Here is a 56,317-nt window from a genome sequence, read left to right on the forward strand (position 1 = left end):
CGTACTGGGCGTACGAGGGCGTGCCCGACAACGCGGCGAGCGTGCGTGCCGGGCGTCGCCCGGCAGACGGGACTTTCGCAACACCCCCTAGAAGCACACATTCCGGGACCGGGCGGGACACCGGTGGGCAACGGCGCCGGGGGCGCCCCGAACCGTACGTCTCCGTACGTCTCCGTACGGGGGCCGGAACGGGGGCCTGACATGCGAGGCCGGACATGCGAGACCCCCGCGCGGGCGACGGAGGCGCCGTGCGCGGGGGTCTTCGCGGACCGAGGGGAGACGGGTCAGACGGCCTCTGCCACCGCCGCGTCGTCTCGCACGGAGTCCCCATCCGTGCTCTCGGTCGGCTTCGGGGGCTCGCTGCCGCGCAGCGGGGTCTCCTTCACGAAGAAGGCGGCGACCAGCACCGCGACCCCGATGACGGCGCCCAGCAGGAACGCGGAGTGGGTGCCCGCGGCGACCGCGTGCTCATAGGCGTCACGCAGCGCGGCCGGGAGCTTGGCCAGGCCCGTCGGGTCGAGCTGGGCGGACTGGTCGGTGAGGCCCTTGCCCGCGGCCCCGGCGCGCCTGCCCATCTCGTCCTGGACACGGTGGTTGAAGAGCGCGCCCATGACCGCCACGCCGAACGAGGAGCCGAGCGTACGGAAGAGGGTGGTGGAGGACGAGGCCACGCCCATGTCCTTCATCTCCACGCTGTTCTGCGCGACCAGCATGGTGATCTGCATCAGGCAGCCCATCCCCGCGCCCAGGACCGCCATATAGAACCCGGAGGTGAGGCGGCTGGTGTCGGTGCCCATCTGGGACAGCAGGAAGAGCCCGGTGACGACGAGGACCCCGCCGACGATGGGGAACACCTTGTAGCGGCCGGTGCTGGTGGTGACCCGGCCCGCGATCAGCGAGACGCACATCATCGCCAGCAGCATCGGGAGCAGCAGCAGCCCCGAGTTGGTGGCCGAGGCGCCCTGCACGGTCTGCTGGAACAGCGGCAGGAACAGGGTGGCGCCGAACATCACGAAGCCGGTGACGAAGCCGATGCCGGACATCAGGGAGAAGTTGCGGCTGCGGAAGATGTGCAGCGGCACCACCGGCTCTGCGGCCTTCTTCTCGACGAAGAGGAAGCCCACGAGGGCGGCGACCCCGAGCCCGATCAGCTCCATGATCACGGCGGAGTCCCAGGCGTACTGCGAGCCGCCCCAGGTGGTGACCAGCACGAGCGAGGTGATGCTCACGGTGAGCAGCCCGGCGCCGAGGTAGTCGATGCGGCCCTCGGCCCGCTTCTTGGGCAGGTGCAGCACGGTGGTGATGGCGATCAGGGCGATGACGCCGAGGGGCAGGTTGATATAGAAGGCCCAGCGCCAGCCGAGGTTGTCGGTGATAGTGCCGCCGACGAGCGGGCCGCCGATCATGGCGAGCGCCATGACGCCGGACATCATTCCCTGGTACTTGCCCCGCTCCCGGGGCGGCACCAGGTCGCCGATGATGGCCATCACGCCGACCATCAGACCGCCCGCGCCGAGGCCCTGGAGGGCGCGGAAGCCGATGAGCTGGCCCATGTCCTGGGCCATGCCGCTGAGCCCCGAGCCGAGCAGGAAGATCACTATGGAGGTGAGGAAGCTTCCCTTGCGGCCGTACATGTCGCCGAGCTTTCCCCAGATGGGGGTGGAGGCGGCGGTCGCCAGGGTGTAGGCGGTGACGACCCAGGAGAGGTGTTCCAGGCCGCCGAGCTCACCGACGATGGTGGGCATCGCGGTGTTCACGATCATGTTGTCGAGCATCGCGAGGAGCATGGCGATCATCAGCGCCATGAGGACCACGCGCACGCTCCGCTGCCGGCCGCCCTCCTCCGGCGCCCCGGCCGCCTTTTCCTTCACTTCGGACATCGGCTCCACTCCCCCTCGGGCAGACTGAGAAAGACCGGGTGGGCGAGGACAGAGCCACAGAGACTTACTTGCCGCCCGGCTAGTTGGGTACACTGGAAACATAGCCGGGCTACTAGCCGGGCGTCAAGTAAGTTTGTGGAGAGTGCGAGGAGTCACGCCATGGACCACGGGAGGAATCAGCGCCGGGGAGACACCCGCCAGCGCATCCAGGACGTAGCGCTGGAACTCTTCCTGGAGCAGGGGTACGAGAAGACGTCCCTGCGGGAGATCGCCGAGCGTCTCGACGTGACCAAGGCCGCGCTCTACTACCACTTCAAGACCAAGGAAGCCATCCTCATCAGCATCTTCGAGGACATGGCGAGGCCGATAAACGAGATGATCGAGTGGGGCAAGCAGCAGCCGCACACCCTGGAGACCAAGGTGGAGGTGCTGCGCCGCTACAGCCGGATGATGCCGTACTCCGAGCCGCTGTTCCGCTTCATGCAGGACAACCAGGCGACCGTGCGCGAGCTGCGCATCGGGGAGATGTTCAAGGAGCGGATGCTGGAGCTGTACGGGCTGATGAAGGAGCCCGACGCGGAGCTTGCCGACCAGGTGAGGTGCGTCACCGCCATCTTCAGCATGCACGCGGGCGCCTTCGCGCTCCAGGAGACCGAGGGCGACCCCGAGGCCAAGCGCGAGGCGGCGCTCGAAGTCGCCCTCGGGCTCGTGGCGCAGGCGCACGGCGCCGAGATCCCGCCGCCGGCCGCGGCGGAGCCGACGGGACCGTCGAAGCCGAAGGCCGCGGGGCGCGCCCGGAAGTCGGAGGCGGCACCGGCGGCCCGGTGAACGCGCAACCGCCCCCCGCGGCACGGGACTCGATTCCCGGCCGCGGGGGGCGGTTCGCGTGGGCACCCGCCGCCGGGCGGGCGGGGCGGAGCCCCGGCCCGTCAGAGCTTCAGGCCGTGCTCGCTCAGGAACGTGACCGGGTTCACCGCGGAGCCGTAGTCCGGCGTGGTGCGGATCTCGAAGTGCAGATGCGGTCCTGTGGTGTTGCCGGTGTTGCCGGACTTGGCTATGTGCTCACCGGCCTTGACGCTCTGCCCGACGTGGACGTCGACCCGGGACAGGTGCGCGTACTGCGAGTACAGGCCGTTGCTGTGCTTGATCACGACGGCGTTCCCGTACGCGGGCCCGTCCCCGGCCCCGTTGCCCCCGGCCTTGACGACGACGCCGTCGTGCGCGGCCTTCACCGAGGTGCCGACCGGGATGGCGAAGTCCTGGCCGGAGTGCTTGTGGGCCCAGCGGCTCCCGGCCTGGTCGAAGGCGGCCGACAGCTTGTAGTGGTCGACGGGCTTGACCCAGCCGTCGGTCTTCTTGGCCTTCGCGGCGAGCTGGCCGTCGAAGTCCGTGGACTGCGTGTGGTGGGACGCGGCGGGGGCCGCGGCGACGTGGTCGGGCGTGGCGGCCGAGCCGGTGTCGGCAGCGGCCGCGGCACCGACGCCGAGCGCCGCAGAACCCGCGATACCCACGGCGATGACGGCCGCCCGGGCACGGAGCAGAGAGGCGGCGGGAGCGTGGAACCTGGCGCGCTTCGACATGCGGAGTACCTCCGGACATAAGGGGACCCGGCGTACATGGCCGTACAAGCCGGGCTGGCCAGACCTTGGTAACCCGGACCCCGCCCCGGCCCCAAACACCCCTCCTACTAGCCGGAGCCGTACGCGCCGCCGCCTCCCGCTCCCCGCACGCCCCGGCGGACAGCTCGTATCAAATTCAAAGATTTCCCATCAAAAGCCGCATTTGCCCACATCACCCCAGCCCTCGGGACCCCGCGCGACCACCGAAGAAGGACCGGGGAGCCGCCTGACCCGGGCGATCGCATGCGCCGTCCGCGCACCCGGCGGACTGCCGGGCCGCGCCGCCACTATTCCGGCTAGTACGGGCAGAAAAGCCTGTGTGGCACATCACCGCCAACCCCCTTTCGAGGCACGCCGAATGTGACCTGCGCTACCTCAACTCGGGTGCCGGGAGGGGGTGTCGTGGACCACATCCACGGCGCGCCGCATGCCGTGCCACGACCGCTCACCGGCCTTGGCCGCTCGGCAGGAAAAGAGACCGCTCTGCCGGTTTCACCGCGCTTACCGGCGTTACCCGCCTTGCCGGTTCGGGCAGTTCCGGGCACGCCCGTTATTCGGTCCCGGATTGCCGTCCGCGCCGTCGGGGAGTTACCCGCGCGGGATGGGAAGCGCCGGGGCGGGCAAACCCGAACGGGCAGGGACAGGCAGAAAGGGACCGCCGGAGGCGGAATGCCTCCGGCGGTCCCTCAGGCGGTGCTCGACGCGCCTTACGCTTCCTTGCTCAGGTTCGGGCCCGCGCCGCCCGCGGCCTGCTCGATGGGCGGGGCGTCGGGCAGCGTGCTCTTCTCCTCGCCGCGGAAGGTGAAGGTCTTGTTCTCGCCCTCGCCCTCCGTGTCGACGACCACGATGTGACCGGGGCGCAGCTCGCCGAAGAGAATCTTCTCGGAGAGCAGGTCCTCGATCTCGCGCTGGATGGTCCGGCGCAGCGGCCGGGCGCCCAGCACGGGGTCGTAGCCCTTCTTGGCGAGGAGCGACTTGGCGCTGCCGCTCAGCTCGATGCCCATGTCGCGGTCCTTGAGCCGCTCGTCGACCTTGGCGATCATCAGGTCGACGATCTGGATGATGTCTTCCTCGGTGAGCTGGTGGAAGACGACCGTGTCGTCGACGCGGTTCAGGAACTCGGGGCGGAAGTGCTGCTTCAGCTCGTCGTTGACCTTGGCCTTCATGCGCTCGTAGCCGGTCTTGACGTCGCCCGCGGCCGCGAAGCCGAGGTTGAAGCCCTTGGAGATGTCCCGGGTGCCGAGGTTGGTCGTCATGATGATGACCGTGTTCTTGAAGTCGACGACCCGGCCCTGGGAGTCGGTCAGGCGGCCGTCCTCCAGGATCTGCAGCAGCGAGTTGAAGATGTCCGGGTGGGCCTTCTCGACCTCGTCGAAGAGGACGACGGAGAACGGCTTGCGGCGCACCTTCTCGGTGAGCTGGCCGCCCTCCTCGTAGCCCACGTATCCGGGCGGGGAGCCGAAGAGCCGGGAGACGGTGTGCTTCTCGCTGAACTCCGACATGTCGAGGGAGATCAGGGCGTCCTCGTCGCCGAAGAGGAACTCGGCGAGCGTCTTGGACAGCTCGGTCTTACCGACGCCCGACGGGCCGGCGAAGATGAACGAGCCGCCGGGGCGCTTGGGGTCCTTGAGGCCCGCACGGGTGCGCCTGATGGCCTGGGAGAGCGCCTTGATGGCGTCCTTCTGGCCGATGACGCGCTTGTGCAGCTCGTCCTCCATGCGCAGCAGCCTGGAGGACTCCTCCTCGGTCAGCTTGAAGACCGGGATGCCGGTCGCCGTGGCCAGGACCTCGGCGATCAGCTCGCCGTCGACCTCGGCGACGACGTCCATGTCGCCGGCCTTCCACTCCTTCTCCCGCTTGGTCTTCGCGGAGAGGAGCTGCTTCTCCTTGTCGCGCAGCGAGGCCGCCTTCTCGAAGTCCTGCGAGTCGATCGCGGACTCCTTGTCCCGGCGGACGGCCGCGATCTTCTCGTCGAACTCGCGCAGGTCCGGCGGCGCGGTCATGCGGCGGATGCGCATCCGCGACCCGGCCTCGTCGATCAGGTCGATCGCCTTGTCCGGCAGGAAGCGGTCCGAGATGTACCGGTCGGCCAGGGTGGCGGCCTGGACGAGGGCCTCGTCGGTGATGGACACCCGGTGGTGGGCCTCGTAGCGGTCGCGCAGGCCCTTGAGGATCTCGATGGTGTGCGGCAGCGACGGCTCGGCGACCTGGATGGGCTGGAAGCGGCGCTCAAGGGCCGCGTCCTTCTCCAGGTGCTTGCGGTACTCGTCGAGCGTGGTGGCGCCGATGGTCTGCAGCTCGCCGCGGGCCAGCATGGGCTTGAGGATCGAGGCCGCGTCGATGGCGCCCTCGGCGGCGCCCGCGCCGACCAGGGTGTGCAGCTCGTCGATGAACAGGATGATGTCGCCGCGGGTGCGGATCTCCTTGAGCACCTTCTTCAGGCGCTCCTCGAAGTCACCGCGGTAGCGGGAGCCGGCGACCAGGGCGCCGAGGTCGAGGGTGTAGAGGTGCTTGTCCTTGAGGGTCTCGGGCACCTCGCCCTTGACGATGGCCTGCGCCAGGCCCTCGACGACGGCGGTCTTGCCGACGCCGGGCTCACCGATGAGCACGGGGTTGTTCTTGGTGCGCCGGGAGAGCACCTGCATGACCCGCTCGATCTCCTTCTCGCGCCCGATGACCGGGTCGAGCTTGGACTCGCGGGCCGCCTGGGTGAGATTCCGGCCGAACTGGTCGAGGACCAGGGACGTCGAGGGGGTGCCCTCGGCGGGGCCGCCCGCGGTGGCGGTCTCCTTGCCCTGGTAGCCGGAGAGCAACTGGATGACCTGCTGCCGCACGCGGTTCAGGTCGGCGCCCAGCTTCACCAGGACCTGGGCGGCGACGCCCTCGCCCTCCCGGATCAGGCCGAGCAGGATGTGCTCGGTGCCGATGTAGTTGTGCCCCAGCTGAAGGGCCTCGCGGAGCGACAGCTCCAGGACCTTCTTGGCTCGGGGGGTGAAGGGGATGTGGCCCGACGGGGCCTGCTGGCCCTGGCCGATGATCTCCTCCACCTGCTGGCGGACAGCCTCAAGCGAAATCCCGAGGCTCTCCAGGGCCTTAGCGGCGACACCCTCACCCTCGTGGATCAGGCCCAGGAGGATGTGCTCGGTGCCGATGTAGTTGTGGTTGAGCATCCGGGCTTCTTCCTGAGCCAGGACGACAACCCGCCGCGCACGGTCGGTGAACCTCTCGAACATCGTTAATCGCTCCTCAGAGCGGTCAGGCAGTTAGGGGACGCTCCCCTCCCTGTCCTTCCGCAGCTTAGTCCCGCAAGCGGGGACCGCTCATTCCAACTGCCGGGATCGTCCGGATCACTCCCCGCCGCGCGCGGGGAAACACCGGCGCGACCGCCGACAATTGCTCCAACCCGATGGTGCGAGACGATGTTCCCGCAGGCCAGGGTGTTCGCCGTCGTACCGGTACGCCGATGGCGAACGGGAGCCGGTCCCGTCCTGCGTGTCGCCCCTCCCCACTAGGAATGTCTTACCCGCAGTCACGGACTCTCCATGCCATGCACACCGGGTGGCTCCGCTACGGGCGAACAGCCTTGCGCGATGGAATTGGACGCGCATTAGCGCCGGGTGCACCGTACGCGCTATTCCGGTTACGGGTGGTGATGATCGACGGGGGTGCGCGGGGCGGACGCCGCGGGGGCCGTGGCGGGCGCGGCGCGCGGCGGGCGCGTGGAGCGCCGCGGGGCCGTGGAGCGGCGCCTCGTAGCAGCGTGCGCGGGGCCGCGCGGGACGCCGTTGCCCGGGTACGGGGCCCGGTCCCCGGGGCGTCCAGGGGCCGGGGCGCGGGGGCGGTGGGGCGGCTCCGGTTGGGCGGGAGCGCGGGGGTGCGCCCGCCGCGGCGGCCCGCCCCTCGGGGCGGTCGCCGCCGTCGTGGCGGACGGGGTGTGGGGAGACGGCGTACGGCACGCGCGCAGGGCGGCCGTACGGTGTGCGGCGTATGGGGCCTTCGTACCGAATCCCGGCGGGAGGGCGTCGTTCCTGTCGTGCTCGCCGCCTTCGCCGCGCTCGTCATGCTCGCGGCGCTCGTCGTGCGCGCCGTTTGCGCCACCCGCGCCGTGCGCGGGCGGTCGCGCCGCCCTCGTCCCGGCCCGTCCCCGCCGGGCGGCAGGGGGCCGGGGCGCACACGCGCGGGGCCGCGCGGCCCGTCACCGCGGCCGGCGGTGCCGCTCGGCGGCCGTGGTGCCGCGGGCCGTCGCGCGCCGGGCCGCGGTGGCCCGGCGGGTGCGGACGTCGGACGGGATACGGCGGGTACCGCTCACCTCAGCGGTGGGCGTCCTCGTACGCCTGGCGGATGTTGGCGGGGACCCGCCCGCGGTCGTTGACCTCGTAGCCGTTCTCCTTGGCCCAGGCGCGGATCTGCGCCGTGTCCTGGCCACCGCCCGAAGACGCCGCACGCGTCCGGCCGCGACCGCCGGTGGCACGGCCACCGGTGCGCCGACCGCCCTTGACATAGGGCTCAAGGAGACCGCGGAGCTTGTCGGCATTCGAGGTGGTGAGGTCGATCTCGTACGTCTTGCCGTCCAGCGCGAACGTGACGGTCTCGTCCGCCTCGCCGCCGTCGAGGTCATCGACAAGAAGGACCTGAACCTTCTGTGCCACCGTAATTCCTTTCATCGATAACGTCCGGGTCGGAGCGTACGCGGCACCCGCCGCCGTTTCGCCCTCCCCTTGTTATATGCAGCCCTGGAGTACACGCACTACACGGAGTACTTGGAGTACGCGGAAAGCAAACCGCTTTTCACTGGAAAACACAAACCCCCGGGAGAGACCGATGCCCCCAAGAACCCAGGAAACATGCGCGTTTCGGACATAGGGGCACTCGGGTCGAGTGACGGGGGGAATACCGTCGGCGATCACAGATGCAGAAGCATCCGGCTGTTGCCCAAGGTGTTCGGTTTCACTCGTTCGAGACCCAGGAACTCGGCAACGCCCTCGTCATAGGAACGCAGCAGCTCACTGAAGACATCCGTGTCGACCGGCGTCTCCCCGATCTCGACGAAGCCGTGCTTGGCGAAGAAGTCGACTTCGAAGGTGAGGCAGAATACGCGCCGAACACCGATCCAGCGGGCGGTACCGAGCAGCTTCTGGAGGAGTTGGTGACCCACGCCCGAGCCCCTGACCACGGGGTTCACCGCGAGGGTGCGTACCTCGGCGAGGTCTTCCCACATCACGTGCAGCGCGCCGCACCCGACGACCTGCGCGTTGTCGTCGCGCTCGGCCACCCAGAACTCCTGGATGTCCTCGTAAAGGGTCACCGTCGCTTTGTCGAGCAGGATGGCCTTGTCGACGTAGGCGTCAAGCAGGGTGCGCAGCTCGGGCACATCGCTCGTCCTGGCGCGCCGTACCGTTACGGCATATGTGGTGGGCCCGGGCTCTGAAGGCATGCTCGGACGCTATCGCCCGCCGGGGCGACCGCCTGCGGCGGGGTTGTCCGAGCGGCCGTTACCGGAAGGCCGCGTTCTCTTCACGGCTTCGGTGCGTCCGGAGGCTTCGCGGTGTTCGGGGGCTTCGCGGTGTTCGGAGGCTTCGGACGCGCCGGGGTGTTCCGTGTTGCCCGCGCCGTCGGCCGTGTCAGCGTTGTCAGCCTTGTCAGCAATGTCAGCGGTGTCGGCGCCGTGCACGCTGTCGGCCCCGTCGGTGTTGTCGGCGCGGTCGGCGTTGGCGGTGGCCGGGGTGTTGTGACCGTTCTCGGCGCCGACGGGATTCCCGCCGTTCTCGGGGGGCGACGGGTTCTCCGGGTCCTGGACCATGCGGACGGCGTCGCGCAGCGCCTCGCGCTGCACCGGCGACATCATGCCGAAGAAGGCGACGAGCGCAGCAGCGGGGTTGTCGCTGCGCGCCCACGCCTCGTTCATCAGCGCGGCGGAGTACGCGGCCCGGGTGGAGACCGCCTGATATCGATAGGCGCGGCCCTCCGCCTGGCGGCGGACCCAGCCCTTCTGATGGAGGTTGTCCATCACGGTCATCACGGTGGTGTAGGCGATGGACCGCTCCTGCTGGAGGTCTTCCAGGACTTCCCGGACGGTCACGGGGCGGTTCCACTTCCAGATCCGCGTCATGACCGCGTCTTCGAGTTCTCCCAAGGGACGAGGCACACGAGCACCATAATCGCGAAAGCCGTCCATAGCATGATGAACATGGCCTTCTCGACGAAGAGTCATATCTCGATCGATTCGGCCCGAAAGGGATCGCCTGTCCTCCGGGCGACGGGGGCGCGGGGGATCGCGCGGCGTCGTGCCGCGTGGCCGAATCTTTACGGTGCCGGGAGGCGCCAGGGCACCGTCCGTGGGGCCGGGGCGGGGCGCGCCGACCGGGTGGCGCGGGTCAGGAGCGGGGTTCGCCGGTGGCCTGGCGGGCGCGCTCGGCCCTGGCGATGGCGGCGTCCACGGCCGCGTCCTCCTTGGCCTTGTTGGGGCCGCCCTGCGACTTGACGATGGTCACGATGAGGCCGACGAACAGGGCCGCCATCACGACCGGGGGCACGAGCGCGGAGACGTAGTCCATGGCTTCAGGGTAGCCAGCGCCCTCTGACGGCCCCGCCCGGGCCCGGGTCCTGGCGGGGCGCGCGGCTCCTCAGACCGCCACCCGCTGCCCCGGCGGGTTCGACGGGGGCGCTGGCCTGCGCTTCGGGGGGAAGACCTCGGCGGGGGTCGGGACCGGGCGGTTCGGGGCGGGGCGCTCGCCGGGCGCCGAGGGCTCGCGGCCCGGCTGCTCCGGCTCGCCCTCGTCGGGCTCGTCGGGCTCCTCGGGCTCCCGCTCCCCCGGGCCCGCGGCGCGCCCGCCGGGCAGCGCGGTGAGCACACGGCGGCGCTCCTCCGCGGGCCGCGCGGGGGACGGCACCGCGGCGGCGCCCGGGACGCGGGGCAGCGCGACGAGGCCGGCCCGGCAGCGGTCGAGGAGGGCGCTCGCGGCGGGGTTGCCGCGCAGCGCGCGCAGGGCGGCGAGGTCGCCCGGACCCGGGCGGTGGCCCGCGTCCAGGGCCTCGCGCAGCAGCGTGAGGTAGCCGGTGACGGTGCCGGGCAGCGCGGCCCGGTAGCGCGCCAGGTCGGCCAGGAGGAACTCCCGCTGCCGCGCGCCCTCGCGCACCGCCTCGTCGACACGCTCCGCGAGGTGGTGACACTCCTGGACGTCCTGCGCTGAAGCGGAGCTTGGGTGCAGGGCAAGGGCGAGGGCACGGCGGAGCACACGCAGCTCCCCCGCGCCGAACGCCATGCCGCCTCGGGTTCCGTATGGCGTGGGCATGAAGCGACGATAGGGGCTAATCGGACAAAAAGTCTTCGGCCACGCCGGGCGGGCGGGGCGGCCACACGGACACCCGGGGGACCCGCCCGCGCCCCGCCGCCGCCCCGCGCGGACGGCGTGGCGTGAGCACGACCGGCATCGACGGCACGACCGGCACGACCGGCCGCGGTCGCGGCCGGCTCACAGCCGGGACACGTTGCGCGCGTGCACCAGGCGCAGGCCGATGAGGGTCAGCCAGGGCTCGTGCTCGTCGATCACGGTGGACTCGCCGAGGACCATGGGGGCGAGGCCCCCGGTGGCGATGACGGTGACGTCGTCGGGGTCGTCGGCCAGCTCCCTCGCCATGCGGTTGACCACGCCGTCGACCTGGCCCGCGAAGCCGTACAGGATGCCCGCCTGCATGGCCTCCACGGTGTTCTTGCCGATCACGCTGCGCGGCCTGGCCAGCTCGATCTTGCGGAGCTGGGCGCCGCGCACCCCGAGCGCGTCCACGGAGATCTCGATGCCGGGGGCGATCGCGCCGCCGGTGTACTCGCCGCGCGCGGAGACGGCGTCGAAGGTGGTGGCGGTGCCGAAGTCGACGACGATGGCGGGGCCGCCGTACAGCTCGACGGCGGCGACCGCGTTGATGATGCGGTCGGCGCCGACCTCCTTGGGGTTGTCCACCAGGATCGGCACCCCGGTCTTGATGCCCGGCTCGACGAGCACCGCGGGCACGTCGCCGTAGTAGCGGCGGGTGACCTCGCGCAGCTCGTGGAGGACGGAGGGGACCGTGGAGCAGACGGTGATGCCGTCGATGCCGTCGCCCAGCTCCTCGCCGAGCAGCGGGTGCATGCCCATGAGGCCCTGGAGGAGCACCGCAAGCTCGTCGGCGGTGCGCCGCGGGTCGGTGGAGATCCGCCAGTGCTCGACGATCTCCTCGCCGTCGAACAGGCCGAGCACGGTGTGGGTGTTGCCCACATCGATCGTCAGCAGCATGGCGCCTACTCCGCTCCGGCCTCGGGGGCCCCCTCGGTTTCCCGCAGGTCGAGCCCGATGTCGAGGATGCGGGACGAGTGGGTGAGAGCGCCCACCGAGAGGTAGTCGACGCCGGTCTCGGCGTACGCGCGCGCGTTCTCCAGGGCGAGCCTGCCGGAGGACTCCAGGGTGGCGCGGCCCGCGACGATGCCGACGGCCTCCGAGGTCTCCTCGGGGGTGAAGTTGTCCAGCAGGATCAGGTCGGCGCCCGCGTCGAGCACCTCGCGGAGCTGGTGCAGGGTGTCGACCTCGACCTCGATCGGGACCTCGGGGAAGCGCTCGCGCACGGCCTTGAACGCCTCGGCGACGCCGCCCGCGGCCACCACGTGGTTGTCCTTGACGAGGGCGGCGTCCGACAGGGACATCCGGTGGTTGACCCCGCCGCCCATGCGGACCGCGAACTTCTCCAGGGCGCGCAGGCCCGGGGTGGTCTTGCGGGTGTCGCGGACGCGGGCCGCCGTGCCGTCGAGGACGTCCGCCCACGCGCGGGTGGCGGTGGCGACGCCGGAGAGGCGGGAGAGCAGGTTGAGCGCGCTGCGCTCGGCGGTGAGCAGGTCGCGGGTGCGGGCGGTGACGCTCAGCAGCCGCCGGCCCGCCGCCACCCGGTCGCCGTCCTCGGCGAGCCGCTCGACCTCGAACTCGTCCGTGCACACCACGGAGAGCACCGCCTCGGCCACCCTGAGGCCCGCGACCACGCCCGCCTCGCGCGCGACGAAGTCCGCGGTGGCGACGGCGTCCTCGGGGATGGTCGCCTCGGTGGTGACGTCGACGCCGTTGTCCAGGTCCTCGGCGACGGCCAGGTTCGCCACGTCCTCGACGAGCAGCGGGTCGAGCCCCTGCTCGGCGAGGAGCTGGGCGAGCGCCGGGTCGAGGCCGCACTCCATGGGGTCGTCGTGGCCCTCGCCGCCGTGGCAGGCGCAGCCGTCGCCGCAGCCGCCGGAGGAGGCGAGGGGAAGGTCGGGGGTAGTCACGGTCATGGCTCCTGGATGCGGGAGGGGCGGTCGGGGCCCGTGGGGGCGTCGGCGAGCGGGTCGCTGGTCGGCGGGAAGGCCGGGGATGCGGTGGTGCGGGGGGTGAGCGAGCGGTCGGGGTTGAGGGTGACGACGATGTGGCGGCGCCAGGCGGTGTCGTCGCGGTCGGGGTGGTCCTCGCGCCAGTGGCAGCCGCGGGTCTCGGCGCGCCGCTCGGCGGCGGCGACCAGGACCCTGGCGACACAGAGCAGATTGGTCGCCTCCCAGGTGTCGACCCCTGGCTCCGCGCTCTTGCCGTGCTCGGCGAGGGCCGCGCGCGCGTCGTCGTGGAGGCGGGCGAGCCGGTCGGCGGCCGCGGCAAGGGAGGCGGCCGAGCGCAGCACCCCCGCGCCCTCGGTCATCACGCGCTGGACGGCGAACCTGGTCTCGGGCGCGAGCAGCGGCAGCGCGGGGCCGTCGGCGGGCGGTTCGACGGGCACGCGCGCGTGCAGCGCGTCGCGGTCGCGCAGGGCCGCGAGGTCCTCGGCGATGCGCTCCGCGTAGACGAGCCCTTCGAGCAGCGAGTTGGACGCGAGCCTGTTGGCGCCGTGCACCCCGGTGCAGGCGACCTCGCCGCACGCGTACAGGCCGGGCACGGTGGTGCGCCCGCGCCGGTCGGTGCGTACCCCGCCGGAGGCGTAGTGCGCGGCGGGGGCGATCGGGACGGGCTCGGTGACCGGGTCGATGCCGTGGGCGCGGCAGGCGGCGAGGATGGTCGGGAAGCGGCGCTCCCACATCTCCGCGCCGAAGTGCCGCGCGTCCAGGTACATGTGCTCGGCGCCCTGCTCGATCATGCGGCGCACGATGGCCTTGGCGACGATGTCGCGGGGCGCAAGCTCGGCCAGTTCGTGCTGCCCCGCCATGAAGCGGACGCCGTCCGCGTCGACGAGGTGGGCGCCCTCGCCGCGCACGGCCTCGGACACCAGCGGCTGCTGGCCCTCCGCTCCGGCGCCGAGGAACAGGACGGTGGGGTGGAACTGCACGAACTCCAGGTCGCTGACCTCGGCCCCGGCGCGCAGCGCGAGCGCGACCCCGTCGCCCGTCGACACGGGGGGGTTGGTGGTCGCGGAGAAGACCTGGCCCATGCCGCCGGTGGCGAGCACCACGGCGGGGGCGCGCACGGAGCCCACGCCGTCGTGCTGACCCTCGCCCATCACGTGCAGGGTGACGCCCGCGGTGTGTCCCCGCGCGTCGGTGAGCAGGTCGAGTACGAGTGCGTTCTCCACGGTCCTGATGCCCTCGGCGCGCACCGCTCCGACCAGGGCGCGTGAGACCTCGGCGCCGGTGGCGTCGCCGCCCGCGTGCACTATCCGGCTGCGGTGGTGGCCGCCCTCGCGGGTGAGGGCGATGCCGCCGCCGGCCGGCGGGGGGTCGAAGCGCGCGCCCGCCGCGATGAGCCGGTGGACGGCGCCCGGGCCTTCGGTGACGAGGGTGCGCACCGCCGCCTCGTCGCAGAGCCCGGCGCCCGCCACCAGGGTGTCGTCGAGGTGCTGCTCGGGGGTGTCGCCCTCGCCGAGCGCGGCGGCGATGCCGCCCTGCGCCCAGCGCGTGGAGCCGTCGTCGAGGCGGGCCTTGGTGACGACGACGGTGCGCAGCCCGGCGGCCGAGCAGCGCAGCGCGGCGGTGAGGCCCGCCACCCCTGAGCCGACGATCACGACGTCGGCTTCCTCGGCCCAGCCGGGCGCCGGGGCGGGCAGCCGCAGGCCGGTGGCGGTGCCCCCGGCCGGGGGCGTGGGCGTGGTGTCGTGGGTCATGCGTCGTCTCCTTCGATGTCCCCCGCGGGGCCGAAGTCGAGCGGGACGTTGTCGATGAGCCGGGTGGTGCCGACCCTGGCGGCGACCGCGAGGACGGCACGGCCCGTGTGGTCGTCGGCGGCCTCGGTGAAGTCGGCCGGGTCGATGAGCGCGAGGTAGTCGAGGACGAGCGGCGGGTCGAGCGACGCGGCCGGGTCGAGGACGTGGTGAGCGGCGGCGCGGACGGCCGCGGGGCGGCCGGGGGCCGACTCGGCGACCGCGTGCGCGTCGGCCGCGGCGCGCGCCTCGCCGGTCGCGGCGAGGGCACGCGCGCGGCCCGGCGCCACGGGCGCGGCAAGGGCGCGGTTGGCCAGCGCCTGCTGCGCGGCGAGCCGGTCGCGGCCCGCGAACAGGGCGCGTGAGAGCGCGAGGGCGGTGGTGCGCTCGGGCGGCGACAAGTAGCGGTTACGGCTGGAGAGGGCGAGGCCGTCCGGCTCGCGGACGGTGGGGACGGCGGCGATCTCCACCGGGAAGTTGAGATCGCGCGCCATGCGGCGGACCAGGGCGAGCTGCTGGGCGTCCTTCTGGCCGAAGAAGGCGACGTCGGGGGCGGTCAGATGGAGCAGCTTCGCGACGACGGTCAGCATCCCGTCGAAGTGGCCGGGGCGCGCGGCGCCCTCGAAGCGCTCGCCCATGGCGCCCGCCGCGATCCTGACCTCGGGGGCGCCGCCCGGGTAGACCTCCTCGACGCCGGGCGCGAACACGACGTCGGCCCCGGCCGCCGCGGCGATCTCCAGATCGGCGTCGAGGGTGCGCGGGTAGCGGTCCAGGTCCTCGCCCGCGCCGAACTGGAGCGGATTGACGAAGACGGTGACGACGACCTCGCCGCGCGGCCCGACGGCGGCGCGTGCGGCGCGCACCAGGGCCGCGTGGCCCTCGTGGAGGGCGCCCATGGTCATGGCCACGGCGCGGCGGCCCTCGCGGGCGCGGGCGCGCAGCCCCTCGGCGGTGTGCAGCAGGGTCGTCATCGCTCGTCCCCGTCGGTGTCGTCGTCGGCGGGCCCCGCGGGGGCCGCGCCGCTGTGTGCCAGTACCCCGAGCAGGTCCTCGGCCAGCTCGGGCTTGAGCAGCCCGTGCGCGAGGGCGCGGTCCGCGGTGGCGCGCGCCATGGCGAGGTAGCCGGGGACGGTCGCGGGCGCGCGGCGCCGCAGCTCGGTGACGTGCGCGGCGACGGTGCCGGCGTCACCGCGGGCGACGGGGCCGGTGAGGGCGGCGTCGCCCGAGCGCAGTGCGTTGTCGAGGGCGGCGCCGAGCAGCGGGCCCAGCATCCGGTCGGGGGCGGTGACGCCCGCGGTGCGCAGCACCTCCATGGACTCGGCGACCAGGGTCACCAGGTGGTTGGCGCCGAGGGCGAGTGCCGCGTGGTAGAGCGGGCGGGCCGCCTCCTCGATCCACTCGGGCTCCCCGCCCATCTCGATCACCAGGGCCTGTGCGGCGAGCCGCAGCTCGTCGGGCGCGGTGACGCCGAAGGAGCAGCCCGCGAGCCGCTGGACGTCCACGGAGGTGCCGGTGAACGTCATCACGGGGTGCAGCGCGAGCGGCAGCGCGCCCGCCCTGAGCGCGGGGTCGAGTACCCGCGTCCCGTACCGCCCCGAGGTGTGGACGAGGAGCTGGCCGGAGCGGACGGCGCCGGTTTCCACCAGCCCTTCGACGAGCCCGGGGAGGGCGTCGTCGGGCACCGTGAGCAGGACGAGGTCGGCGAGCCGCAGCACCTCGGCCGGGCGTACCACGGGGACGTCGGGCAGCAGCTCGGCGGCGCGGCGCAGGGACGCGTCGGAGACCGCGGAGACCGCGACGGGGCGGTGGCCCGCGAGCTGGAGCGAGGCGGCGAGCGCGGGTCCCACCCGGCCCGCGCCGACGACGCCCACGGTCAGGCGCGCGGGGCGGTCCCGGGAGTCGGGTGGTCGGGGTGTGTTCACGCGAGAAGGGCCTTCCGTTCCAGTCCGCTGGGGGTACCGGACGATTTCCCGCATGCTAACGCGCTCCGTCGCCGTACCTCCCACTCGTCCCACAGGGTGCGCGACGGCGGGCGACGGCGGCGCGCGTTGTCCACAGGCACGGTAATTCCGTACGACTTTTCCGTCCGCCAGGTGATGATCTGGGCATGACTGAGAGCACCGGAACGGACAACGAGGACCCCGCGGCACGGCTGCGGGCGCGGCGGCGCGCGGCGATGCGCGGCGCCGAGCGGACCCTGCGGCGCGGCCCCGCGGTCCACACCGTCGGCGAGCGGCTTGCCGCCCTCGTCGAGGACGCCAAGGGCGTCTACGACCTCGACGAGCGCATCGACGTGTACGGCGACGGCGTCGTGGGCGCGCTGGAGGAGCGCGTGGCGGGGCTGCTCGGCAAGGAGGCCGCCGTCTTCTTCCCCACCGGCGTCATGGCGCAGCAGGTCGCGCTGCGCTGCTGGGCGGGCCGCACCGGCGACCGGACGGTGGCGCTGCATCCGCTCTCCCACCCCGAGCAGCACGAGGAGGGCGCCCTCTCGGTGCTCTCCGGGCTGCGCACGGTGTTCCCGACGGCCGCGCCCCGGCTGCCCACGGCCGACGAGGTGCGCGGCTTCGCCGAGCCCTTCGGGACGCTGATGCTCGAACTGCCGCTGCGCGAGGCGGGCTTCGTGCTGCCGGAGTGGGACGAGCTGACCGAGGTGGTGGCCGCGGCGAGGGAGCGGGACGCGGTGGTCCACTTCGACGGCGCCAGGCTGTGGGAGTCCACGGTCCGCCTCGGCCGCCCGCTCGACGAGATCGCGGGGCTCGCCGACAGCGTCTACGTGTCGTTCTACAAGGGCCTCGGCGGCATCGCGGGCGCCGCGCTCGCGGGCCCCGCGTCCCTGGCCGAGGAGGCGAGGGTCTGGCGGCGCCGCTACGGGGGCACGGTCTTCCAGCAGTTCCCGACCGCGCTCGCCGCGCTCGCGGGCCTTGAGCGTGAGCTGCCGCGGCTGCCGTCGTACGTGGCGCAGGCGCGCGTGGTCGCCGAGGGGCTGCGGGAGGGCTTCGCCGGGGCGGGCCTGCCGTGGGTGCGGACGGTGCCCGAGGTGCCGCACACCCAGGAGTTCCACCTCTGGCTGCCGTACGAGGCGGAGGTGCTGGTGGAGGCGTCGCTCGCGCAGGCCGAGGAGACCGGGACGGGGCTCTTCTGGAACTGGATCGCGCGCGAGGTGCCGGGCCTGGCGTACACCGAGGTGGCCGTCGACGCGGCGGGCCTGTCCTGGACCAAGGACGACGTACGGGCCGCGGCGGCGGACTTCGCGGCCCGCCTGCCGCGCTGAGTCCACGCGCGCGTGGGGCGTGACTGGAGGCACGCGCGTGCGTGCGGAGGCTCGCGGGGGGGCGCGTGCGCCCGCGCGCCACCGCGGCCGCCGGGAGCAGCCGCGGGAAGCGGCCGTCGGAGGCGGCCGCGGGACGCTGCGGTCAGCCGCTGCCGCCGCCCGCGCGTACCAGGCCCGACTCGTAGGCGAGGACCACGACCTGGACGCGGTCGCGCAGTTCGAGCTTGGTGAGAATGCGGCCCACGTGGGTCTTCACGGTGGCCTCGGAGAGCACCAGGCGGGCCGCGATCTCCCCGTTGGACAGGCCCTGCGCGACGAGGACCATCACCTCGCGCTCGCGCTCCGTCAGCCGGGACAGCTCCTTGTACCGGGGCTGCTCGCGGGTGTCGGGCAGCATCGGCGCGAACCGGTCGAGCAGCCGCCTGGTCGTGGAGGGGGCGACGACCGCGTCCCCGCTGTGCACGGCCCGGATGGCGTCGAGCAGGTCGCCGGGCGGCACGTCCTTCAGCATGAAGCCGGAGGCGCCCGCCTTCAGCCCCGAGAAGGCGTACTCGTCCAGGTCGAAGGTGGTGAGGATGAGCACCTTCGGCGGGTCCTCGGCGGCGCGGATGCGGCGGGTGGTCTCGACGCCGTCGAGGTGCGGCATGCGGACGTCCATGAGGACGACGTCGACGCGGGTGGCGCGCAGCTCGGCAAGCGCCTCGACGCCGTCGCCCGCCTCCGCGACGACCTCCATGTCGGGCTGGGCCGCCAGCACCATCCGGAACCCGGCGCGCAGCAGCGCCTGGTCGTCGACGAGCATCACCCTGATCGGGCTCTGTGGGGTCACGGGCGCTCCCGGTTCCGGCATGGGACAAGGGTACGGAGGGGGCCGCGGGGCGTCAGCGGGCGGGGGCGGCCCGTCATGGCGCGGCCTTCAGCGGCAGCAGGGCGCTGATGCGGAAGCCGCCGCCGGGGCGCGGGCCTGCGTCGAGGGTGCCGCCTACCATGCCGACGCGCTCGCGCATCCCGATGAGGCCGTGGCCCTGCCCGTCCGCGCCGCCGTCCTCGTACGTCTCGTGCGCGGCGCCCTTGCCGTCGTCCTCCACGAGCAGGCCGAGCCCGTCGTCGAAGTAGACGAGGCGCACGCTGGCACCGGCGTCGGGGCCGCCGTGCTTGCGGGTGTTGGTCAGCGCCTCCTGCACGATGCGGTAGGCGGTCAGCTCGACGCCGCTTGGCAGCGGGCGCGGGGTGCCCTCGACCTTGAAGTCGACCGGCAGCCCCGACACCCGTACCTGCTCGATCAGCTCGTCCAACTGGTCCACGTCGGGCTGGGGCACGTACTCGCCGCTCTCCTGCTGCTCGCCCGTGCGCAGCACGCCGAGCAGCCGCCGCATCTCGGCGAGCGCCTGGCGGCCGGTGGCCGAGATGGTCTCCAGGGCCTTGCGTGCCTGGTCGGGCGCCGCCTCCATGACATAGGCGCCGCCGTCGGCCTGCACCACCATCACGGACACGTTGTGCGCCACCACGTCGTGCAGCTCACGGGCGATCCTGGCGCGCTCCGCCGCGACGGCCACCTTGGCCTGCGCCTCGCGCTCCCGTTCGAGGCGGGCGGCGCGCTCCTCAAGCTGGGCCAGGTACGCGCGCCGGGTGCGCACGGAGTCGCCGAGCACCCAGGCGAGCGCGAACGGCACCATGAGGAACATCGTCGAGAGCGCGCGCTCGGAGGCGGTGGTGTTGTAGTCGGGCCAGCGGAGCTGGGACAGCGGCGCCGCGCACAGACCTCCGATCAGTCCCAGCCTGGACGCCCAGCGGGCGCCGTCCGCGGCGTTGGTGTAGATCATCACGAGCAGGGCGAAGTCGGCGGGCATCTGGGGCACGTCGAGCGCGAGCTGGAGGCAGCCGGCCCCCACCGCCACGAGCAGCACCCGCTCGGGCATACGGCGGCGCAGCGCCACCGTGGCGCAGAGCAGCACCGCGAGCGGCCAGGTCGCCAGCGGCGGGTCGGGCCGCAGCGGGTCGAACACGGCGACCAGGCTCACGCAGGCCACCCCGAGGAGGAAGACGGCCCAGAAGCTGTCGACCCACGTCGGGTGTCTGCGGAGGAAGTCGTACACGCGCTGCACGTAACCCAGCGTAGGTACGCGGGCGGCGTCGGGAAGTCAACCGGAGGGCCGATCCGCAACCGCTGCGCCTACTCCACAAGGTGGAGGCCAAGGTTGTTCATGCGCGAGGTCCTGTCCTGTCGGTCTTCGTGGATCAGGTCGCGGCGTTCGGTGCCGTGCATCGCAAGGCGGAGGATCGTCCTCGTACTGGGCGTACGTGGACGACTCCGACAACGCGGCGGGGTGCGGTGCCGGGCGTCGCGGCCCCGCGAAGACCGGCAGGACAGGGCCTAGCCTTTGGACGTGATGTGGGACACGGAGGGTGAGGCGCGTGCGGGCGGCGTGCCGCGGGGCGGGTGGCGGGAGGCGGGCGAGCGGGCGCTGTACGGGCCCGGCGGCTTCTACCGGGGCGCCGAGGGGCCCGGGCGCCACTTCCGTACCTCCGTGCACGCATCCCCGCTCTTCGCGGGGGCGGTGGCGCGGCTGCTGTGCCGGGTCGACGCGGCGCTCGGCGGTCCCGCGCGGCTCGCCTTCGTCGACATGGGCGCGGGCCACGGCGAACTGGTCGCCGGGGTACTCGACGCGCTGCCGCCCGAGGTGAGGGCACGCGCGCGCGGGTACGCGGTCGAGCGCGCCGCGCGGCCGCCGGACGCCGACCCGCGCGTGCGGTGGACCGAAGGAGCGCCGCGCGGTGTCACCGGGCTGCTGTTCGCCAACGAGTGGCTGGACAACGTGCCCCTCGACGTCGTGGAGGTGGACGCGGCCGGGGTGCCGCGCCGCGTGCTGGTCGCCGAGGACGGCGCCGAAGCGTTCGGGGAGCCGGTGGCGGGCCCCGACGCGGACTGGCTCGACCGCTGGTGGCCGCTGCCGCCGGAACCGGGGCTGCGGGCCGAGGTCGGCCGTCCCAGGGACGAGGCGTGGGCCGCCGCGGCCGGCACGCTCGACCGCGGCCTCGCGGTGGCCGCCGACTACGCGCACACGCGCGCGTCCCGGCCCCCGTACGGCACGCTCACCGGATACCGCGAGGGGCGCGGCACCGCCCCGGTGCCCGACGGCCGCCACGACATCACCGCGCACGTCGCGCTCGACGCCTGCGCGGGCCCCGGCGCCCGCCTCACGACCCAGCGCGACGCGCTGCGGGCCCTGGGGGTCCTCGGAGACCGCCCGCCGCTCTCCCTCGCCGCCACCGACCCCACGGGCTACGTACGGGCGCTGGCGGCGGCGGGAGAGGCCGCGGAGCTGACCGCGCGCGGCGGCCTCGGGGACTTCGGCTGGCTCTGGCAGCCCAGGGGGCTCGCACTGGAGGACGTCGCACCGCACGAGCCGCCCCGCGAGGACGCCGCACCGCCCGGTGCCGTCTAGCGCTGCCTGCGCCACCCGGCGCCAGGCCCTGCGTGGCCCCGCTCGTCGACTACGTGTCGACTACTTGTCGATGTCCCCGACCACGAAGAACAGCGACCCCAGGATCGCCACCATGTCCGCGACCAGGGTGCCGGGGAGCAGCCGGGTGAGCGCCTGGATGTTGTTGAAGGAGGCGGACCGCAGCTTCAGCCGGTACGGCGTCTTCTCGCCCTTGGACACCAGGTAGTACCCGTTCAGCCCGAGGGGGTTCTCGGTCCACGCGTACGTGTGGCCCTCCGGCGCCTTCAGCACCTTCGGCAGCCGCTGGTTCACCGGCCCGGGCGGCAGGTCCGCGAGGCGGGCCAGGCAGGCGTCGGCGAGGTCGAGCGCGTTGTGGGTCTGGTCGAGCAGGCACTCGAACCTGGCGAGGCAGTCGCCCTCCGCGCGTGTGACCACCCGCAGGGTGTCCGCCAGCTCCCCGTAGCCGAGGTACGGCTCGTCGCGGCGCAGGTCGAAGTCGACGCCTGAGGCGCGCGCGATGGGCCCCGAGACCCCGAAGGCGTGCACGTCGGCCGCGTCCAGCACGCCCACGCCCCGGGTCCTGCCGCGGAAGATCTCGTTGCCGAGCACCAGGTCGTCGTACACGTGCATGCGCGAGCGCACCGAGGCGACCGCTTCACGCGCGCGTGCGGTCCAGCCCGCGGGCAGGTCCTCCTTGAGGCCGCCCACCCGGTTGAACATGTAGTGCATCCGGCCGCCCGACACCTCCTCCATCACCCGCTGGACCTCCTCGCGCTCGCGGAACGCGTGGAAGACCGGGGTGATGCCGCCCAGTTCGAGGGGGTAGGAGCCGAGGAACATCAGGTGGTTGAGCACCCTGTTCAGCTCGGCGAGAAGGGTGCGGGTCCACACGGCGCGCTCGGGGACCTCCATGCCGAGCATCCGCTCCACGGCCATGACCACGCCCAGCTCGTTGGAGAACGCGGACAGCCAGTCGTGCCGGTTCGCCAGCATCACGATCTGCCGGTAGTCGCGCGCCTCGAACAGCTTCTCCGCGCCGCGGTGCATGTAGCCGATCACCGGCTCGGCCCGCTCGATCCGCTCGCCGTCGAGGACGAGGCGCAGCCGCAGCACCCCGTGGGTCGACGGGTGCTGCGGCCCGATGTTCAGCACCATGTCGGTGCTCTCCGCGGCGCCGCCGATGCCGACCGTGGTCTCCGTACCGCCTGTCATGCCCACAGTCTGGCCTACGCCGCCGCGCGGTGTCGCACCTCCTACGTACGCTTGCGGCATGGAGACGAGCGCGGGAACGGGGGAAGCGGCCGGGGCGCCGCCGGACGACCTGGTGTGGCTCGCGCTGCCCCGCGCGGTCCTGCGCATGCGGCGGCTGCTGCTGGCCGCGTGGCTCGTCCCGCTGGCCGTGCTCGCGGGCGTGCTGCCCGGCATCCTCGCCGGGGTGGTGTGGGCGGCCTTCGCCCTGGTGCCCTGTGTGGCGCTGCTGTGGGGCTGGGTGCTCCTGGGGCGCAACTGGCGCTCCTGGCGGTACGCGGAGCGCGTCGACGACCTGCTGCTCAGCCGCGGGGTGCTGTGGCGCGAGGAGACCGTCGTGCCGTACGGGCGCATGCAACTGGTGGAGGTCACCTCGGGCCCCGTCGAGCGCCACTTCGGCCTGGCGGGGCTGCAACTGCACACCGCCGCCGCGGCCACCGACGCGCGCATCCCCGGGCTGCTGCCCGCCGAGGCCGAGCGGCTGCGTGACCGGCTGACCGAGCTGGGCGAGGCACGATCGGCGGGGCTGTGAGCGAGGACACGGCGGACCGCGCCACCGCCGGTGGGAGCGCCACGGGGGACCCGCGGGAGGCGGCCGGAGGGCCGCACGCGCGGGAGGCCGACGAGGGCGCGCGGGAGGCCGACGAGGACGCGCGGGAGGCGGTGGAGGTCGTCGAGCGGGAGGCCGACGAGGGCGCGCGGGAGGCCGACGAGGACGCGCGGGAGGCGGTGGAGGTCGTCGAGCGGCGGCTGCACCCCGTCACCCCGCTGCGGCGCGCGTGGGCGCCGATCGCGATCATCATCGGCTGGGCCGTCCACGACCCCGACGAGGCCCACCGCAGGCTCACCCAGCTCACCGGCACCATGCTGCTGCTCGGCCTCGCCGTGCTGATTCCGGCCGCCGCCCTCTACGGCTTCCTGAGCTGGTGGTTCACCCACTTCGCCGTGACCGGGACGGAGCTGCGGATCAGGACCGGGCTCTTCTTCAGGCGCAGCGCGCACATCCGGCTCGACCGGCTCCAGGCGGTGGACGTCACCCAGCCGCTGCTCGCCAGGTTCATCGGCGTCGTCAAGCTCAAACTGGACGTCATAGGCACCGAGAAAAAGGACGAACTGGCGTACCTCGGCGAGCGGGACGCGCGCGCCCTGCGTGCCGAACTGCTCGCCCGCGCCGCGGGCTTCGCGCCCGGCACGGCGCGCGAGGTCGGCGAGGCGCCCGTACGGCAGATCCTGCGGGTGCCGCCGCGCACCCTGGCGGCCGCGCTCGCCCTCACCGGCACGTTCTGGGCGCTGCCGCTCGCGGCGGTGGCGGTGCCCACAGCGATGTGGCTGCTGACGCACAGCGTGGTGGCGCTGCTCGGCACCGCGATCCCGGTCATCGGCGCCATGGGCACCCGCAGCGTGGGGCGCTTCCTCGGCGAGTACGACTGGACGGTGGGCGAGTCCCCCGACGGCCTCAGGATCGACCACGGGCTGCTCGACAGGGCGCACGAGACGGTGCCGCCCGGCAGGGTGCAGACGCTGCGGTTCGTGGAGCCGCTGCTGTGGCGGCGGCGCGGCTGGGTCCGCGTGGAGCTGCGGGTGGCGGGCTCGTCCAACACCGTGCTGGTGCCGGTGGCGCCGCGCGCGCTCGCCGAGGACGTCGTCGCGCGCGTGGCGCCCGGGCTCACGGTGCCGCGCGTCTTCACGCCCGCGCCCGCACGCGCGCGCTGGTGCGTGCCGCTGTGGTGGCGCGGCTACGGCTTCGCGGTCACGGACGCCGTGGTGGCGTCGAGGCGCGGCCTCATCCGCAGGACGGTGGCACTGGTGCCGCACGCGAAGGTGCAGAGCGTACGGCTGACGCAGGGCCCCTGGCAGCGCCTGCACGGGGTGGCCGACCTGCTGCTCGACACCGGGGCGAACAGCACCGTACGCGCGCGTGCCAGGGACGCGGACGAGGCGGCGGCGCTGCTGTCCGCGCAGGCGGAACGTTCGCGCACCGGGCGGCGCGAGGCGCGGCCCGACCGGTGGATGAGCGGGGAGGGCGCGGAGGGCGCGTGAACCCCGGGCGGGGGGTGTGCGGGTTTTCCCCAGGGGGTGGCCGCGCGGACACGCGTTCGTGTCGAATACTCCCTGTGAAGCCCACCCCCGTGCGGGCCGCCTCCGCGCGTCCGCCCCGCAAAGGACGCACCCTCGTGGCAGCCCGACGCACCGCACTCCCCACCGCCCCACGCCCGCCGGCCCTGTCGCCGCACCCGCGCGCCGCGGCGGCGCGACCCGTGCGGGGGACGGGGATACGGAGGCCGAGGGCATGAGCAGCACGAACGGCACCCACGACTCCGACAGCTCCGGCGCCACCGGCGGCACGGACGGGGAGCGCGCGAGCGCCGGGGCCGAAGCCGACGCCGGGAACGAGACCGTGGCCGAGACCGGGGCCGAAGCTGCGGCTCCCGCAGGCACCGAGGCCACCGCGGCTCCCGCGGACGCCCCTTCCGCCCCCGACCCCGTGGTCCCCGACGCCTACTCCGCGCTGCGTGCCTTCGACGCCGTACGCCCGCCCGCCTGGCCGACACCGGACGACGAGCGGCCGGAAGCGGACGGGACGGCGGCGGAAGCGCCCCGGAGCGGTACCGGGCCGACCGGGCCGACCGGGCCGACCGGAGAGGCTGAGCCGACCGGCGGCGCGGCCGAATCCCCCAGCCCCGCCGAGTCCCCCGCCACGGACACCCCCCACCCCGCTGCGGACACCCGCGGGCGGCGCCGTGGGCGGCCCGGATGGGCCGTCGCCGCGGCCGGTGCGGCCTGTGCGGCGGCGCTGGCCGCCACCCTCGCGGGCGGGGCCGCGCAACCCCCCTCGGCCGCGCACGGCGGCGCCGGGACGAAGGAGGCGCCGGAGTCCCCCGAGTCCCCCGGGAAGGGCCACGGCGCCCGCCGTACGCACGCGGAGCCGCCCGGCAGGGCCACCCCGCGCCCGCACCGGCACCCCGCGGCCCCCGGGCTCGCTCGCAAGCCGCCGCCACCGCGCGCCGTCAAGCCGACCGACGACGAGCCCGGCCGCGGCACGCCGGGCGACGGCGGGGGCATGTCGGGCGAGACCACCGCGGCACGCGGCGCGGGGAAGTCCGCCGAGCCGCCGTCGCACACTCCGGGTTCGAAGCCGCCGCCGTCGTCCGGGGACACCACGCCCTCGCAGTCCCCGTCGGAGCCCGGCTCCGGGGGTGGCTCGGGCGGCGGCGGGCTGCTCGGCGGCCTGCTGGGCAGGCTCCTGCCCTGAGCGGCGGGGCGTGGCCGTGAGCCGCCGAATGACCACCGGACGGTCACCGAACGGCTACCGCACGGCCGAAACGAGCGCTGAACGACCGCTGAACGACCGCTAGGAGACCGCGCCGCGCAGTTCCGACATGTCGAGCTGTTCCGTCTCGTCGTGCGCGGTGAGGTCGATGACCTGTCCTATGCCGCGCTCGCCCTCGCCCGCGGGCCGGAACTCGGCCTCCGCCGCTGCCTTGTGGACGGCCAGCGCCTCGTCGCCGACGACGTCGGCCAGATCCCCGTTGCGTACGGAGTCGAGTTCGCCCGGGGCCTCGTTCTTGGTGCCGAAGAAGTCGAAGCCGCCTTCGAGCGTGGGCCTGCGCACCGCGGCGGGCGGCACCACGGCCGCCGCCGTCGGAACGGTGAAGTGGCCCTGCGCGGACCGCTGTTCCCGCTCCTGCTCCCGCCCCCGCGGCTCCTGCTCGGGCGCCGGGCGGGGAGCGGGCGAGGAGGCGGCGAGGTTCTTCAGCGCCGCGTTGGCCAGGAGGTAGAGCGAGGGGGTCAGCACGCCCGAGATGCCGGCGGGGGCGTGCGGTACGTCGTCGCGGCGGGGGCCGGCGAGCGCGTTGCGCCGGGGCGCTGCCGCGAGGGCCTTCGCGGGCACCGCGGCCTCGATCTCCAGCAGTCTGCGGCCTTCGAGTGCGCTCGCGCGCTCCGTCTCCGCGGTGGCGTACCTGCGCAGCAGCGCCGCGTGCTCGCCCCGCAGCCTGGCCAGCTCGGCCCGCTTGCCGCGCAGCTTCAGCTCCATCTTGTGGCGCAGCTCGCGCGACTCCTCCAAGTCGCCCTCAAGCTCGGCGACCCGCTCCTCGTAGCGCCACTCGTCACTGGCCCTGCCACGGTTCAGATCCGCCACCTGACGCCCCGCGAGCCGGTCCCAACTGCGCATCACCGCCGCGCCCGCGAGGGCGGCGACGGCGGCACCCGCGGCCAGCGAGCGCATCACCACGGGCTCCGGGGCGAACCACGCCCCCGCGGCGCAGGCGACCGCGATACTCCCGATCACCGAGGAGGGCAACAGCCTGTGCAGCGGCGGAGAATGGCGGTGGCGTCCACGTGGCATGGCCAGAAACTTACCCTGCGCAAGTGTCTCGTGGAGCACACCCCGGCAAAATCACGGCCGTCCCGTTACGCAACGGCCGTTTCCGGCCACCCTGGGCTCCCATACCGGGCCCGGGACCAATGCCCCGTATCGCCGCGAAACGCATCCGAACGGACGCCGCTCCCCCGCGCCGCGGCGCCCCGACGACCGGCGCCCAGGCCCTCCCGGGCCCCCAACGCCCTTCCGTACCAGAGGCTTTGGCCGTATGAGGGGGCGGCGCGGGGGCGCGTTGCGGGGCGCGTGGGAATGGCCCGTCCGGCTCGGTCGGCGGCGCGGCCGCCGGGGGCCGGCCCGCGACCGCCGGGAAGCCCGCCCTCCGCGCACGACCTACGCTGGGCCACATGACTACCTTGCCGGGTCGTGGACGAGTCGCGGGGCTGCCCGTGTGGGACCGCTGCGCGGTGATGGGCGTCGTCAACGTGACCCCCGACTCGTTCTCCGACGGCGGGCGCTACTTCGACGCCACCACGGCTGTCAAGCACGGCCTCGGCCTGGTCGACGAGGGCGCTGACCTGGTCGACGTCGGCGGCGAGTCGACGCGGCCCGGCGCGGCCCGGGTGGACGCGGCCGAGGAGTTGCGGCGCGTGGTGCCCGTGGTGCGCGGCCTGGTCTCCGAGGGCGTCCTGGTGTCGGTGGACACGATGCGCGCGGAGGTCGCGGAGCGGGCGCTGGAGGCGGGCGCCGTGCTCGTGAACGACGTCAGCGGCGGCCTGGCCGACCCCGGGATGATCCCGGTGGTGGCGGACGCGGGCGTGCCGTTCGTGGTGATGCACTGGCGCGGCTTCCTCCAGGGTCCGAACGTGCGCGGCGTGTACCGGGACGTGGTCGACGAGGTGACGCGGGAACTGCACGCGCGCGTGGCGGCCGTCGTGGCGGGGGGGATCGCGGAGGACCGGGTGATCCTCGACCCCGGCCTCGGCTTCTCCAAGGACGTCGAGCACGATCTGACGCTGCTTGCCCATCTGGAGCGGCTTGCGGGGCTCGGCCGCCCGCTGCTGGTCGCCGCGTCCCGCAAGCGGTTCCTCGGCCGGGTGCTGGCCGGGTCCGGGGGCTCGCCGCCGCCGGCCCGCGAGCGCGACGCGGCCACCGCCGCCGTCTCCGCGATCGCCGCCCACGGCGGCGCCTGGGCGGTGCGGGTGCACGAGGTGCGGGCCACCGCCGACGCCGTACGGGTCGCCCGCGCGGTGGAGGGCGCGCGGTGAGCGGGCCCGCGCGGTCCGTCGTGGCGGAGGTCGAGGGGGCCAACACCGCCTTCTACGAGGCGGTGGAGCGGGGCGACTTCGACGAGCTGTCCCGGATATGGCACGACGGGGACGAGCCGCGGATCACCTGTGTGCACCCCGGGTGGCCGGTGCTCACCGGGCGCGGCGAGGTGCTGCGCTCGTACGCGCTGATCATGGCGCACACCGAGTACATCCAGTTCTTCCTGACCGATGTCGAGGTGGAGGTCAGCGCCGGGACGGCGCTGGTGACCTGCACCGAGAACATCCTCAGCGGCGGCCCCGCGCCCGAGGGGGGCGACGAACCCGGGCCGCTGGTCGGCCAGCTCGTGATCGCCACCAATCTCTTCCTGCGCACCCCGGAAGGCTGGAAGCTCTGGTCCCACCACGCGTCCCCGGTGCTGGCGGACACCCCTCAGGAAGAGGGTGCGGGGGAAGACGGCGAGACTCCCGGCTGAGTGGGTAGGTGCCCCGTTACGGCCGCGGGGGCGGCGCGGCGGCCACGCCCCGTACGTCCCGGTGGCCCCGTCGACGGGTGCTGTCGGTGCCCGCGGGTACATTCGCCCGCGAGGGCCGTCGGACCCGCGGAGGGGCGACGCGGCCGAGGCAGCCGAGAGGAACGACCGACGACTGGAGGGATTCGCGTGGACCGTGTCGCGCTGCGCGGCCTGAGGGCCCTGGGCCACCACGGCGTCTTCGCGCGGGAGCGCGAGGACGGCCAGACCTTCGTGGTCGACGTGGTGCTGGGCCTCGACACCGCCCCAGCAGCCGCCGACGACGATCTGGCGAAGACGGTGCACTACGGCATCGTCGCGGAGGAGGTGGTGGCGGTCGTCGAGGGCGACCCCGTCGACCTCGTCGAGACGCTGGCGGAGCGCATCGCGGCGGTCTGCCTGAAACACGAGCGGGTGGAGGAGGTCGAGGTCCGTGTGCACAAACCGGATGCGCCGATCACCGTGCCGTTCGACGACGTGACCGTGACGATCACCCGGAGCCGAGCATGACCGCATTCTTCCCCGAGGGCCAGGGCGACCCGACGGTGCAGCCCGTGCCCCCCTCCGTGGTGGAAAAAGTGGACGCCGCCGACACCACCCTGCACAACCCCCAGCGCGCGGTGATCTCGCTGGGCAGCAATCTCGGCAACCGCCTGGAGACCCTTCAGGGCGCCGTCGACGCGCTGGAGGACACCCCGGGGCTGCGGGTCAAGGCGGTCTCGCCGGTGTACGAGACCCAGCCGTGGGGCGTCGACCCCGGGAGCCAGCCCTCGTACTTCAACGCGGTGGTGGTGGTGAAGACCACACTGCCGCCCGGTTCGCTGCTGGAGCGCGCCCAGGCCGTCGAGGAGGCGTTCCACCGGGTCAGGGACGAGCGCTGGGGACCGCGCACCCTCGACGTCGACATCGTCGCGTACGCCGACGTGACCTCGGCCGACCCGGCGCTGACGCTGCCGCACCCGCGGGCGCACGAGCGCGCCTTCGTGCTCGCGCCCTGGCTCGACGTGGAGCCCGGGGCCGAGCTTCCGGGCCGTGGCCTGGTGGACGGGCTGCTCGACGCGGTGACACGCGCGGGCGTCACGCCCCGGGCCGATCTGGAACTACGGCTGCCCGAGTAGTCGTTAAGGTCAGACGAACGGCGCCCGCCGCCCCGCGCTCGGGACACGGCGGGCGGCCTCGGGTGACGCCGCCGGTGCCGGTGGCGGTGGCGGCTACCGGTGCGGGACACCGGCAGGGACGACCGGTGTGGGACACCGGCGGTGAAGGGACGACGTGAAGCAGCTTCGCATCAGGACGCTGGCCGGGCTCTTCGTCGTGGCGGGGGTGCTGGCCTGGGCGGGCGCCAGGCTCTGGGACTCGCTCGGCCGCCTGCCGCAGGTGCCGGAGGCGGCGCCCGTGGTGCTCGCGGTGATCGCCGTGCTGCTGCTCGCCACGGCGTTCTCGCTACGGGGCAGGCTGCGCGCACAGCGCGAGCGCAGGCCGGGCGCGAAGGGCGTCGACCCGCTGATGGCGGCGCGCGCCCTGGTCTTCGGGCAGGCGGGGGCGCTGGTCGCGGCGCTGGTCTCCGGCGTGTACGGCGGCGTGGGGGTCTTCCTGCTGGAGTCCCTCGACATCCCGCCCCGCAGGGACCAGGCGATCTACGCCGGGTTCTCGGTGGTGGCGGGGCTGGGCGTGATAGCGGCGGCGCTGTTCCTGGAACGGGTCTGCAAGCTGCCGGACGACGACGAGGACGACAAGTAGCCCGGACGACGACCGGCCCCGACCGATCCGGGCCGATCCCGGCCGACCTTGTACGACAACCGGCTCCGCGCGGGCCACGAGCCGAACACGCACGCCGCAGGCCGACCGCCCCGGCCGTCCCCCGCCGGACCGCGCCCCGCTACTTGGCCATGATCAGGCTCATCGCCTCATTCCGCGTGGCCGGGTTGCGCAGTTGGCCCCTGACCGCAGAGGTGATTGTCTTCGCGCCCGGCTTGCGCACCCCACGCATCGTCATGCACATGTGCTCGCACTCGACGACGACGATGACGCCGCGGGGTTCGAGTATCTTCATCAGCGAGTCGGCGACCTGTGTGGTGAGCCGCTCCTGCACCTGCGGCCTGCGGGCGTAGACGTCGACGAGGCGGGCCAGCTTCGACAGCCCGGTGATCTTCCCGTCCGCGGACGGGATGTACCCGACGTGGGCGACGCCGACGAACGGCACCAGATGGTGCTCACAGCAGCTCATCACCTCGATGTCCTTGACGAGCACCATCTCGTCGTGGCCCAGGTCGAAGGTGGTCGTCAGCACCGACTCCGGGGACTGCCGCATCCCGGAGAAGATCTCCCGGTAGGCGCGCGCCACCCGGGCCGGGGTGTCGAGCAGCCCCTCCCTGTCCGGGTCCTCGCCCACCGCGATCAGCAGCTCCCGCACGGCGTCGGCGGCCCGCTTCTCGTCGAACTCGGGGATCGTCGTGCCACCGCTCGTCAGCGTCACGGGGTCGGTCATGTCTTCCTCGTTCCTTTACGCCTCGCCTCGGCGGCCATGGGAAACGCCGCGTCCCCAGGCTAGAACCTGGGGACGCGGCGCTGCATTCCTGGCCAGAGCCCTGGCGGCGGGCGGGTCAGCCCTCGGGACGTCGGTCCTCGGGGGGCTGCGCCTGCTCGGTCGGGGGCGGGGTGGCCTCCGCGGGGGCGCCGGTGGCGATGGCGGGAGTCGTGCCGTTCGCCCCGTTCGTCAGCGACAGCTCCTTGGGGGAGAGCACCGGCGGGCGGGTCGAGGGCGTACGCCGCGCGGAGCCCGTCCAGGCCGACCGCATGGGGCGCTTGACGATGGGTGCGAAGATCTCGGCGATCTCCTCCTTGCCCAGCGTCTCCCGCTCCAGCAGCGCGAGGACGAGGTTGTCGAGGACGTCGCGGTTCTCGACGAGGATCTCCCACGCCTCGTTGTGCGCGTTCTCGATGAGCTTCTTGACCTCTTCGTCGACGAGCGCGGCGACCTCTTCCGAGTAGTCGCGCTGGTGACCCATCTCACGTCCGAGGAAGGGCTCGCTGTTGTCCGCGCCGAACTTGATCGCGCCGAGCCGCTCGGTCATCCCGTACTGGGTCACCATGGCGCGGGCGGTGGACGTGGCCTTCTCGATGTCGTTGGCCGCGCCGGTCGTCGGGTCGTGGAAGACCAGCTCCTCCGCGGCTCTGCCGCCCAGCATGTAGGCGAGCTGGTCGAGCATCTCGTTGCGCGTGGTGGAGTACTTGTCCTCGTCGGGCAGGACCATGGTGTAGCCCAGCGCACGGCCACGGGACAGGATGGTGATCTTGTGCACCGGGTCGGAGTTCGGTGAGGCCGCCGCGACCAGGGCGTGTCCGCCCTCGTGGTACGCGGTGATCTTCTTCTCCTTGTCCGACATGATCCTGGTCCGCTTCTGCGGCCCCGCGACCACGCGGTCGATCGCCTCGTCCAGCATCTGATTGTCGACCAGCTTGCGGTTGCCGCGGGCGGTCAGCAGGGCGGCCTCGTTGAGCACGTTGCTCAGGTCGGCGCCGGTGAAGCCGGGGGTGCGGCGGGCGACGGCGGACAGGTCGACGTCGGGCGCGACCGGCTTGCCCTTCTGGTGCACCTTCAGGATTTCGAGGCGGCCCTGCATGTCCGGGCGGTCCACGGCGATCTGACGGTCGAAGCGGCCGGGGCGCAGCAGCGCCGGGTCCAGGATGTCGGGCCTGTTGGTGGCGGCGATGAGAATCACACCGCCCTTGACGTCGAAGCCGTCCATCTCGACCAGGAGCTGGTTCAGCGTCTGCTCGCGCTCGTCGTGGCCGCCGCCGAGGCCCGCGCCGCGGTGCCGTCCGACGGCGTCGATCTCGTCGACGAAGACGATCGCCGGGGCGTTCGTCTTGGCCTGCTCGAAGAGGTCGCGGACACGGGAGGCGCCGACACCGACGAACATCTCGACGAAGTCCGAGCCGGAGATCGAGTAGAACGGGACGCCGGCCTCGCCCGCGACGGCGCGCGCGAGGAGGGTCTTGCCCGTTCCCGGCGGGCCGTAGAGCAGCACGCCCTTGGGGATCTTGGCGCCGACGGCCTGGAACTTGGCGGGCTCCTGGAGGAACTCCTTGATCTCCTGAAGCTCCTCGACGGCCTCGTCCGACCCGGCGACGTCCGAGAACGTCGTCTTGGGGGTGTCCTTGGTGATCAGCTTCGCCTTGGACTTCCCGAAGTTCATCACCCGGGAGCCGCCGCCCTGCATCTGGTTCATCAGGAAGAAGAAGACGACCACGAGCAGGATGAAGGGGATCAGGGAGAGGAGAATCCCGACGAACGGGTTCTGCTTCGAGGGCGAGACGGTGTACCCGTCGGGGATCTGCTTGTCCTCGAACTTGTTCTGAAGGGTGGTGGCGAGGCTGACGCCCTGGTCGCCGATGTAGCTCGCCTGGATCTTGGTGCTGCCCTCGACCTTCTGGCCGTCCTTCAGCTCGACCTTGATGGTCTGTTCGTCACCGGTGCTGAGCTTGGCCTGGCGCACCTGATTGTTGTCGATCGCCTGTACGACCTGACCGGTGTCCACCGTCTTGTAGCCGCCGGAGGAACCGACGACCTGCATCAACACGACCACGGCAAGGACGGCCAGCACGATCCACATGACGGGCCCACGGAAGTATCGCTTCACGTCCATCCACACGGAGCGGTGCCGCCCCGTCCCTCCTGCCATAGTGAGTTTGATAAATACTGTTCTTCGGACGGTACCCCAGCATTGTCACCCGAAGCCGCAGGGGACTGCTGGCGATCCCGCCTCCGCATGGTCCAACGGCGGAGGCCCGCCCGGGGTTCCCGGAACGGCTCAGCCGCCGTACACCTCGGGTGCGAGGGTGCCGACGAAGGGGAGGTTGCGGTACTTCTCCGCGTAGTCGAGGCCGTAGCCGACGACGAACTCGCTGGGGATGTCGAAGCCGACCCACTCGACGTCGATGGCCACCTTGGCGGCCTCGGGCTTGCGCAGCAGCGTGCACACCCGCAGCGACGCGGGCTCCCGCGAGCCGAGGTTGGTGAGCAGCCAGGACAGCGTGAGCCCGGAGTCGATGATGTCCTCGACGATGAGGACGTGCCGCCCCTTGATGTCGGTGTCCAGGTCCTTGAGGATGCGCACCACCCCGGAGGACTGGGTGCCCGCGCCGTACGAGGACACCGCCATCCAGTCCATGGTGACCGGGGTGGACAGGGCGCGTGCCAGGTCCGCCATGACCATGACGGCGCCCTTGAGGACACCGACGAGGAGCAGTTCCTGGCCCGCGTACCGGGTGTCGATGCTCTCGGCCAGCTCGACGAGTTTGGCGTCGATCTCTTCCTTGGTGATGAGCACCGACTTGAGGTCGGTGCTCATGTCTTTCGCGTCCACCCGCATCACTTTCGGTTGTCCGAACCGCCGCCGGTGGCCTCGGCGGCGCGGGCGCCCCGGGGCCGTTCGTCAGCCTTGCCGGACAACCAGTCTGCCACCCTGCCTCAGGGCGACGACCCGGCCGGGCAGGTTGATGGGTCCCTGCCCCCGCCAGCCGGTGATCAGGCGGTCCACCTCCTCGATGTGCCGGGCGAACAGGGAGCCGGGGGGCGCGCCCGCCTCGATGGCGGTGCGGCGCAGGATGCGGCGGCGCACGGCGGGCGGGAGCGTGTACAGCTTGGCGCAGTCGAGCAGGCCGGACGCGTCCCGTACGGACGCCCGCATCTGCTCGGCCCAGGCGTCGAGGGCGTCGGCGTCGTCGCGGGAGAGCTGCGCGGTCCGGGCGAGCGCCTCGACGACGCCCTTGCCGAGCGCCTTCTCCAGGGCGGGCAGGCCCTCCTGGCGCAGCCGGGAGCGGGTGAAGGACGGGTCGGTGTTGTGCGGGTCGTCCCAGACGGGGAGGGACTGGGCGAGGCAGGCACGGCGCGCGGTCTGCCGGTCGAGCCTGAGGAAGGGCCTGCGGTAACGGCCCGCGGCCCCCGAGACCGCGGCCATGCCGGACAGGGAGCGGGTGCCCGAGCCCCTGGCGAGGCCGAGGAGGACGGTCTCCGCCTGGTCGTCGCGGGTGTGGCCGAGCAGGACGCAGGCGGCGCCGTGCCGTTCGGCGGCGGCGTCGAGGGCGGCGTAGCGGGCGTCGCGGGCGGCGGCCTCGGGGCCGCCCTCGCGGCCGACGGTGACGGTGAGGGCGTCGACGGGGCGGAGGCCGAGCGCGGTGAGCCGGGCGGCGACTTCGGCCGCGCGCAGGCCGGAACCGGGCTGGAGGCCGTGGTCGACGGTGACGCCGCCCGCCCTGATGCCGAGCTTGGGGGCCTCGAAGGCGAGCGCGGAGGCCAGCGCCATCGAGTCGGCGCCGCCCGAGCAGGCGACGAGCACCAGGGGAGCGGGCGCCCGGCCGCGTCCGGGGTCCTGCGGGGGCGGCGCAGGCGAGGGCGGCACGGAGGGGACGGGCGGCGCTGAGCGAGGAGGGAGGGAAGAGCGCGAAGGGCGCGCGGCGTGCGCGGGGAGGGCGGGGCCGCGGGAGGCGGGGGCCGTGGCAGCCGTGCGCCGGGTGTGTTCTGTCAGGACGTCATGGAGGACGCGGCGGACCGCCAGGCGTATCGCCGCGACCGCTGGATGGGGACCCATGTCCGGTTCCCTTCGTGAAGTTCGGGGGTGGGTCTCTGGTGCTGTCACTGGGCTCCGGGTGGCGGGGCGGAGCCGGTCGCCCGCGCGGCGGTGGCACCACCGTCCCGCGAGGACCCTCCCATCACGCAGAGTGCCTAGATGGTGACAGAACCGAGCCATTTACCGAGCATTGCACGCCTGCCCGGGACTCACGGTCCCTCGGACGGGTGATTGAGGGGGCGTTCTTGCGCCAGTGCGCCGTTTCTGTCGGTAACCCTGCTTTACGGTGTCCCCTCGCGGTCCCCCCGGGCGCCTCCCGTGCGCCTCCTGCGCGCCTCTCCCCCGCCTCCCCGACGTCGCCTCCACGTCACCGGGCGCCGCGCCGCGCGGCCGGGGCGCCGGGGCGCCGCGCGGCACTCCCCGGCGCGCGTCACTCGCCCTTGTTGTGTACGCGCGCGATCCAGTCCGCCGGCTTGGCGATCTCGGCCTTGGTGGGGAGGGTGTTGGGCGAGGTCCAGACGCGGTTGAAGCCCTCCATGCCGGTCTCCTCGACGACGGCGCGCACGAACCGCTCGCCGTCGCGGTACTGGCGCAGCTTCGCGTCGAGCCCGAGGAGCCTGCGCAGCGCCTGGTCGAGCCGGGAGGCGCCGCGCGCCCTGCGCTGCTGGAACTTCTCCCTGATCTCCCCCACGGACGGCACGACGGCGGGACCTACGCCGTCCATGACGAAGTCCGCGTGCCCTTCGAGCAGGGACATCACCGCGGTCAGCCGGCCGAGGATCTCCCGCTGGGCGGGGGTCTGCACGTACTCGACGAGGGACCTGCCGCCGTCGCCTTCGCCCTCCTCGCCCTCGGGGCGGCCGCCCGCGAGGGACTGCGCGGCCTCCCTGATCCGTTCGAGGAACGTCATCGGGTCGACCTCGGTCTCCGTCAGGAACGACTGGATCTCGCCTTCCAGATGGTCCCTGAGCCACGGCACGGCCGAGAACTGGGTGCGGTGGGTCTCCTCGTGGAGGCAGACCCAGAGGCGGAAGTCGTGCGGGTCCACGTCGAGTTCGCGCTCGACATGGACGATGTTGGGCGCGACGAGCAGCAGCCTGCCGCCGCTCTTCGCGCCCGCGGGAAGCTCGCGGGTCGCCGGGGCGAACGTCTCGTACTGGCCGAGCACCCGGGAGGCCATGAACGACAGCAGCATGCCCAGCTCCACGCCGGTGACCTTGCCGCCGACCGCGCCGAACACGGCGGCCCCCGGGCTGCTGCCGCGCCGCTCCTGCATCTTGTCGAGCAGCGGGGCCAGGATGTGCCGGAAGCCCGCGACGTTGGCACGGACCCAGCCGGGCCTGTCCACCACCAGGACCGGGGTGTCGTTCTCCCCCGCCGCCTCGCCGTCGGCCTCGTCCGCCATCCGGGTGAAGCCGCGTACGTGCTCCTCCGAGGACTTGGCGTGCCGGCGCAGCTCCGTGACGACGGCCCTGGCCTCGTCGCGGCTCACCTCAGGGCCCGGCCGCACGAGCCGGGTCGCGGTCGCCACCGCGAGATTCCAGTCGACCATCTCTGCACCACCGATGCTCGTCATGCGTCAACCGTACGTGCTCCGCCCCCGCAGGGGTGGGGGTCGCGCCGCCGGAAGTCCGGGCGGGCCCCGGGTCGCGCGGGGCAACCCCCCGGGGACGGCGGCCGTATACGCGCGCGTGGACGCGTCGTGCCCGGTCGCGGGCCGGTACGCGCGCGTGGTGCGGCGCGGGCGCGGGCCGGGCGGTCTCGCGGGTCTCCGGGAAAAATCAGGGTCGCGGGTCAGTCCCCGCAGCCGCAGTCGGCGAGGGCTGCGGCAAGACGGTCGAGGGCGGCCTCGGTGTCGGCGGGCGAAGCGGAGCCCGAGGTCATGAACGCGAACGCCAGCACCCGGCCGTCGGCGTCGGCGACCGTGCCCGCGAGCGTGTTCACGCCCGTGAGGGTGCCGGTCTTGGCCCGTACCAGCCCCAGGGCGCCGGTGTCGTCGCCGTAGCGGGCCTTGAGGGTGCCGGAGAACCCGGCCACCGGGAGCCCGGTCAGCACGGGGCGCAGCTCGGGCCTGTCCTGGTCGCCCGCGGCGGCGAGCAGGGACGTCAGCAGGCCGGCGGTGAGCCGGTCGTCGCGGTCGAGACCGCTGCCGTCGTGGAACTCGGCGCCCTTCAGCGGCATCTTCAGCCGGGCGAGCTGGGCCCTGACGGCCGCGGCGCCGCCCGCGAAGCCCGGGGCCCCGTGGGTGGCGAGCGCGGTCTGCCTGGCGAGCGCCTCCGCGATGTCGTTGTCGCTGTTGGTCAGCATCCGCTCGACCACGGAGGCGAGCGCGGGCGAGTCGACCGAGGCGACGCTCTTCGCGCCCTCGGGGGCGCGGGCGGGCGCGGGCTTGCCCGAGACCCGCACGCCGTGCTTCCGGAGGAGCGCCGCGAAGGTGCGGGCGGCGTCCCGCGCGGGGTCCGTGGAGCGGTCGGCCGGGCCGCTGGACGAGTCGTCGAGGCGGCCCTCGTCGACCATGAGGGCGGTGACGGGGGCCAGGTTCTCGTTGACGCCGATGGGGTGGCGTGCGCCGCCGGTGAAGCGGGAGGTGTCGTATCCGAGGCTCACCCGGTGCACGCCCCGCCCGGTGAGGGCGCGCGCGGTGCTCTCGGCGAGCGCGGGCAGGCTCGCGGCGCCGTGCGGGTCCGCGCGCGCGGTGAGCGTGGGGTCGCCGCCGCCGACCAGCACCAGGCGCCCGCCGTCGGGCGCGAGGACGGCGGAGGTGGTGAAGCGGTGGTCGGGGCCGAGGGCGGAGAGGGCGGCGGTGGCGGTGGCGAGCTTCGTGGTGGAGGCGGGGGTGAGGCCGCGGTCGCTGTCGCGCGTGTAGAGCCGCCTGCCGGTGGCGACGTCCACCACGGACGCGGTGCGCAGGTCACCCAGTGAGGCGTCGTCCAACAGGGGCTTCAGCAGCCGGACGAGCGCCGCCTGCGGCTCGCCAGCGGCGGCGCGCGGGGAGCCGGTCCCGGCGGCGCCGAGGGGCGCGAGGACCGGCGGGGCGCTCGGCGCGGGGGCAGGACCGCCCCCCGGGTGGCCGTGATCTGCGCCACGTCCCCCGGGCTCCGGGGAGCGGGCGTGGTCGGCCGCCCAGTCGCGCTCGGCCGCGCGCTGGCCCGAGGAGTCCCAGGGCCCCGCGAGCGCGACCGCGCCCCCGGCGACCACCAGCCCCAACACCGCCGCGCCCGCGATGACCTGCTGTGTTTTCAGCGGGCCCCGGGCGTGCAGCAGGCCGCGGGCGCGGGCCGCGACGGCCGGGGAGGCGCGCCGCAGGGTGCGCCGCAGCCGCCGCGCCGCCCGTGCGGCGCCCTCGCGCGCCCGCTGCGGCAGCTCGGGCAGCACCGGCACCACAACCAGCCCCTTTCGCGATCACACAAGTACGTGAGGGACACTTAACCATCAGAAGTATGTGCTGATCATGGAGGAGCCACCGGTGGAGTTCGACGTCACGATCGAGATCCCGAAGGGTTCGCGCAACAAGTACGAGGTGGACCACGAGACCGGGCGCATCAGGCTGGACCGGCGGCTCTTCACCTCCACCAGCTATCCGGCGGACTACGGCTTCGTGGAGAACACCCTCGGGGAGGACGGCGACCCGCTGGACGCCCTGGTCATCCTGGAGGAGCCGACGTTCCCCGGCTGCCTCATCAAGTGCCGCACCATCGGGATGTTCCGGATGACGGACGAGGCGGGCGGCGACGACAAGCTGCTCTGCGTCCCGGCGTCCGACCCCCGGGTGGAGCACCTGCGCGACATCCACCACGTCTCCGAGTTCGACCGCCTGGAGATCCAGCACTTCTTCGAGGTCTACAAGGACCTGGAGCCCGGCAAGTCCGTCGAGGGCGCCGACTGGGTGGGCCGCACCGAGGCCGAGGGCGAGATCGAGCGGTCGTACAAGCGCTTCAAGGAGCACGGCGGGCACTGACCCCTCCCGGGGGGAGCCCCGGACTCCGGCGGGCCGCGCGACTCGACGCGCGGCCCGCCTTGCTGTGGGCGCCCGGGACTGCCGCGGGTGCCCAGGTCGCCGGGGTGCGCCCGGCGTCGGGTGCGGAAACGGCGTACGCGCGCGTGGGTGGCACTCGTGGCCCCGATCCCCGCACGCGCGTGCGGGGATCGCGTGCGCATACTGAGGCGTGGGCCGGCCGTGGCAGGTGCACACCACGGGGTACGGACAGCAGCGGCGGGGCGGACGGGGCGCGGAGCCCGTGCCGCGCCGGGGAGCGAGGAGTGGGGCAGGGCCGGTGAGCGAGTCCGACAGCCACGAGCGGGGGTCCCAGCACGAGGAGTCGCGCAGCGCGTTCGCACCGCCCGAGGGGGTCGCGGCCCCGTCGGGCGCCGCCGAGGACGAGTCGTCCACCACCTCGGAGTTCGCCGTGCCGGCGGGGCTCGCCGCGCCCCAGGCGCCCGCGGAGAGCGAGGGCAGCGCCTTCGGCCCCCCTGGCGGGCAGGCGCCCCGTACCCCGCCCGCGTTCACCCCGCCGGGCGGCATACCGACGGTGGGGCGCCTCGCGCCGCCCGGGGCGCCCTGGCAGGACCGGATGCGGACCATGCTGCGGATGCCGGTCGCGGACCGGCCGTCGCCCGAGCCGGTGGGCGCGCACGACGAGGACGGCGCGGGGCCCGCGGTGCCGCGCGTGCTCGACCTGACGCTGCGTATCGGGGAGCTGCTGCTCGCGGGCGGCGAGGGCGCGGAGGACGTGGAGGCGGCCATGTTCGCCGTCTGCCGCAGTTACGGCCTCGACCGGTGCGAGCCGACCGTGACGTTCACCCTGCTGTCCATCTCGTACCAGCAGTCGCTCGTGCACGACCCGGTGACGTCGTCGCGCACCGTGCGGCGGCGCGGCACCGACTACAACCGGCTCGCCGCGGTGTTCCGGCTCGTCCACGACCTCAGCGACGACGACACCGACGTCTCCCTCGAAGAGGCGTACCGGCGGCTCGCCGAGATCCGCCGCAACCGGCACCCGTTCCCCCGCTGGGCGCTGACCGGCGCCAACGGGCTGCTCGCCGGGGCCGCCTCGGTGCTCGTCGGCGGCGACCTCATCGTGTTCCTCGCGGCGGCGCTCGGCGCGATGCTGGGCGACCGCCTCGCCTGGCTCTGCTCGGAGCGCGGGCTGCCGGAGTTCTACCAGTTCACGGTGGCCGCGATGCCGCCCGCCGCGGTCGGCATCACGCTCACCCTCTTCCACGCGGACGTAAGGGCGTCCGCCGTGATCACCGGTGGGCTCTTCGCGCTGCTGCCGGGGCGGGCGCTGGTGGCGGGCGTGCAGGACGGTCTGACCGGCTACTACATCACCGCGGCGGCGCGGCTGCTCGAAGTGCTGTACTTCTTCGTCGGCATCGTGGCCGGGGTGCTGATCGTCCTGTACTTCGGGGTGCGGCTCGACGCCAAGCTCAACCCGGACGCGGCGCTGCGGTACGTGGAGCGGCCCGGCTGGCAGATCCTCGCGGCGATGATGCTGTCGCTCGCCTTCGCCGTGCTGCTCCAGCAGGAGCCGTCCACGGTGTTCGCGGTCACCCTCAACGGGGGTGTGGCGTGGGTGGTGTACGGGGCCATGCGCTTCGCGGGCAACTTCTCGCCCGTGGCGGCCACGGCGGTGGCCGCGGGGCTGGTGGGCCTGTTCGGGCAGCTCTTCTCGCGCTACCGGTTCGCGTCGGCGCTGCCGTATGTGACGGCGGCGATCGGGCCGCTGCTGCCGGGCTCCCCGACGTACTTCGGGCTGCTCGGGTTCGCCGAGGGCGACATCAACACCGGGCTCACGTCGCTGTCGCAGGCGGCGGCGCTGGCGCTGGCCATCGCGATCGGCGTGAACCTCGGCTCGGAGGTCTCCCGGCTGCTGATCAGGGTCCCGGGTGCCGCGACCAGGCGGGCCGCCAAGCGCACCCGCGGCTTCTGACCCGCGGCGGCTGCGGCGGCCGGCCCGCGTGTTTCAGCGGCGGGCGTGGCGGCCCCGGGAGGCGGTGTCCTGGGGGGCCGGGGGGCCGTCGTCGCCCCGGGAGGGGGCGCGGCGGGCCTTGCGGCGGGCGCGCAGGAACTCGACGATCACCGGGAGCACGGAGATCAGCACGATGAGGACGAGCATCGCCTCGATGTTGTCCCTGACGATCGCGTGCTTGCCGAGGACCGCGCCCAGCAGGGTGACGCCCACGCCCCAGAGCACGCCGCCGATCACGTTGAACGCCAGGAACGAGCGGTACCGCATGCCGCTGACCCCGGCGATGATCGGGGTGAAGGTGCGCACGATGGGCACGAAGCGGGCCAGCACCAGGGACTTCGGGCCGTGCTTCTCGAAGAACTCGTGGGCCTTCGCCACGTTCTCCTGCTTGAAGAAGCGGGAGTCGGGGCGGTTGAAGAGCGAGGGGCCGACCTTCTTGCCGAAGAGGTAACCCGCCTGGTCGCCCAGGACGGCCGCGATCGCGACCAGCACACAGGCCGCCCACAGCGGGAAGTCGAGCTTGTCGGTGGTGATCAGCAGGCCCGCGGTGAACAGCAGCGAGTCGCCCGGCAGGAAGAACCCGATCAGCAGTCCCGACTCGGCGAAGACGACGAGCATCAGACCGTAGATCCCGAACTGGTTCAGCAGGGTGTCCGGGTCCATCCAGCTCGGTCCGAGTGCAAGCGTCATCACGGTTCCGGGCTCCTGAGGGTGGTGGGGCGTTCGCCTGTGAAAGGTGCGCCGACAAAGCTACCAACGCACGGCGGTCCGCTTCGGTTCCACCCGGCCCCGCCGCCCACGCCGGGCGCTCGGCCCGTTTCGTCCTTATTCTCGGTCGCGGGGCAGCAGAACACGCGCGAGGAGGCCGTGGATGCCACTGCATCTGGGAACGGGCGAGGGACGGGAGCGCCCGCTGTCGGTGAACCCGTTCGTCGGCGAGGCGAACCCGGCGGTCGCCATGACCGAGGCGCCGCCCAAGCACCGGCTGCCCGACGGGCCGCTGCCGCCGTCCACCGCGTACCAGCTCGTCCACGACGAACTCATGCTGGACGGGAACTCGCGGCTGAACCTGGCGACCTTCGTCACCACCTGGATGGAGCCGCAGGCGGGCGTCCTGATGGCGGAGTGCCGCGACAAGAACATGATCGACAAGGACGAGTACCCGCGCACCGCCGAGCTGGAGCGGCGCTGCGTGGCCATGCTGGCCGACCTGTGGAACGCGCCGGACCCGGGGCGCGCCATGGGGTGCTCCACGACGGGTTCGAGCGAGGCGTGCATGCTCGCCGGGATGGCGCTCAAGCGCCGCTGGGCGCTGCGGAACAAGGACCGCTACCCGGCGCGCGATGTGCGGCCGAACCTGGTGATGGGGGTGAACGTCCAGGTCTGCTGGGAGAAGTTCTGCAATTTCTGGGAGGTGGAGGCCCGCCAGGTGCCGATGGAGGGCGAGCGGTTCCATCTGGACCCCGGGGCCGCCGCCGCGCTCTGCGACGAGAACACCATCGGGGTGGTGGCGGTGCTCGGCTCGACCTTCGACGGCTCGTACGAGCCGGTGGCGGAGGTCTGCGCGGCGCTCGACGGGCTCCAGGAGCGGACGGGGCTCGACATCCCCGTGCACGTGGACGGCGCCTCGGGCGCGATGGTGGCGCCGTTCCTCGACGAGGACCTGGTGTGGGACTTCCGGCTGCCGAGGGTGGCCTCGATCAACACCTCGGGGCACAAGTACGGCCTGGTGTACCCGGGCGTGGGCTGGGCGCTGTGGCGCTCGCCGGAGCAGCTTCCCGAGGAGCTGGTGTTCCGGGTGAACTACCTGGGCGGCGACATGCCGACGTTCGTGCTGAACTTCTCCAGGCCGGGCGCCCAGGTGGCGGCGCAGTACTACACGTTTTTGCGGCTCGGGCGGGACGGCTACCGGGCCGTGCAGGGCGCCACCCGGCAGGTCGCGACCGCGCTCGCCGAGCATGTCGCGGGCATCGGCGACTTCCGGCTGCTGACGCGGGGCGACCAGCTCCCGGTGTTCGCGTTCACCACGGCGCCCGACGTGACCGCGTACGACGTCTTCGACGTGTCGCGCAGGCTGCGGGAGCGGGGCTGGCTCGTGCCCGCGTACACCTTCCCGCCGCACCGCGAGGACCTGTCGGCGCTGCGGATCGTGTGCCGCAACGGCTTCACCGCCGACCTCGCCGAACTCCTCGTCGCCGACCTGGACGAGCTGCTGCCGGAGCTGCGCCGCCAGTCGGGGCCGCTGACCCGCGACCGGCGGGCGGCGACGAGCTTCCACCACTGACGCCGCGGGGGCGGCGGCGCACTCCCGGTCGCAGCAGGTCGAGCGCGTCGCGGCGTTCGAGGTCGGCCATGGAGCCGAGCGCCGCGGTGAGCAGGTCGGTGCCCTGTCCCCAGCCGGTGAGGGAGTCGCGCAGCAGGGCGAAGTACGCCTCGTCGCCGCGAGCCGTGAGGCCGTACTCGGTGCGCGCGCGTGTGCGGCCCGCGGGGCTCACGCGCGCGCGTGCGGCGCTTGGCGCTCCAGGTCGATCAGCTCGAACGCGTTCTTGCCGTCCAGGGTCTCCCTGATGATGTCGGCGTGGCCGGCGTGCCGGGCGAACTCCTCGACGAGGTGGGCGAGGGTCCAGCGCAGCGAGACCCGGGCGTCCTTCGGGTACCAGGGCGCGGGCGGCAGCGGGTAGGTGCGGCCGAGGTCGGGGGCGGCGCGGAAGTACTCCTCGGTCTCGGCGGCGATGGTGTCCCAGAGCGCGAGGACGTCCGCGACGGTCTCGTCGCCGACGAGCCGGAAGCCGACCTCCCAACTGTCGGAGCCCGTCAGGTACTCGTTGGGCCGCCCCTGCGCCAGCCGCAGCCAGTTGACCTCGCAGAGCGCGGCGTGCTTCACGAGCCCGGCGAGGGAGAGCGCGCTCGCCGAGGGCGTGGCGGACGCCTGCTCGTCGTCGAGCCCGAGCACCCCGCGCCGCAGGGCGCCGCGCTGGGCCTCGACGAAGGAGAGGAGCATGCCGCACTCGTCGCCTGAGGTCTCGGAGGGGACGTGGGTGACCATGGGGTTTCCGCCTTTCGGATGCCGGGCACCGGCCCGGTGCCTCGCTTCGACACCCGAAAGATAGATCGGCTTTAGGTCAGATCCTGGCCGCAGCGGCGCGTGGCACGGACGGCGGTGGTACGGGCGCGGGGGCGCGGGCGTCAGAAGGGGAACTCGGTGTGGCCGTGCTGGACCGACACCCACTGCACGGTGGTGAACGCGTCGACGGTCGCGTCGCCGTTGAGCCGCCCCACGCCCGACGCCTTCTCGCCGCCGAAGGCGACGTTGGGCTCGTCGTGCACGGTGCTGTCGTTGACGTGGAACATGCCGGACTCGACACCGCGGGCGAAGGCGACGCCGCGCTCGATGACTCCGGTGTGCACCGCGCCGCTGAGGCCGTAGGGGCTGTCGTTGACGATGCGCAGGGCCTCGGCCTCGTCCTCGAAGGGGATCAGCAGCGCCACCGGGCCCAGGATCTCCTGCCGGAGCACGGCGGAGTGGTCGGGTATGCCGGCGAGGACGGTGGGTTCGATCAGGTTGCCCCGCACCCGGCCGCGCACCAGGGGCGTGGCGCCGTCCGCCACGGCCTGTTCCACGGCCGCCACTATGGCGTCGGCCTGCGAGGAGTTGATGACGGGGCCGATGACGGTGTCGGGGTCGCGCGGGTCGCCGGTGCGCAGGGCCCGCACGCGCGCGACGAACTTCGCGGTGAACTCCCGCTCCACGGCGCGGTGCACCAGGATGCGGTGCGCGGCCATGCAGACCTGGCCCTGGTGGACGTACCGGCTGAAGACGGCGGCGTCCACGGCGTAGTCCACGTCGGCGTCGTCGAGGACGACGAGGGCGCTGTTGCCGCCGAGTTCGAGCACGCAGCGCTTGAAGTGGGAGGCGCAGACGGTGCCGACGTGCCGCCCCACGTCCGCGGTGCCGGTGAAGGAGATCACCCGGGGCACGGGGTGAGCGATGAAGGCGTCGCCGATGTCGGCGATGTCGGCGATGACGACGTTGAGCAGGCCCTGGGGCAGCCCGGCGTCCTCGAAGATCTTGGCGATCAGGGAGCCGCCGCAGACGGGGGTGTCCTCGTGCGGCTTGAGGACGACGGCGTTGCCGAGCGCGAGCGCGGGGGCGACGGACTTCAGGGAGAGCAGCAGCGGGTAGTTGAAGGGGCTGATGACGCCGACCACGCCGACCGGGTTGCGGTACAGGCGGTTCTCCCGGGAGGCCGCGACGGACGGAATGATCCGACCTTCGGGGCGCAGCGCCAGCTCTCCTGCCTCGCGCAGGAACTCCTTGCTCGCGGCCAGTTCGAAGACGGCCTTCTCGCGGGTGCCGCCCAGCTCCTCGGTGATCGCCTCGGCGATCTCGGACTCCAGCTCCTCGACGACCCGCAGCGCGCGGTCGATCAGCGCCCGCCGCTGGTGCGGGCTGACCGCGGCCCAGGCGGGCTGGGCGCGCCGGGCGGCCCGGTAGGCGGTGTCGATCTCGGTCTCGGTGGCGATGGTGATGGACGCCAGCTTGTCGCCGTTGTACGGGTTGACGTCGATGATGTCCCACGCGCCCGCACCCGTGCGCCAGGCACCGTCGATGTACTGCCGGGCCAGACCGGTGAAGAACGACATGTCATCCCTTACTGCTGAGGCTCCCGAGGCCGACGCTGATGGGAAGTCATCCTACTTCCGGATCAGGCCAGTTGGAGTAGACCTCTCAGCAACTCCCTTGTTTCCGCGGGGTTCGCGGCGGTCGCGCGCAGCTCGTCCATGGCGCGGCCGTACTGGTCGACGTCCTCGCGCTTGTCGAGGTACAGCGCGCTCGTGAGCTGCTCCAGGTAGACGACGTCGGAGAGGTCCGACTCGTCGAACTTGAGCATGCTGAACGCGCCGGACTCGCCCGCGTGCCCGCCGACGCTGAACGGCATGACCTGGAGGGTGACGTTGGGCCGCTCGGAGATCTCGATCAGATGCTGGAGCTGGCCGCGCATCACCTCCGCGCTGCCGTAGGGGCGGCGCAGCGCCGCCTCGTCGAGCACCACCTGGAACTCCGGGGCGTTCTCGGAGACCAGCAGTTTCTGGCGTTCGAGTCGCAGCGCGACCCTGCGGTCGACCTCCGCCTGGCTCGGCTCCTTCATGGCCCGGGAGACGACCGAGTTCATGTACGCCTCGGTCTGGAACAGGCCGTGCACGAACTGCACCTCGTACAGCCGGATGAGGGAGGCGGCCGCCTCCAGGCCGACGTACGTCTGGAACCAGCCGGGCAGCACGTCGGTGTAGCTGTGCCACCATCCGGCCACATTGGCCTCCTTGACGAGCGAGAGGAGTGCACCACGCTCGCCCTCGTCGGTGACGCCGTACAGCGTCAGCAGATCCTCGACATCCCGCACTTTGAAGCTCACCCGGCCCAATTCCATGCGGCTGATCTTCGATTCGGAGGCGCGAATCGAGTACCCCGCGGCCTCGCGGGTGATACCGCCCGCCTCCCGCAGTCGCCTGAGTTGCGAGCCCAGCAGGATGCGCCGCACCACCGAGCCGCCGCCGGTGTTCGACGCCTGGGGGTATCCCCAAGACTCTCCTGCGGTCACTTTCGTCAGCCCTCCCCAACGGTTCTTCAGGTTTCGCAGTCTGCCACTAAAACGCTCCACCCCGTACTCATTCGGTTACAGAAACAGAGCCTTGGCGAAAGCACCACCAAGAACGCGGAGGAATAAATGGCGCCAACCCCCGCACACTCTGGCACAACGGGCGCGTGCACGTGCATCTGCCCTTGCATCCGCCCCTGGCATTCGGAACGATGGTCGCGCACCACCGCAGCACCGCAGTAGCGCTACGGCCGCAATCACGGGAGTGCCTCGTATGGGGACGGACAGAGCAGCCATGCTCGCGCCATTGAGGCAAGGGCTTCCTCCCGTCGACCCCTCCGCGGTCTCCAGTGCGGCGTCGTGCGCCCTGCCCGCCCGGTACGAGGCGGTCGGCGAGGCGCGGAAGTTCACTCTACGTACCGTCGGCCACTGGGACACGGCGGGCCGCTGCGACGACATCTGCCTGGTGGTCTCCGAGCTGGTCACCAACGCCCTCCAGCATGCCCTGCCTGCCCATACGCCGCGTGACCAGGAGCCTCCCGTGCGGCTGCACCTGATGCACTGGTCGTCGCGGCTGGTCTGCGCGGTCCGTGATCCCAGTGAAGCGAGCCCGGTGGCCCGTGAGAAGGAGGACTTCTCCGCCGAGTCGGGGCGCGGTCTCTTTCTGGTCGACTCCTTCAGCGACAGTTGGGGCTGGCACCCGCTGGCGGGCACGCTGCACGGCAAGGTCGTCTGGGCGCTGTTCCGCTTGTGAGACGCAGGCGGTGCGGGGGCGCGCGGCGGCGCTGTGTGCGCGGTCCGCTCCTGGTACGGGGGTGCCTGCGGGGCGCGCGGCGCGACGGGCGCCGATGCCTGCGGCGGTGGACGCTCCCCTGAGGCGCGCGGGACGCGTGGCGGCGCGGTTACCCCTGGTATGCGCGGGTGGTCGCGGGGTCCCGCCGCGCCCGGCGGGCTGAGGCGAACCGGCGGGCGGCCGCCCTCCGAGTGCTTCCACTGCGCCGGGGCGGCGCCGCCCCGAACGGGTTTCGCGGGACCCGGGTCCGGCACGGAGGGCGGCGGGCGGCGCGGCCGTGGCGCCCGCGCGGGGCGCCGGGGACCGGCAGGGGCGGTGGGTCCCGTGGGGCGCGGGGGCGGCCGACGCCGGAGGGAAGAGGGCCCCGGCGGACGTCCCGCGTCCGCCCTGCTCGCCTTTGGGGACGTGTGCGCCGCTTCGGCGGTCGCGGAAGTCGGCTTGTTCTCGCCGCCGTTCGCCCCGCGGCCACCGCGTGCAACGGCTCGCGTCCGGGGCTGGATTCCGCGTTCGGGACGCGCGGTCGTGAGGAGGCGAATGCGCCGCGTGTGTAAAGCGGCGAATAAAGAGTTGGCATTGCTCACACGCCGCGTCCGCCCTCTCACACAGAAAACTTGCGTGATGAAACGACTGCGCTGCGTGGCCGGTTGAGGGTTCTCCCGGCGGCCCCGTCTTCGCCCGCGCCTTAGCGCGGATCGATTCCCGAAGCCCCTTCGCCGGGAACTCGGGCGGCGCCCGCCCGGCCCCCGGCGGATCGCGGACCGGGTGCGGTCAGCCCGTCACCAGGTGATCGAACTCGCCGTCCTTGATCCCCAGGAGCATGGCCTCGATCTCCGCCCTGGTGTAGATCAGCGCGGGCCCCTCGGGGTCCGTGGAATTGCGCACGGCAACGCCTCCGCCCGGCAGCTTGGCGAACTCCACGCAGGTCCCCTGGGAGTTGCTGTGCCTGCTCTTCTGCCAGGCCACCCCGTGAAGCTCCGTGGCCGCCATGCCGTTGTACACATCGTGCACAGTCGCTCCCCGGGTTGTGCAGTGGCCGGATGTGGCCATTGATGCAGCGGTCAACTGACTTCGGATCATAGCCGTGTTCACATGCGAATGCATAAGCATTTGACTCGTGCCGATGCATGCGCATATGCACGTGCACGCGCGGTGTCCCGACGATTACAGAAACCCCCTGTCCGGTCCTCCGGTGACCCGGTACGCCCCGGGGAGCCCGTTCCCCGGACGCGTCGGCTCAGTCCCGGTTTACGGCGGCTGGTCACACCGTCCGTGTCCCGGTCCTCAAAGGGAAACCGAAGTCCCCCGAAGGTAAAGACGAATAAAGCCGCTCCCCCGTTCCGTGCGGCGCCGGATGCGCTTCCCGAAGCTCCGACCGGCGTACGCCCCGAGCGTGAGCGTGTTCACCAATGGTCCACCACCCGGTCTTCCCCGCAACACAGCGCGCTCGCCACTTCGCCGCCCCGACGGCCAAACCCGGCCAATCGCGCACCCGTTCACGCGCGCCCGCGCCCCGGCGGCGTACCGGCCCGGGGTGCCGCGGCGGCGCCACCGTATTCTGGCGGGGTGAGCTGGAGCCGGGCGCTGGTGGAGACGGGGCGCTCCGGGCTCTCGGTGGAGCGCACGAGGCTCCAGCCGCTGGTGGCCCTGCGGGCCGCCGTGGGCCTGGCGCTCGTCGTGGCGTTCACCGACCTGTGGTTCGGGCCCGCGGTCGCCGCGGGCTCCGCGTTCGGCGCCTTCCAGGCGGCCATCGCCACCTTCCAGCCGAGCTGGCGGCCGCGCCCCGAGCTGGCGCTCGCCTCGGGAACCAGCCTCGCCGTCTCCACGTTCGTCGGCTATCTCACCGTCGACCGGCCGCCGTTGTTCCTCCTGCTGCTGTTCGTGTGGGCGCTCGCGGCGGGCCTGTGCTGGGCCGCGGGGCCCACGACCGGCTTCATCGCCTCGTCGAACGTCGCCATGATGGTCGTCACCGTGACCCTGCCGACCTCGGTGGCGGGGGCCGCGGGGCACGCCGCCTCGATGGTCGCGGGCGGCGTCGTACAGGCCGGGCTCGTCATGCTGCTGCCGGTGCGCCGCTGGGGCGCGCACCGCGACGCGCTCGCCGACGCGCTCGCCGCCGAGGCCGACTACGCGCGCAGGCTGCGGCACGAACCGCTCGCCGCCTTCGACCCCGCGCCGCTGATGCAGGCCCGCAGCGCCGCGGCCCTGACCCCGCGCCAGGCCCGCGGCAGGCCCGCCGAGCTGCACGGCTCGCGCGGCCTCGCCGAGCGCATCAGACCGGTGCTCGCCCTGCTCGCGGACCCCGCGGTCGGCGCGGCGGCCGAGGGCCAGGAGCGCGATCGCGCACGCGAGTTGCTGAACTCCGCCGCCGCCATCCTGGACGCCGCCGCGCGCGCCATCCGCAGGGCAGAGCCGGTGCGGCTGCCGCCGAACGCCGTGGCCGCGTTCAAGACCCCCGACACCGGCGCGATCCTCTCGGGGCCCGCGCGCCGCGCCGCGCTGCGGCTCGGGCTGCTGCTGCACGACGTGGTGGAGAGCGCGGGCGGCACCCGGGGCCCCAGCGGGCTGCCACGGCCCCCGCGGCAGCGCGGCGGCGGCCCCGGGCGCCCGGCGCGGCCGCGCAGCCGCCCCGGGCTGCTCGCGCTGCCCAGGGCCGCCGTCCGCGGCATACGCGGCAGGGCGGGCCCCGGCTCACCGGTGCGGCGGCACGCGGTACGGGTCAGCGTGGTCGCCGCCGTCGGCTACGTACTGGGCGCCGCGCTGCCGCTCGGGCACGGCTACTGGGCGCCGCTTGCCGCCGTGATGGTGATGCGGCCCGACTTCACCCAGACGTACTCGCGCGCGGTGGCGCGCCTCGGCGGCACCCTCGTCGGCGTGGTGCTGGCCACCGTGGTGGTACGGCTCGCGAGCCCGGGCGAGGCGACGGCCGCGGCGCTGGCCGTGCTCAGCGCCGGGATGATGTACCTGCTGCTGCGCACCGGGCAGTTCGCGGTGCAGGCGTGCATCGCCGCGTACGTGGTGTTTCTGCTGGGCATGGGCGGCGAGGAGTGGACGCAGACGGTGCCCGAGCGGGTGCTGCTCACCCTGCTCGGCGGGGTGCTCGCCATGGTCGCCTACGCGCTCTACCCCGACTGGGAGACGCCGCGACTGCGGGCCGGACTCGCGGACTGGCTGCGCACCAACGGGCGTTACGCCGCCGCCGTGCTGGCCAGGTACGCGGGCTCCGGCGACGAGCAGGCGGTGCGCGACGCGCTGCTGCTGACCAGGGACGCCCGTATCGCCTGGCGCGAGGCGCTACAGCGGGCCGCGGGCGAACCGGTGCGCGGCCGGGGCCTGTCCGTCGCGGCGGCGGACGCCGCGAACCGCGCGATGGGCGAGTTCGGCAGGGCCGCGATGCTCCTCGAAGCGCATCTGCCCGAGCACGAGCGCACCGCTCCCGACGCGTCGCACGCGCGCGCGGGAGCCCCGCTGCCGGGCACCGCCGACCTCGCCGACACGCTGCGTGCGGCCACCGACGCGGGCGCGGAGGCGGTGCGCGAGCGCCGGGAGCCGGACTGGACGGAGCTGCGCGCCGCGCTCCGCGCGTGGGAGGCACGCCTCATGGCGGGCGAGGAGGCGCCCGGGGGTGCGGCGGGGCCTGTGCGCGCGGCGGGCCCGGGTGGCGGCGCGCCTTCGGAGGAGCCGGACGCCGCGCGGCCGCCGCTGCACGCGCACGACACCAGGCGTCTCGTACGGGACGCGGCGGCGCTGCTGCTGCGCGGCCTCGACGACCTCTCCGCCGCCCTCGCGGCCTCCGCCGGAAGCCGCGCGTCGGCCCTCGACGACCCGGACGACCCGGTCGGCTGAGCACCCGCGCGGGACGCGTTCGGGCATACGCGCGCGTGGGCGGGCGATGGCCATGCGCGCGCGTGGGCGGGCGGTGGCCGTACGCGCGTGGGCGGTCAGGAGGGGGGCGCGGACGGGAGGCCCGAGGGGAGGGTCGTGGTGTCGCCCGCGCGGCGGAAGGTCTCCTCGCCGCGGCCCGCCCACCGGATCTTGAGGGACGTGGCGGTGACGGACTCGACCATGCCGTGGTCGCGGCCGTCGCCGCCGTCCGAGCAGGCCAGCGAGATGGTCTTCACCTTCTTCGCCGCGCCGCCGCCCGACTCCTCGCGCTCGGCTTCTGCGGTGGCGCCCTGGCAGCTCGCGCCGTCCGTCTGGAACAGGCCCGCGTGCTTGCCGCCGACGACCAGCGCCACCGCCTTCCCCTCGGTGGTGGCGAGCCAGCTTCCGTCGAGGCCGTCGTGCGGCACCGGCGACGAGGACGGCGGCGGCGCGGGAGCCGTGTGCGAGGCGGCGGGGGCCGAGACGTCCGCGGTACTCGCTTCGGGCTGGCCGAAGTAGCCGCACCCGCTCAGCACGGCGGCGCCCAGCAGGACCGCGGCGCCCGTGGACAGCGGGCGGACGGGAAACACGTACCTGGCGTGCACGCAAACCCCCTTCTGCGGCCGTGGCGGGGCCACGGGAAGCGAAGCGCAACAGTTCGGCAAGCTACCAGCACCGGCCGTCGGCCGTCCCGGCTCCGGCCGGGGCGGCACGCGGGAGCCGGGACGGCCGAGAGCCGGGGCGTTGTCAGTGCCCGGTGCCAGAATCGACCGCATGACCGAACGGTGGGCGCTGGCACCCGTCGAGGGCGGCGGCGCCGATGTCGTCCCCCTCGGCCGCGACGGGCTGCCCGCGGGCCGGGTGCGCCGCGAGCCCGACCCGGCCGCCGCGGTGCGGGCGCGCCCCGACGTGGCGCGCTGGGTGTGGCCCGCCACCGCCGACGTCTATCCGGCACTGCTCGCGGCGGGCGTACGGGTCGAGCGGTGCTACGACGTCGAGGCCGCGGAGACCCTGCTCCTCGGCCACGAGGGGCGGCACGGCGAGCCCCGCTCCGCCGCAGCCGCGGCGGCCAGGCTGCACCGCCGCGCGGTACCGCGGGACCCGCCGCCGCGCGCCGCGCTGCCCGGCGGGCAGCCGTCGCTCTTCGATCCTGGCCCGCCGCCGCTGCCGCTGACCGACCTCGTCGAGGTGTACGCGGAGCAGCAGCGGCGGCACGGGCGCGGGGAGCACCCCGGCCGGCTGCGGCTGCTGACGGCAGCCGAGTCCGCGGGCACCCTGGTCGCCGCGGAGATGAACAGGGCCGGGCTGCCCTGGCGCGCCGATGTGCACCGCGAGGTGCTCGACGAGCTGCTGGGCGAGCGGTACGCGGGCGGCGGCGAGCCGCGGCGGCTCGCGGAGCTGGCCGACGAGGTGTCGCGCGCCTTCGGCCGGCGGGTGCGGCCCGACCTGCCCGCCGAGGTGGTGAAGGCGTTCGCGGCGGCAGGCGTCAAGGTCCGCTCGACCAGGCGCTGGGAGCTTGAGTCTGTCGACCACCCGGCGGTGGCGCCGCTCGTCGCGTACAAGAAGCTGTACCGGGTCTGGGTGGCGCACGGCTGGACCTGGCTCCAGGACTGGGTGCGCGACGGCCGCTTCCGCCCCGGCTACCTCCCGGGCGGCACGGTCTCGGGACGCTGGGTGACGCACGGCGGGGGCGCGCTCCAGATCCCGCGGGTGATACGGCGCGCGGTGGTGGCCGACCCCGGCTGGCGCCTGGTGGTGGCGGACGCGGGCCAGTTGGAGCCCCGGGTGCTCGCCGCGATCTCCCGGGACCCGGCGCTGATGGAGGTGGCGGGGCGCCCCGGCGACCTGTACCAGGCGGTGTCGGACCGGGCGTTCTCCGGCGACCGCGCGCAGGCGAAAATGGCGGTGCTCGGCGCGATCTACGGGCAGACGTCGGGCGACGGTTTGAAGAACCTGGCGGCGCTGCGCCGCCGCTTCCCGCGCGCGGTCGCGCACGTGGACGACGCGGCGCGCGCGGGCGAGGAGGGCCGCCTGGTGCGGACCTGGCTCGGCCGCACCTGCCCGCCCGCCGCGGCGGGCGGCGAAGCGGAGGAGGAGGCGGGCATTCCGCAGGAGGAGCCCGAGCTGGACGCGGACCGCTCGGGCGGCGCCCGCGCCCGTGGCCGGTTCACTAGGAACTTCGTGGTGCAGGGCAGCGCGGCCGACTGGGCGCTGCTGATGCTGGCCGCGCTGCGCAGCCGGTGCGGGGGGATGGCCGCGGAGCTGGTCTTCTTCCAGCACGACGAGGTGCTGGTGCACTGCCCGGAGCAGGAGGCGGACGCGGTCGCCCGCGCCATCGCGGAGGCCGCCGCCACCGCGGGCCGCCTCACCTTCGGCGACACCCCGGTCCGCTTCCCCTTCGACACCCGGGTGGTGACGTGCTACGCGGACGCGGGCGGTCCGCACTGAGGGCAGGCCCGTACGGGGCGGCCCGGTGCGCGGGGCGGTCAGCCCCATATCGCGCGGGCGAACTCCAAACCGAGGAGGGCGGCACCGAGCCCGGCCACCACGCTGATCACGACGTTGGTCGTGGCGTAGAACCAGGCGCCGTTCTCGCCGAGCCGCAGCGTCTCGTAGGAGAAGGTCGAGTACGTGCTGAGCGCCCCGCAGAGACCGGTGCCGAGCAGCAGCTCGACATGGCCGGAGGCGGCGCCCGCGGCGGCGGCGCCCGTGACCAGGCCGAGGATGAGGGAGCCGAGCACGTTGACGGTGAACGTCCCCCAGGGGAAGACGGTGTCGTGCCGTGCCTGGACGGCGCGGTCGGTGAGGTAGCGCAGCGGGGCGCCGACCAGGCCGCCGATGATCACCAGGAGCCAGTTCACCTGGCACCTCCCGCCGCCGGGCCGAGCCCGGCCACCCGGACAAGCAGCCGGGTGACGGTGGTCGCCAGCCAGACGCACAGCAGCGCGGCGACGAGGGTGAGGGCGAGGTAGACGAGGCCGCGGCCCGCGTGGCCGACGTCGGTGAGCCGCCGGATGTCGCCCGCGTACGTGGAGAAGGTGGTGAAGCCGCCGAGCACTCCGGTGCCCAGCAGCGGCCGTACCAGCGGGTGCGCCGTCCACACCTCCGTGACCAGCACCATCAGGATGCCGATGAGGAGGCAGCCGAGGGCGTTGACGCCGAGGGTGGTCCAGGGGAACGCGGTGGCCGACGTGGGCCACAGCAGCGAGGCGCCGTAGCGGGCGCAGGACCCGGCGGCGCCGCCGACGGCGATCGCGGCCAGGATCGCGCCGTGGCTCCTGGAGAGTTCGGCGCGCTGCGCGGGGACATGGAGGTCGATGTCCGGGTCGACCGGCTCCGGGTGCGCGGTGTGGTGCTCTGGCATGGCTCTCCCTACTCGTAAGTAGGGACCGTTGGCGGTGTGCACCGCGGTTCGGGGACGGTGGGCCCCACCACCGATGGCGCCGAACGGCACCGCGCCGAGCATATAACGCTGCCCACGGGCACGAGGGGGGCGGCTCCGCCTCGGCACTCCCGCGTGCCGCGCGGGAGCGCCGAGGCCCCCGGACCGGTCACCGCACCGACCACAGCCACCCCAGGGGCCGCAGGCCGAGGCCGGTCGCGACCGCGCGGGAGGCCGTGTTGTCGGCCATGGTGCTGTAGAAGCGGACCCGGCCCGCCGCCCTGCGGGACCAGGCGGCGGCGGTCGCCCTGGCCAGGCCCCTGCCGCGGTGCTCGGGCGCGGTCCAGGTGCCCGCCTCGACACCGCCGCGGGAGGCGGCCGGGGTATGGCAGATCGAGACGGGGCGTCCTTCGCGCACCGCCATCGCCCACTCCCCCGCGGCGCCCGCGACCAGCGCGGCCCACTCGTCGGGCTCCCAGGTGTCCGGGCGGGCCAGCGCGGCGGCCGCTTGCCTGCCGGGCTCGTCGGAGACGAGGACGCGCTCGGGCACCGGGGGCGCGGTGACCCCCGCGTCGGGGAACACCCAGGTGGGGCCGCCGACGACGGAGGTGCCCGGCACGGCGAGGTCCGCGAGGCCGGGCGGCGGCTCCTCCGGGGCGAAAGGGGGCGCGCCCAGGTCGGGTCCCGTGGCGTGCGCGCCGTACGCGCCCTCTCCCAGGGCCCACACCCACGCCCCCGGCGACCAGGCCCACACGGCCCGCACGCCCGGCGCGCGCACGCGCGGCGGGCGGCCGGGCGCGCCCGGTACGAGGCCGAAGACGGTGTCCACCTCCAGGGTGAGCAGGGCCTGTTCGTCCGGGGGCGCCGTTGGTTCTGTCATGCGGTGACGGTAGGCGGCGGGGCCCGGGGGCGCCCGCCGTTTTCCGCCCCGGGCGGGATCAGCCCCGCAGGAACTCCAGGAGGTCCGCGTGGAAGCGCTCCTTGTCGCCCGGAACCATCGCGAGGCCGTGGGAGGCGCCCTCGTAGACCTTGAGCGCGGCGCCGGGGATGATCTTCGAGGACTTGAGGGCGGCCGCGCCGATCGGGACGATCTGGTCGTCGTCGCCGTGGATGACCAGCGTGGGGACGTCGAACTTCTTCAGGTCCTCGGTGAAGTCCGTGGCGGAGAAGGCGTCCACGCAGTCGATCCCGGCCTTGACGCTCTCCTGCATGGCCATGTACCAGAACGCGTACTTGTTCCCGTCGGTGGCCTTGCTGTCGGGGCGGTTGGCGCCGAAGAAGGCGTCCGCGGTGTCCAGCCAGAACTGCGAGCGCTCCGCGGCGATCCCCGCCTTGAGCTGGTCGAACACCTCCTGCGGGGTGCCCTCCGGGTTGCTGTCGGACTTCAGCATCACCGGCGGGATCGCGGAGAGCAGCAGCGCACGGGCGACGCGGTCGGTGCCGTGCCTGCCGATGTAGCGGGCGAGTTCG

Annotated in this window: 50 protein-coding genes (1 of these 50 cut by a window edge); 17 read left to right on the forward strand and 33 right to left on the reverse strand. The window is 73.5% G+C overall.

Annotated elements, in window-relative coordinates:
* Positions 1–284: 284 nt before the first annotated feature.
* Positions 285–1,880: an MDR family MFS transporter gene (locus ACIBIW_RS35345; protein ID WP_399342414.1), complete on the reverse strand. Its 1,596-nt coding sequence runs from the start codon at positions 1,878–1,880 to the stop codon at positions 285–287.
* A gap of 159 nt (positions 1,881–2,039) precedes the next feature.
* Between ACIBIW_RS35345 and ACIBIW_RS35350 the strand changes: the two genes are divergently transcribed.
* Positions 2,040–2,708, forward strand: coding sequence for a TetR/AcrR family transcriptional regulator (locus ACIBIW_RS35350; protein ID WP_399342416.1), 669 nt, complete (start codon positions 2,040–2,042; stop codon positions 2,706–2,708).
* 101 nt (positions 2,709–2,809) lie between these two features.
* On the opposite strand, the gene ACIBIW_RS35355 is transcribed toward ACIBIW_RS35350, so the two are convergent.
* The 12 genes from ACIBIW_RS35355 to ACIBIW_RS35410 form a co-directional block, all read right to left on the reverse strand.
* Complete coding sequence (locus tag ACIBIW_RS35355; RefSeq protein ID WP_399342418.1) at positions 2,810–3,460, reverse strand: M23 family metallopeptidase; 651 nt, start codon at positions 3,458–3,460, stop codon at positions 2,810–2,812.
* Positions 3,461–4,206: 746 nt separating this feature from the next.
* Positions 4,207–6,732: an ATP-dependent Clp protease ATP-binding subunit gene (locus tag ACIBIW_RS35360; RefSeq protein WP_399342420.1), complete on the reverse strand. Its 2,526-nt coding sequence runs from the start codon at positions 6,730–6,732 to the stop codon at positions 4,207–4,209.
* A gap of 1,077 nt (positions 6,733–7,809) precedes the next feature.
* Positions 7,810–8,148, reverse strand: a complete 339-nt coding sequence (locus ACIBIW_RS35365) for an Lsr2 family protein (RefSeq protein WP_399342422.1) — start codon at positions 8,146–8,148, stop codon at positions 7,810–7,812.
* A gap of 254 nt (positions 8,149–8,402) precedes the next feature.
* The gene (locus ACIBIW_RS35370) at positions 8,403–8,933 is read right to left on the reverse strand and encodes an amino-acid N-acetyltransferase (RefSeq protein ID WP_399342424.1); all 531 of its coding nucleotides are present in this window, start codon (positions 8,931–8,933) and stop codon (positions 8,403–8,405) included.
* Between the two features lie 9 nt (positions 8,934–8,942).
* A complete protein-coding gene (locus ACIBIW_RS35375) occupies positions 8,943–9,608 on the reverse strand; it encodes a BlaI/MecI/CopY family transcriptional regulator (protein ID WP_399342509.1) in 666 nt (221 codons plus the stop codon).
* 265 nt (positions 9,609–9,873) lie between these two features.
* Complete coding sequence (locus ACIBIW_RS35380) at positions 9,874–10,053, reverse strand: hypothetical protein (protein ID WP_399342426.1); 180 nt, start codon at positions 10,051–10,053, stop codon at positions 9,874–9,876.
* Positions 10,054–10,122: 69 nt separating this feature from the next.
* A complete protein-coding gene (locus ACIBIW_RS35385; protein WP_399342428.1) occupies positions 10,123–10,791 on the reverse strand; it encodes a hypothetical protein in 669 nt (222 codons plus the stop codon).
* 180 nt (positions 10,792–10,971) lie between these two features.
* Positions 10,972–11,769, reverse strand: a complete 798-nt coding sequence (locus ACIBIW_RS35390) for a type III pantothenate kinase (RefSeq protein WP_399342430.1) — start codon at positions 11,767–11,769, stop codon at positions 10,972–10,974.
* Between the two features lie 5 nt (positions 11,770–11,774).
* Entirely contained in the window at positions 11,775–12,779 is a 1,005-nt protein-coding gene (nadC, locus tag ACIBIW_RS35395; protein WP_399342510.1) for a carboxylating nicotinate-nucleotide diphosphorylase, read from the reverse strand.
* Between the two features lie 2 nt (positions 12,780–12,781).
* Positions 12,782–14,572 (reverse strand): L-aspartate oxidase, encoded by a 1,791-nt coding sequence (locus ACIBIW_RS35400; protein ID WP_399342431.1) that lies wholly within the window; start codon positions 14,570–14,572, stop codon positions 12,782–12,784.
* A complete protein-coding gene (gene panC, locus ACIBIW_RS35405; RefSeq protein ID WP_399342432.1) occupies positions 14,569–15,579 on the reverse strand; it encodes a pantoate--beta-alanine ligase in 1,011 nt (336 codons plus the stop codon). Before panC ends, ACIBIW_RS35400 begins: the two co-directional genes overlap by 4 nt.
* A complete protein-coding gene (locus tag ACIBIW_RS35410; protein ID WP_399342434.1) occupies positions 15,576–16,583 on the reverse strand; it encodes a Rossmann-like and DUF2520 domain-containing protein in 1,008 nt (335 codons plus the stop codon). Before ACIBIW_RS35410 ends, panC begins: the two co-directional genes overlap by 4 nt.
* 131 nt (positions 16,584–16,714) lie before the next feature.
* On the opposite strand from ACIBIW_RS35410, the gene ACIBIW_RS35415 reads away from it, so the two are divergent.
* The gene (locus tag ACIBIW_RS35415; protein WP_399342436.1) at positions 16,715–17,878 is read left to right on the forward strand and encodes a threonine aldolase family protein; all 1,164 of its coding nucleotides are present in this window, start codon (positions 16,715–16,717) and stop codon (positions 17,876–17,878) included.
* A 142-nt stretch (positions 17,879–18,020) separates the two neighbouring features.
* Here the strand turns inward: ACIBIW_RS35415 and ACIBIW_RS35420 are convergent, their stop codons facing one another.
* Together ACIBIW_RS35420 and ACIBIW_RS35425 are read right to left on the reverse strand one after the other, a co-directional pair.
* Positions 18,021–18,728, reverse strand: a complete 708-nt coding sequence (locus ACIBIW_RS35420; RefSeq protein ID WP_399342438.1) for a response regulator — start codon at positions 18,726–18,728, stop codon at positions 18,021–18,023.
* Between the two features lie 52 nt (positions 18,729–18,780).
* Positions 18,781–19,983: a sensor histidine kinase gene (locus ACIBIW_RS35425; RefSeq protein ID WP_399342439.1), complete on the reverse strand. Its 1,203-nt coding sequence runs from the start codon at positions 19,981–19,983 to the stop codon at positions 18,781–18,783.
* A gap of 285 nt (positions 19,984–20,268) precedes the next feature.
* Between ACIBIW_RS35425 and ACIBIW_RS35430 the strand changes: the two genes are divergently transcribed.
* Positions 20,269–21,324 carry an SAM-dependent methyltransferase gene (locus ACIBIW_RS35430; RefSeq protein WP_399342512.1) on the forward strand — a complete coding sequence of 352 codons (1,056 nt, stop codon included), beginning with the start codon at positions 20,269–20,271 and terminating at the stop codon, positions 21,322–21,324.
* A 60-nt stretch (positions 21,325–21,384) separates the two neighbouring features.
* Here the strand turns inward: ACIBIW_RS35430 and ACIBIW_RS35435 are convergent, their stop codons facing one another.
* Complete coding sequence (locus ACIBIW_RS35435; RefSeq protein WP_399342440.1) at positions 21,385–22,536, reverse strand: NADH-quinone oxidoreductase subunit D; 1,152 nt, start codon at positions 22,534–22,536, stop codon at positions 21,385–21,387.
* Positions 22,537–22,594: 58 nt separating this feature from the next.
* Here ACIBIW_RS35435 and ACIBIW_RS35440 point away from each other — a divergent pair, with 58 nt between their 5' ends.
* The 3 genes from ACIBIW_RS35440 (at position 22,595) to ACIBIW_RS35450 (ending at position 25,825) form a co-directional block, all read left to right on the forward strand.
* Positions 22,595–23,104 (forward strand): PH domain-containing protein, encoded by a 510-nt coding sequence (locus ACIBIW_RS35440; protein ID WP_399342443.1) that lies wholly within the window; start codon positions 22,595–22,597, stop codon positions 23,102–23,104.
* Positions 23,105–23,301: 197 nt separating this feature from the next.
* Positions 23,302–24,612, forward strand: a complete 1,311-nt coding sequence (locus ACIBIW_RS35445) for a PH domain-containing protein (protein ID WP_399342514.1) — start codon at positions 23,302–23,304, stop codon at positions 24,610–24,612.
* 250 nt (positions 24,613–24,862) lie between these two features.
* Positions 24,863–25,825, forward strand: coding sequence for a hypothetical protein (locus ACIBIW_RS35450; protein WP_399342444.1), 963 nt, complete (start codon positions 24,863–24,865; stop codon positions 25,823–25,825).
* Positions 25,826–25,924: 99 nt separating this feature from the next.
* Here the strand turns inward: ACIBIW_RS35450 and ACIBIW_RS35455 are convergent, their stop codons facing one another.
* Positions 25,925–26,920 (reverse strand): hypothetical protein, encoded by a 996-nt coding sequence (locus ACIBIW_RS35455; protein WP_399342446.1) that lies wholly within the window; start codon positions 26,918–26,920, stop codon positions 25,925–25,927.
* 380 nt (positions 26,921–27,300) lie between these two features.
* Between ACIBIW_RS35455 and folP the strand changes: the two genes are divergently transcribed.
* From folP to ACIBIW_RS35480, 5 genes are all read left to right on the forward strand, one after another.
* Positions 27,301–28,161, forward strand: a complete 861-nt coding sequence (gene folP / locus ACIBIW_RS35460) for a dihydropteroate synthase (protein ID WP_399342448.1) — start codon at positions 27,301–27,303, stop codon at positions 28,159–28,161.
* On the forward strand, positions 28,158–28,637 hold the full coding sequence (locus tag ACIBIW_RS35465; protein ID WP_399342450.1) for a nuclear transport factor 2 family protein: 480 nt from the start codon (positions 28,158–28,160) through the stop codon (positions 28,635–28,637). Before folP ends, ACIBIW_RS35465 begins: the two co-directional genes overlap by 4 nt.
* Before the next feature lie 186 nt (positions 28,638–28,823).
* Positions 28,824–29,183, forward strand: coding sequence for a dihydroneopterin aldolase (folB, locus tag ACIBIW_RS35470; RefSeq protein ID WP_399342452.1), 360 nt, complete (start codon positions 28,824–28,826; stop codon positions 29,181–29,183).
* Positions 29,180–29,791: a 2-amino-4-hydroxy-6-hydroxymethyldihydropteridine diphosphokinase gene (gene folK / locus ACIBIW_RS35475; protein WP_399342454.1), complete on the forward strand. Its 612-nt coding sequence runs from the start codon at positions 29,180–29,182 to the stop codon at positions 29,789–29,791. Before folB ends, folK begins: the two co-directional genes overlap by 4 nt.
* A gap of 154 nt (positions 29,792–29,945) precedes the next feature.
* On the forward strand, positions 29,946–30,413 hold the full coding sequence (locus tag ACIBIW_RS35480) for a DUF3180 domain-containing protein (protein WP_399342456.1): 468 nt from the start codon (positions 29,946–29,948) through the stop codon (positions 30,411–30,413).
* A 139-nt stretch (positions 30,414–30,552) separates the two neighbouring features.
* Here the strand turns inward: ACIBIW_RS35480 and folE are convergent, their stop codons facing one another.
* The 6 genes from folE to dacB all read right to left on the reverse strand — a co-directional run bounded on the left by folE (position 30,553) and on the right by dacB (position 38,620).
* A complete protein-coding gene (gene folE / locus ACIBIW_RS35485) occupies positions 30,553–31,161 on the reverse strand; it encodes a GTP cyclohydrolase I FolE (protein WP_399342458.1) in 609 nt (202 codons plus the stop codon).
* 115 nt (positions 31,162–31,276) lie between these two features.
* The gene (ftsH, locus tag ACIBIW_RS35490; RefSeq protein ID WP_399342515.1) at positions 31,277–33,322 is read right to left on the reverse strand and encodes an ATP-dependent zinc metalloprotease FtsH; all 2,046 of its coding nucleotides are present in this window, start codon (positions 33,320–33,322) and stop codon (positions 31,277–31,279) included.
* A 165-nt stretch (positions 33,323–33,487) separates the two neighbouring features.
* On the reverse strand, positions 33,488–34,027 hold the full coding sequence (hpt, locus tag ACIBIW_RS35495; protein WP_399342459.1) for a hypoxanthine phosphoribosyltransferase: 540 nt from the start codon (positions 34,025–34,027) through the stop codon (positions 33,488–33,490).
* A gap of 84 nt (positions 34,028–34,111) precedes the next feature.
* Positions 34,112–35,266 (reverse strand): tRNA lysidine(34) synthetase TilS, encoded by a 1,155-nt coding sequence (gene tilS / locus ACIBIW_RS35500; RefSeq protein WP_399342461.1) that lies wholly within the window; start codon positions 35,264–35,266, stop codon positions 34,112–34,114.
* A gap of 409 nt (positions 35,267–35,675) precedes the next feature.
* Positions 35,676–36,821 (reverse strand): zinc-dependent metalloprotease, encoded by a 1,146-nt coding sequence (locus tag ACIBIW_RS35505; protein WP_399342462.1) that lies wholly within the window; start codon positions 36,819–36,821, stop codon positions 35,676–35,678.
* A gap of 218 nt (positions 36,822–37,039) precedes the next feature.
* A complete protein-coding gene (gene dacB / locus ACIBIW_RS35510; protein ID WP_399342516.1) occupies positions 37,040–38,620 on the reverse strand; it encodes a D-alanyl-D-alanine carboxypeptidase/D-alanyl-D-alanine-endopeptidase in 1,581 nt (526 codons plus the stop codon).
* Between the two features lie 91 nt (positions 38,621–38,711).
* On the opposite strand from dacB, the gene ACIBIW_RS35515 reads away from it, so the two are divergent.
* Together ACIBIW_RS35515 and ACIBIW_RS35520 are read left to right on the forward strand one after the other, a co-directional pair.
* Positions 38,712–39,203, forward strand: coding sequence for an inorganic diphosphatase (locus ACIBIW_RS35515; protein WP_399342518.1), 492 nt, complete (start codon positions 38,712–38,714; stop codon positions 39,201–39,203).
* A gap of 316 nt (positions 39,204–39,519) precedes the next feature.
* Entirely contained in the window at positions 39,520–41,175 is a 1,656-nt protein-coding gene (locus tag ACIBIW_RS35520) for a threonine/serine exporter family protein (RefSeq protein WP_399342463.1), read from the forward strand.
* A gap of 33 nt (positions 41,176–41,208) precedes the next feature.
* Here ACIBIW_RS35520 and ACIBIW_RS35525 read toward each other — a convergent pair whose 3' ends face one another.
* Positions 41,209–41,907, reverse strand: a complete 699-nt coding sequence (locus ACIBIW_RS35525; RefSeq protein WP_399342464.1) for a DedA family protein — start codon at positions 41,905–41,907, stop codon at positions 41,209–41,211.
* A 178-nt stretch (positions 41,908–42,085) separates the two neighbouring features.
* Here ACIBIW_RS35525 and ACIBIW_RS35530 point away from each other — a divergent pair, with 178 nt between their 5' ends.
* Complete coding sequence (locus ACIBIW_RS35530) at positions 42,086–43,498, forward strand: glutamate decarboxylase (RefSeq protein WP_399342466.1); 1,413 nt, start codon at positions 42,086–42,088, stop codon at positions 43,496–43,498.
* Positions 43,499–43,705: 207 nt separating this feature from the next.
* Here the strand turns inward: ACIBIW_RS35530 and ACIBIW_RS35535 are convergent, their stop codons facing one another.
* The 3 genes from ACIBIW_RS35535 to ACIBIW_RS35545 form a co-directional block, all read right to left on the reverse strand.
* Positions 43,706–44,260 (reverse strand): DinB family protein, encoded by a 555-nt coding sequence (locus ACIBIW_RS35535; RefSeq protein ID WP_399342467.1) that lies wholly within the window; start codon positions 44,258–44,260, stop codon positions 43,706–43,708.
* Between the two features lie 140 nt (positions 44,261–44,400).
* Positions 44,401–45,858, reverse strand: coding sequence for an aldehyde dehydrogenase family protein (locus ACIBIW_RS35540; protein WP_399342469.1), 1,458 nt, complete (start codon positions 45,856–45,858; stop codon positions 44,401–44,403).
* Between the two features lie 62 nt (positions 45,859–45,920).
* Complete coding sequence (locus tag ACIBIW_RS35545; RefSeq protein WP_399342471.1) at positions 45,921–46,814, reverse strand: helix-turn-helix domain-containing protein; 894 nt, start codon at positions 46,812–46,814, stop codon at positions 45,921–45,923.
* Positions 46,815–47,106: 292 nt separating this feature from the next.
* On the opposite strand from ACIBIW_RS35545, the gene ACIBIW_RS35550 reads away from it, so the two are divergent.
* Positions 47,107–47,565: an ATP-binding protein gene (locus ACIBIW_RS35550; protein WP_399342472.1), complete on the forward strand. Its 459-nt coding sequence runs from the start codon at positions 47,107–47,109 to the stop codon at positions 47,563–47,565.
* 807 nt (positions 47,566–48,372) lie between these two features.
* Here the strand turns inward: ACIBIW_RS35550 and ACIBIW_RS35555 are convergent.
* Complete coding sequence (locus tag ACIBIW_RS35555) at positions 48,373–48,612, reverse strand: DUF397 domain-containing protein (RefSeq protein WP_399342473.1); 240 nt, start codon at positions 48,610–48,612, stop codon at positions 48,373–48,375.
* A 555-nt stretch (positions 48,613–49,167) separates the two neighbouring features.
* Here ACIBIW_RS35555 and ACIBIW_RS35560 point away from each other — a divergent pair.
* Complete coding sequence (locus tag ACIBIW_RS35560) at positions 49,168–51,447, forward strand: FUSC family protein (RefSeq protein WP_399342475.1); 2,280 nt, start codon at positions 49,168–49,170, stop codon at positions 51,445–51,447.
* Between the two features lie 95 nt (positions 51,448–51,542).
* Here ACIBIW_RS35560 and ACIBIW_RS35565 read toward each other — a convergent pair whose 3' ends face one another.
* A complete protein-coding gene (locus ACIBIW_RS35565) occupies positions 51,543–52,070 on the reverse strand; it encodes a hypothetical protein (protein ID WP_399342476.1) in 528 nt (175 codons plus the stop codon).
* A 169-nt stretch (positions 52,071–52,239) separates the two neighbouring features.
* Between ACIBIW_RS35565 and ACIBIW_RS35570 the strand changes: the two genes are divergently transcribed.
* Positions 52,240–53,913 carry a bifunctional 3'-5' exonuclease/DNA polymerase gene (locus tag ACIBIW_RS35570; protein ID WP_399342478.1) on the forward strand — a complete coding sequence of 558 codons (1,674 nt, stop codon included), beginning with the start codon at positions 52,240–52,242 and terminating at the stop codon, positions 53,911–53,913.
* A gap of 38 nt (positions 53,914–53,951) precedes the next feature.
* Here ACIBIW_RS35570 and crcB (ACIBIW_RS35575) read toward each other — a convergent pair whose 3' ends face one another.
* From crcB (ACIBIW_RS35575) to ACIBIW_RS35590, 4 genes are all read right to left on the reverse strand, one after another.
* Entirely contained in the window at positions 53,952–54,326 is a 375-nt protein-coding gene (gene crcB, locus ACIBIW_RS35575) for a fluoride efflux transporter CrcB (protein WP_399342480.1), read from the reverse strand.
* Entirely contained in the window at positions 54,323–54,829 is a 507-nt protein-coding gene (gene crcB, locus ACIBIW_RS35580) for a fluoride efflux transporter CrcB (RefSeq protein WP_399342481.1), read from the reverse strand. Before crcB (ACIBIW_RS35580) ends, crcB (ACIBIW_RS35575) begins: the two co-directional genes overlap by 4 nt.
* Before the next feature lie 187 nt (positions 54,830–55,016).
* Positions 55,017–55,727, reverse strand: coding sequence for a GNAT family N-acetyltransferase (locus tag ACIBIW_RS35585; protein ID WP_399342482.1), 711 nt, complete (start codon positions 55,725–55,727; stop codon positions 55,017–55,019).
* Positions 55,728–55,785: 58 nt separating this feature from the next.
* Positions 55,786–56,317: the 3' portion of an alpha/beta fold hydrolase gene (locus ACIBIW_RS35590; protein WP_399342483.1), read on the reverse strand. It continues 296 nt past the right edge of the window; 532 of the gene's 828 nt are visible here — the last part of the coding sequence; its start codon lies beyond the right edge, outside the window; it ends in the stop codon at positions 55,786–55,788.

This window comes from Streptomyces sp. NPDC050560 (assembly GCF_044457285.1).
Taxonomy (GTDB): domain Bacteria; phylum Actinomycetota; class Actinomycetes; order Streptomycetales; family Streptomycetaceae; genus Streptomyces.

Coding starts and splice junctions, on each gene's coding strand:
- ACIBIW_RS35540 (WP_399342469.1), bottom strand. CDS start 45,858: ATGTCGTTCTTCACCGGTCTGGCCCGGCAGTACATCGACGGTGCCTGG.
- ACIBIW_RS35505 (WP_399342462.1), bottom strand. CDS start 36,821: ATGACGAGCATCGGTGGTGCAGAGATGGTCGACTGGAATCTCGCGGTG.
- folE (WP_399342458.1), bottom strand. CDS start 31,161: ATGACCGACCCCGTGACGCTGACGAGCGGTGGCACGACGATCCCCGAG.
- folP (WP_399342448.1), top strand. CDS start 27,301: ATGACTACCTTGCCGGGTCGTGGACGAGTCGCGGGGCTGCCCGTGTGG.
- ACIBIW_RS35360 (WP_399342420.1), bottom strand. CDS start 6,732: ATGTTCGAGAGGTTCACCGACCGTGCGCGGCGGGTTGTCGTCCTGGCT.
- ACIBIW_RS35385 (WP_399342428.1), bottom strand. CDS start 10,791: ATGCCCACGCCATACGGAACCCGAGGCGGCATGGCGTTCGGCGCGGGG.
- ACIBIW_RS35400 (WP_399342431.1), bottom strand. CDS start 14,572: ATGACCCACGACACCACGCCCACGCCCCCGGCCGGGGGCACCGCCACC.
- ACIBIW_RS35350 (WP_399342416.1), top strand. CDS start 2,040: ATGGACCACGGGAGGAATCAGCGCCGGGGAGACACCCGCCAGCGCATC.
- ACIBIW_RS35430 (WP_399342512.1), top strand. CDS start 20,269: ATGTGGGACACGGAGGGTGAGGCGCGTGCGGGCGGCGTGCCGCGGGGC.
- ACIBIW_RS35410 (WP_399342434.1), bottom strand. CDS start 16,583: ATGCGGGAAATCGTCCGGTACCCCCAGCGGACTGGAACGGAAGGCCCT.
- ftsH (WP_399342515.1), bottom strand. CDS start 33,322: ATGGACGTGAAGCGATACTTCCGTGGGCCCGTCATGTGGATCGTGCTG.
- ACIBIW_RS35355 (WP_399342418.1), bottom strand. CDS start 3,460: ATGTCGAAGCGCGCCAGGTTCCACGCTCCCGCCGCCTCTCTGCTCCGT.
- panC (WP_399342432.1), bottom strand. CDS start 15,579: ATGACGACCCTGCTGCACACCGCCGAGGGGCTGCGCGCCCGCGCCCGC.
- ACIBIW_RS35530 (WP_399342466.1), top strand. CDS start 42,086: ATGCCACTGCATCTGGGAACGGGCGAGGGACGGGAGCGCCCGCTGTCG.
- tilS (WP_399342461.1), bottom strand. CDS start 35,266: ATGGGTCCCCATCCAGCGGTCGCGGCGATACGCCTGGCGGTCCGCCGC.
- ACIBIW_RS35570 (WP_399342478.1), top strand. CDS start 52,240: ATGACCGAACGGTGGGCGCTGGCACCCGTCGAGGGCGGCGGCGCCGAT.
- folK (WP_399342454.1), top strand. CDS start 29,180: ATGACCGCATTCTTCCCCGAGGGCCAGGGCGACCCGACGGTGCAGCCC.
- ACIBIW_RS35420 (WP_399342438.1), bottom strand. CDS start 18,728: ATGCCGGAACCGGGAGCGCCCGTGACCCCACAGAGCCCGATCAGGGTG.
- crcB (WP_399342481.1), bottom strand. CDS start 54,829: ATGCCAGAGCACCACACCGCGCACCCGGAGCCGGTCGACCCGGACATC.
- ACIBIW_RS35550 (WP_399342472.1), top strand. CDS start 47,107: ATGCTCGCGCCATTGAGGCAAGGGCTTCCTCCCGTCGACCCCTCCGCG.
- ACIBIW_RS35435 (WP_399342440.1), bottom strand. CDS start 22,536: ATGACAGGCGGTACGGAGACCACGGTCGGCATCGGCGGCGCCGCGGAG.
- ACIBIW_RS35415 (WP_399342436.1), top strand. CDS start 16,715: ATGACTGAGAGCACCGGAACGGACAACGAGGACCCCGCGGCACGGCTG.
- ACIBIW_RS35345 (WP_399342414.1), bottom strand. CDS start 1,880: ATGTCCGAAGTGAAGGAAAAGGCGGCCGGGGCGCCGGAGGAGGGCGGC.
- ACIBIW_RS35440 (WP_399342443.1), top strand. CDS start 22,595: ATGGAGACGAGCGCGGGAACGGGGGAAGCGGCCGGGGCGCCGCCGGAC.
- ACIBIW_RS35450 (WP_399342444.1), top strand. CDS start 24,863: ATGAGCAGCACGAACGGCACCCACGACTCCGACAGCTCCGGCGCCACC.
- ACIBIW_RS35390 (WP_399342430.1), bottom strand. CDS start 11,769: ATGCTGCTGACGATCGATGTGGGCAACACCCACACCGTGCTCGGCCTG.
- ACIBIW_RS35585 (WP_399342482.1), bottom strand. CDS start 55,727: ATGACAGAACCAACGGCGCCCCCGGACGAACAGGCCCTGCTCACCCTG.
- ACIBIW_RS35455 (WP_399342446.1), bottom strand. CDS start 26,920: ATGCCACGTGGACGCCACCGCCATTCTCCGCCGCTGCACAGGCTGTTG.
- ACIBIW_RS35370 (WP_399342424.1), bottom strand. CDS start 8,933: ATGCCTTCAGAGCCCGGGCCCACCACATATGCCGTAACGGTACGGCGC.
- ACIBIW_RS35535 (WP_399342467.1), bottom strand. CDS start 44,260: ATGGTCACCCACGTCCCCTCCGAGACCTCAGGCGACGAGTGCGGCATG.
- ACIBIW_RS35375 (WP_399342509.1), bottom strand. CDS start 9,608: ATGACGCGGATCTGGAAGTGGAACCGCCCCGTGACCGTCCGGGAAGTC.
- hpt (WP_399342459.1), bottom strand. CDS start 34,027: ATGAGCACCGACCTCAAGTCGGTGCTCATCACCAAGGAAGAGATCGAC.
- ACIBIW_RS35380 (WP_399342426.1), bottom strand. CDS start 10,053: ATGGACTACGTCTCCGCGCTCGTGCCCCCGGTCGTGATGGCGGCCCTG.